This window comes from Bacillus sp. LR--39 (genome assembly GCF_053613335.1).
This window is the reverse complement of sequence record NZ_JBSIOT010000001.1, coordinates 1,886,935-1,942,365: the sequence shown is the minus strand read 5'-3', so window position 1 is coordinate 1,942,365 and position 55,431 is coordinate 1,886,935. Positions and strand designations below refer to the sequence as shown.

Here is a 55,431-nt window from a genome sequence, read left to right as displayed (position 1 = left end):
CGGCTGATACAGAAGGAAACAAATGGCAGGCACATGTACAGCATCTGGAAAAACAGCGCGCCAAACAAAAAAAGCTCTTTCTCTGTGCGGGCATTCTGTTCATTGCGATTTTCGCTATGTTAAAGGAATGGCTGCCCGCTGCCCTTTTTACCGGTGCTCTGCTGCTATATATGCTGTCCGGCATGCAAAAACCGCTGCCGTCAGAAAGAGGAGGGCCCGGACACAAGAAAAAGAAGCCGGCGATCTCCAAAGAAGCGGCTGATCTTCTGCAGGAAGAGCTTTGGCGTGACGGCCGGCACCGGCAGCAGCTGATTGCGGATCAAGCCGTGCTCGAACAGAAAGAAGCGGCATATGAAAGAGTCATCCGCCAATATGAAGAATGGGAGGCCGAAATGGCGCCGTCTGAAAAACAGGCGGAACTTTTTATGAATGAACTGGGGTTTTCAGGAAGTCCTTCCCATCTTCTTGACGCATATCATGTGATGAAAGATGTCAAAAAAGAAATCCTTAACAAGCATGAGCTGACCATTGAAGCGGGCAGGCTGCAAAAGCTGCAAAGAGCATTTGAGGACCGGGTCAAAAAGCTGAGTCCTTCAGACGGAAGGGAGCTGTCCGTAAAAGAAAGACTGCACGTTTTGCTGGCGCAGGCGGAACGGGCCCGTGAGGAAGCAAAACGAAAACAGGCGCTCGAAACGGATCTGCTGCATGCACAAGAGCAAATGCGTGAATTAAACGAAGAAGTTCATTACTACGAACAGCAGGTCAAACAGCTTTTCATGGCGGCAGGCGCAAACAACCGCGAACACTTTTGTGAACTCGCCAGGCTGAATGAAAGCCGCCGGGAAACAGAGCGGCAGCTGCGCGAAATCAAAACGCACTTGTCCGGCATAGGCGGAAAACAGCTGGAGCCGTACATGAGCCGCACAGTGTCCGAACTTGAACATACAGTCGTTCAGAAGGAAACAGAGAAAAAAACGCTTGAGGAAAAAAGCGCCCAGCTCCGTGAGCAAACCGCTTTATTAACGGTGAAGCAAGAGCAGCTGGAGTCCTCGGGGCTTGTATCCGATTTAAAACAGCAGACAGAAATGCAGAAGGAGCGCGTGAAAAAAAACGCTAAAGAGTGGGCTGCATTACAGACGGTCAGACACATCATCAGGGAAAAAATGGAGCGGCATAAAAAAGTGACGCTTCCCCGTCTGTTAGAAACCGCCGGTGCATTATACGGACCGCTTACGGACGGACGCTATCACAAATTGTATTTCTCCGAGGCTGATGATTCCATTATGGTCATGCGGAAAGACGGAACGGTGTTTTCTGCAGGCGAACTCTCACAGGCGGCATGCGAGCAGCTTTATGCGGCGATTCGTTTTGCCCTTGCGTCAGAGAGGGAATCTGCGGTATCACTGCCGTTTTTACTTGATGACAGTTTTGTCCATTTTGACAGGCAGAGGCTGCAGCGGCTGTTTGATGTGCTGAATCAGCTTTCAGAAGGCGGGCGGCAGATACTTTATTTCACCTGCCATGAGCATGTCAGCCGGTCTTTTCACAGCGGACAAGTCATGCGGCTCCTGTCATAAAAGAGTTTATTTTCAAAAAAGAGGTATGTGCTATACTGGTATTATGTAAGATATGGAGGGAGCTTTTAATAGAATGGCAAAAGGTATTATGCTGCACGAGGTCGGCGAGCAGGTCGATCAATACTTTCTGATTAAATCTTCGACTAAGGGAATCGCAAGCAACGGAAAACCATTCCTGACGTTAATGCTGCAGGACCAATCGGGAGATATCGAAGCGAAGCTGTGGGATGCCAAGCCGACTGATGAAGTAACATACGCGGCGCAGACGATCGTGAAGGTGATCGGAGATGTCCATCACTATCGCGGACGAAACCAGCTTAAGCTGAGAAACATCCGGCCGGCCGGCGAGAACGAAAATGTCAGCATTGATGATTTTCTGGAAACGGCGCCGATTCCGAAAAATGAAATGATGGAAACCGTCACTCAATACATTTTTGAAATGAAAAACCCAAACATCCAGCGGATCACAAGACATCTGGTCAAAAAATATGCGGCTGAGTTTATGGATTACCCGGCTGCGGCTAAAAACCACCATGAGTTCGTCTCCGGGCTCGCGTATCATGTAGTGTCCATGCTGAACCTGGCAAAAGCGATTGCCGATCTGTATCCGTCTCTTGACCGGGATTTACTGTATGCCGGAGTCATTCTGCATGATCTAGGCAAAGTAAAAGAGCTTTCAGGCCCCGTCTCCACAACGTACACCGTGGAAGGGAATCTGCTCGGGCACATTTCGATCATGGTGACAGAGCTTTCAAAAGCAGCCGAAGAGCTTCAGATTGACGCTGAAGAAGTGCTGATTCTGAAGCATTTGATTTTAAGCCATCACGGAAAAGCGGAATGGGGAAGCCCGAAACCGCCGATGGTGAAAGAAGCGGAAATTCTGCACTACATTGACAATCTGGATGCAAAAATGATCATGATGGACAGAGCGCTGGAACGGGTGAAGCCGGGCGAATACACAGAGCGTGTATTTGCGCTTGAAAACCGTTCTTTCTACAAACCGACTTTCCATCAATAAGATAAAAAGGCCGATTCTCTACGATCGGTCTTTTTTACGTTCAGCTCTCATAACTTGTCTTTATCAAGCATAGCTTAGAATAAAGACTCTGGGTGAAAAAGGGAGGAAACCGACGTGCTATTTTTTCCTTGGTGGGTATACCTTTGCATTATCGGAATTATTTTCAGTGCTTATAAGCTTTTCACAACAGCTAAAGAAGAGGAAAAGCTTGACCAGTCGTTTATTGAAAAAGAAGGAAGGGTGTATATTGAACGGATGGAACAGGAACGCGAGCGCCGTATGGCGGCGCCCGCAGGTGAAAACGGGGATGCAGAAGAAAACTCCAATCATTCGATCGCATAAAAAAACTGTGCGGCTCGCCGAGAGCCCGCACAGTTTTTTTATTTAGATTGAGAAGATGATGATGTTGAAGTGTTAAACGTGTCTTTTAAGTCCTTGTCTTCAACTTTTACGTCAGCTTTTTTCATGACTTTTTGAATTGCCGCCTGTACAGCTGAGTTGTCGTTTAATTTCTGCTTAAGAACTTCTTCTTTCAGTTCTTTTTTCATGTCATCATATTTGCCGCGTTCTTCTGTCTTTTTGATGATATGATAACCGAATTTTGTTTTGACCGGATCGCTGACTTGTCCGACTTTCAGGCCGAATGCAGCTTTGCTGAATGTTTCATCCATTGACTTTTTATCGAACCAGCCAAGGTCGCCGCCGTTGTCTTTTGAGCTGTCAGTTGAATATTCTTTCGCAAGCGTTTCAAACTTCTCGCCTTTTTTCAGCTTTTTCTCCACTTCGTCAGCTGTCTTTTTGTCAGCGACAAGGATGTGGCTCGCGCGGATTTTACCTTTTAAGCCGTCGTAATATTCTTTCGTATCGGAGTCAGTCACTTTGATGTTGTCTTTCGCCGCTTTTTGCGCAAGCAGTTCGTACTTCACCTGATCTTTCAGGTAATCTTCGCCGTACTGCTGTTTAAGGGCGCTGTACTGATCGCCGAGCTGCGTTTTGTACTCTTTCAGCTTGTTATCGATTTCTTTATCCGATACTTTGTATTTTTTTGCTAATACTTTTTCTTGTACGAGCTGTGTCAGCACACTTGCGCCCGCGGTTTTTTTCATGTTCGTGTAGAGCTCGCCTTTTGTTACATTTCCGGCATCCGTCTTGGCAATCACGTCGTTGTCGCCGCTGCTGCAAGCGCTGAGAGCCAGGACGCTCGTTGCCGTAATAGCTGCTATCGCGATTTTCTTCATTCCATTAAACACTCCTAATCATCCAAATTAAATTGCATATGCGTATCATAACATATTGTGGCTTTCTGTAAAAAGATTTTAAATAAAGGGCATTCGTCTAGTCAAACTTTTTCCTGATACATACAAATATATTGATCATGAAAAGGAGGTAATGAACCATGGGCGGAGGATATTCAAACGGTTTCGCACTGCTCGTAGTACTGTTCATATTGCTTATCATCGTAGGTGCAGCTTACATTTGTTAAGCGAAACGGATCGCTTTTTCCAAAAGCGGTCCGTTTTCTTACCCGGGCGCCTAATCGTTTCAGAAGTAAATTGCATATGATGTAATTGGAAAAATAAAACGTTTTGTAGGAGGTGCTTTTGGAGATGGGTGAAGTATTTGCAGGCGGTTTTGCATTATTGGTTGTTCTGTTCATCTTATTGATCATCATCGGCGCTTCTTGGCTTTATTAAGAAAAAAATATGGCTGTCGGGGGTCAGACCTCCGTCAGCCATATTTTTTGCCTGTTTACACAGTAAAGGAGATCTCGACGAATGAAGAGATCAGTAAAATTAAAATAGATACATTAATAAAACGGAATACCTTATCCTGCCGGTCTTCAGGAATCTCTCTGACAAGGCATAATGTATTTGTGAGCCTGTTTATGAAATAAAGAATAAACAGGGCAGCCACGATAAAATAGAATAAAATGATGGGAGATTCCCCCTCTCTCTGAACTGCTCCCATATTACATTACCAAATATTTATTAAAAAAGATAGAATGTAACCTGAAAAATCAGCGGGACATCAAGACTCCGGCACTTTTTTTACTAAAATATCAAAACCGTCGGATTCCTGGTCAATCAGACATGATTTGGGCGCTTTGACCAGATGGAGCGCAAACAGAAGATCAGGCAGGCAATACCCCGCATGAATACTCGAAATCATATAAAAGTAATGAGCGTGTCTCGGAAATGCCAGTCCGGCATAAAACAATAACGGCGTAATGAATAAAAACGGGCTGATCGTTGAAATCAGCATCGTTGTTTTCGGTATGCCTTTCCATGTCGGCATCCGCAAGAAGTACATTTTCATTTCCTTTTTTCTTTTTTTACAGATCATCGGCAGGACATGTATGACTTTATGTACAAATAAAGTAACAACGAGCAGAACACAAAAAGCAAACACGTGCCCGTCACTTAAACTGATATTCGGACGCAGCAGCCCGAATGCCAAGAAGTTGCATATAAAAAACAGGATCATAAAACCTACAGCAGTCAATAATAAACGAACCGCACCATAATCTTTGATCAGATTAATGGTTTTCCAGCAATTCATCAGAGTCATCCTTCCGTACAAAGATGGAATACAATCTCAAAATAATTTACTCTCTTCAGGAGAAAAAATCAATCCTTTTTTAAAGAAAAAAATAAACCTGGAAAGAGAAGAACAGAAGAGCTCGGTGAAACATGGAAATGTACGGTTTAACCTTTCTTCTCCATTCATTATCAGCTAAAATAAGATTAAAGATAGAAAGAAGTGAAACGGATGGATTCAATGGATCAGCGTATCGGGCGTTTAGAATATTACATACAATTGCTGGTGAAAACGGTGGATATGGATAAGTACCCTTTTTATGCGATGATGATTGAAAAAGGGCTGACCGAAGAAGAAGGAGAAGAGGTCGGGCGGATCTGCCGCGAATTGGAGGACGAGCTGGAGTCGCAAAAAGCGCAAGGCTTTGTGACGTTTGACAAGCTCCTTGCGCTTTTTGCGGGACAGCTGAACGAAAAATTAGATGTTCATGAAACGATTTTTGCTCTGTATGAGCAGGGGCTTTATACAGCGCTGATGGAAGAATTTATTGAGATTATGAAGCACTTTGATTAACTGTTGATCGGTTCCAGCTCTTCAGCCGTTTCATGGGCAGCCGATTCGTCTGTTTTTTTCTTCAGCCTTCCGTCTTCACTATCAAAATCATTGTTTATGTTTGTCAATGATTTCTCGAATATCTCCATAAAATCTTCGCCGTAAATGTGGCGGATGACACAGGTTAATTCTTCAACCTCAGGAAACTTCCCGAATAAGTGGTAGATCGGCTGTGAGCCTTTAAACACAGCGTTTCTCGACGGATCAAACTCCTCAAGCAGGCTTTCGAATACATTTTCCCCTTCTTCTGTTAACTGAATGTACGTGTTCCGTTTATCATTCAGCCGCTTGGAAAATTTCAGATATCCCCGTTCTTCAAGCTTTTTTGAAAAGTTAAATGCAGTTGATACGTGCATAACGCCGAATTTGGCGATTTCTGAAATAGAAGCTCCTTTAAGCTGATAGGCAATCCATAATATATGATGCTCATTAATATTAAGGTCGTACGGCTTCAGCCAATTCTGCCAGTCTTTCTCGATAGATTTCCAGAGCGCTTTGGACAGCTGCGCCATTTTTTGGGTATAGATTAAAGCTTCTTTTAGATCGTAAGGCGGTTCAACACGATTCAATACAGATCACCTGCTTCACATTTTCTTTTCCTCTATTATGCCAATAAAATAAAGATTAATAAAGATGAAAATTTAAGAATTTTATAATAAATTCTTGATCCGTTGCTGGGAAAGGCTTTAAACCGCAAAAAAAAGTGCGGAACGCAATATGTCCGCACTTTTTTTGGTTGTATAGGATATTAGTTTTGTAAGGTTTTCTCCAGCTGTCTGATTTTCTCTTCGATATCAGCGATTTCCTTTTGGAGATCCTGCTGGTGCGGCTTGATTTCCTCCTGCCACCTTTTAATGCTGGTCTGAAGCTCTCCGCCTACGTCTTTAATGACTTCTGCGCTTTCTTTCGCCGTTTGGACAAGCTGGTCCTTAAGCGCCATTCCGTCTTTTTTTAACCGTTTGATTGTGTCCTCAATTGAATTGCAATTCGCTTTGATTTTGCCCCGCAGCTCTTTTCCGGATGAAGGAGCCGAGAGTAACACCGCTGCGCCTCCGATCAATCCGCCTACGAAAAGGCCTGTTAAAAGGGAACGTCCGTCAGCCATTTGAAATCACCCCGTTTTTTTTCTCGTAACTTTTATCATTTTTGTTCAGAAGAATAAACTTCTATACATAGCTTGCTTTATTTTAGCATATTTTTTAAGGGAAAAGGAGGGAGAAGGTTGTCTGTCTTTATGATTGTTTTATCTTGTATGGCTCTTGTCTTTGCGGCGGGCGCCGTTTATTACCTGAAACTGCTCGGCCAGGCCGCTTCTTATCCGCCGAAGCGGGTCGTCCGCCAAAAGGCCATTGTCTGCTCAGCAGGAACCGCCCTCGCATTGTTCCTTATCTTTTTCACAAAACTTCTCGTATAAAACATGCTGAAACACATTAAAAAACCTCTTCCGGCCGGAAGAGGTTTCGGTATGCGGTTATTTCACCGTTTCAATCATATTGGACCGTTTTAAGATCGTCTGCACAATCGGATGCATAATGATAATGGCGATCGTATTCAGCGCAGCCGCCGGAAGGACGACCGCGAGCACCAATGCGGTGAATCCGCCCGGCAGGCCGACAATCAGAAGGGCCAGCGCCAAAAAGAGCAAACCGGAGATGAAGGTGCCGGCTATCGTAATGACGGCGGCGGCCGCTGTTTTCACGCTCTTTTTCACCAAAAGCGCCAGCGCGAGAAACAGAAACGCCGTTACCGGTTTTTCAATGATATTCGGAAGCTGTCCGCCCGGAAAAGATGTCGTGAGTGCGGAAATGATTCCCGTTACAATCCCAATCATCAGCACGTTCTGCACACGGGGGAATAACAGAATACCCATAAACATCATCACAAGCATCATATCGGGTTTCATTCCGAATAATACCGGCGGCATAATGGAATGAAGCACCGCTCCGATTGCCGCAAACAGGGCCATAATGACTAATTCTTTTGTTTTCATACTAAGCTCTCCTCTGCTAAGCTTTTTCGCCATCCAATAATATGCTCGTCATTTATTGCGATGGCCGGAAAAATTGATATGCAAACAGTATATCAAAGGAACCGTTATGTTAGAAGAAATTTATTCGTTTTCCTGCTGGAACTTTCTCATAAACTGAGCCAGTTTTTCACAATCAGCCAGGCTGACGGCGTTGTAGATAGACGCCCTGCAGCCTCCGACTGAGCGGTGGCCTCCGAGTCCGGTCATTTTAGCCGCTTTCGCTTCTTCAACGAATTTTTTCGTGAGACTGCTGTCGCGGAGGGTGAACGTGACGTTCATGTGAGAACGGCTGTCTTTTGCGGCATGCCCCGCGTAAAACCCGCCGCTTGCGTCGATTGTGCCGTACAGGACGTCGGCCTTTTCCTGATTGCGCCGTTCAGCCGCTTCGACACCGCCGTTTTCAGCCAGCCATTCAAGGACGAGGCTCAGCATATAAATCGCAAATGTAGGCGGCGTATTATACAGTGAATCGGCTTTTGTGTGAGTGGAGTATTTCAAAATTTTAGGGACGTTGGCGTTTTCGTTTTCAAGCCATGATTTTTTCATGATGACGACCGTGACGCCGGACGGCCCGAGGTTTTTTTGGGCTCCGCCATAGATGACATCAAACGTTTTGACATCAATTTTTCTGCTCAGGATGTCGCTTGACATGTCGGCTACGAGCGGGATCGGTGAATTCGGGAACTCTTTCCACTGCGTTCCGAAAATCGTGTTGTTTGACGTAACATGCAGATAGGCGCCGTCTTTGATTCCTGAGAGGTCTGCTTCCGGTATGTGGTTGTGGTTTGAATCTGCGCTTGTTGCCGTAACGGATGTGTTTCCGAACAGTTTCGCCTCGGCGAGTGCTTTTTCAGACCATGCGCCCGTTACGATGAAGTGCGCCGTTTTTTCCGGCGTTAAAAAGTTCATCGGCAGCATGGAGAATTGAAGGCTTGCGCCGCCTTGAAGAAATAAAATATCATAATCGTCGGGAATATCCATCAGTTCTTTCAGAAGGCTTTTGGCTTTTTGGTGCACCGCGTCATATTCTTTGCTCCGGTGGGACAGCTCCATGACGGACATGCCGGTATCATTGAAGTTGACAAATTCTTTTTGTGCTTTTTGCAGCACATCCAGTGGAAGGGCTGCGGGTCCTGCATTGAAATTCGTTGTACGTTCCATGTTTACGATCTCTCCCTGTTTTCCGCTTTAGTGTAAGAAATAATACAATTATCCTATCACAATTTTTTGATTTTTTTGATATGAAAAAATATAATTTATGTTTTTTGTGTTTCCGGACGCAAAAAAACCTCATCTTTAAGATGAGGCAAGCCGTTTTCTGACGGTTGAAGCGATCTCCTGAAGATCGTCAGGCGTATAGTCTTCGGCGTGGGTCTTCCAGACAGCCCCGAAACCGTCTCCTTTTCCGTAACGCGGAATGATATGCATGTGAAAATGGAACACCGATTGGCCCGCTTTTTCACCGTTGTTATTGAGAATATTCAGCCCGATCGGCTCGAATTCATCGCGGATGGCGCGTGCGATTTTCGGCACCGCTTCAAAATATTCTTTAGAAAGCTCAGGCGTAAACTCGTACACGTTTTCGATATGTGTTTTCGGAATCACGAGCGTATGGCCTTTTGTGACCTGGCTGATATCAAGAAACGCCACGACGTGTTCATTTTCGTATACTTTTGAAGACGGAATGTCACCGGCAATGATTTTGCAGAAAATACAATCGTCCGCTTTGTGCATAGATGGGTTTCCTCCCTGAAAAGAAATATATGTATATTCTCATCGTACCACAAAAACGGCCAAAACAAAAAACAGGATGAACGGCTGCGCGTTCACCCTGATGCAGAAGTACGAGCTTTATCACAGAAAATTGAATATGCCTTTTGTAAGCACCTCATTTGTTTTTAAAATGAAGACTTATGGGTCTGCTTAATCATTCCTGGGACAAACACCTCATTTGATTATTTCATCATGAATGAAGAACATCATCAAAGCAGTGTGTGAAGAAATTGTAAGCACAGGACATGTTGATTTTCATCCAACTGTTCTAAGACGTCTTTTATAAACACCTCATTTTCAGTTGATTAAAGCTGTTTCCTTCTACATATATTATGATGTCCGCCAAAACGATAACTATGCACACTTTTCACGTGAGAAAAAAAGGGAATCGTTTCAAATCAGACTTTATTTTTGGTACTATGAAGAAAAACGAATCAGAAGGGGAGAAATTATGTCTCTGCTATCGGTAAAAGACTTAACCGGCGGTTATACGAGAAACCCGGTCTTAAAAAATGTTTCATTCACCCTTGAGCCGAACCAGATTGTCGGACTCATCGGATTAAACGGCGCGGGCAAAAGCACGACGATCCGGCATATTATCGGATTAATGGACCCGCATAAAGGCGCGATCGAGCTGAACGGCAAGACGTTTTCGGAGGATAAGGAAAGCTACCGCTCGCAATTTACGTACATCCCAGAAACGCCGGTGCTGTATGAAGAACTGACGCTCAAAGAGCATCTGGAGCTGACGGCCATGGCGTACGGCCTTTCCAAAGAAACGCTTGAAAAAAGGCTTCCTCCGCTTCTGAAAGAATTCAGAATGGAAAAAAGGCTGAAATGGTTTCCCGCTCACTTTTCCAAAGGGATGAAGCAGAAAGTCATGATCATGTGCGCGTTTCTCGCGGAGCCTTCGCTTTATATCATTGACGAGCCGTTTCTCGGCCTTGACCCGCTTGCGATCAATGCATTGCTGGAGCGGATGGACGCCGCGAAAAAAGCCGGATCAAGCGTGCTGATGTCAACGCATATCCTGGCTACGGCAGAGCGCTACTGTGACGCTTTCATTATTTTACATAACGGCGAAGTGCGGGCAAGCGGCACACTGGAAGAACTGAGAGAGCAGTTCGGCATGGAAGACGCAGCTCTTGATGACTTGTATATTGAACTGACGAAGGAAGACGCCGGCCATGAATAATATGTCTACTATTTGGCAGTCCCGGCTTGAAGAGCATATAAAGGAAACCAGAATGTATATGAAATATATGCTCAATGATCATCTCGTCATTGTGCTGATCTTTTTTATTGCCGGCGCGGCAAGCTGGTACAGCAAGTGGGTCAAAGACATTCCCGTTCATTTTCCGTCATTTTGGGTGATGGCGGTGCTCTTTTCATTTGTGCTGACCGGTTCATACGTCCGGACGCTGCTAAAGGAAGCGGACCTCGTGTTTCTGCTGCCGCTTGAACCGAAAATGGGGACATACTTTAAACATTCATTTAAGTACAGCTATCTGTCACAGCTGTTTCCGCTTATTGCCCTGTCGGTTGTATGCATGCCCCTGTTTTTCGCTGTAAGTCCGGGGGCGTCGCTTGCGTCGTATGCCGCCGTATTTATTCAGATGCTGGCGGTAAAAGCGTGGAATCAGGCCATGGAGTGGCGGATGACGTTTATGAATGACAGAAGCATGAAAATGATGGATGCGGTCATACGCTTTATCTGCAATATGCTGCTTTTATACTTCGTCTTACAGTCGTTTTATGTGTACGCTGCCGCCGTCTATGTTGTGATGGCCGGCCTTTATGTGTATTTCACATCGGCCGCAAAACATAAATCATTAAAATGGGAAGCCCATATTGAATATGAATTAAGAAGGAAGCAGCGGTTTTACAGAATCGCCAATCTGTTTACCGATGTGCCTCACCTGAAGAAACAGGCAAAACGCCGGGCGTATCTCGACTTTTTGCTCAGAATGATTCCATTTGAACAGCGGAAAACGTTCTCCTATATGTATGCGCGGGCCTTTCTGCGTTCAAATGATTATCTCGGCATTCAGGTCAGGCTCACGATTATTTTTATCCTGATTATTATGCTCGTTTCCGCCAATCCGTGGATCACGGCGGCGTTAACCGTATTTACCGTCTTTATTACGGGAATACAGCTTCTGCCGCTGTTCGGGCATTTTCATCACCTTTCTCTGCAGGAGCTTTACCCGGTCAATCAGAAAGCGAAGCTGCAAAGTTTCTTTTCGCTGATGAAATCGGCATTAACCGTGCAGGCGCTGCTGTTCTGTGCAGCGTCAGCTTATGCCGCGGGAGTCAGCGGGGCGCTGTATGCGGCTGTTGCTTCAGCCGTTCTGATTTTTGTGATCATGCCTTCGTATATGGGCGGAAGATTGAAAAAGTACGGCAAGCTGTAATCTATCGGGTTTTTGAGACCTCAATGAAAGAAGGAGACACAGATGACCGACGATCAGCAGCTGATACAGGAAGCACTGCAATGGAAAGCGCGTTTTTTGCGCAAAGATTCTATGCTTGAACGTTTTTCTAAAGGAATGCAGGCGAAAATAAATGAGCGGATTCCCGATAAAATTCATGCCGTTATCACAGAAAGCATAAAAAAAATGACCGAAGCAACAATGGCGGGTTCAAATCTGGTGAAAAGCAAGCGGGATACAAACGGTATGACGCTTGCTGAAAAAGATGCCCTCGCCAGACAAACCATCGTATCGTACCAAAAGGTCGCGGCAGCCGAAGGTATCGGTACGGGGGCCGGCGGAATTTTTTTAGGGATGGCTGATTTTCCTTTGCTGCTATCCATTAAAATGAAATGTCTGTTCGATCTTGCCTCCATTTACGGCTATGATGTGAAAGACAGGGATGAGCGATTGTTTTTGCTGTTTATTTTTCAGCTGGCTTTCTCAAGCGGTGAACAGCGGAAACGCATATACTCAATGATTGAACAATGGGATTCGAAAAAGCATGATGTCGATTGGAGAGTTCTTCAGCAGGAATACCGCGATTATCTGGACGTGGTGAAGTTGTTTCAGCTTTTGCCGGTTGTCGGAGCCGCCGTGGGCGGAGCGGCCAATTATAAACTGCTGTCACAGCTCGGTGAGACGGCAAGACACGTTTTTCATTTAAGAATCACAGCAGCCGGTACGTAATGTACCGGCTGTTTTTTATGCCCTATCGGGGGTAGCTCACCGCGGCGCCGATAAGCACCTTGGCGGCCGTCAGCATCGCTTTTTCATTAAAATCAAATTTCGGATGATGATGAGGATAAATGGTTTCCGCATTTTCTAAAGCGGCGCCCGTAAAGAAAAAAGCGCCTTTTGTATGCTGCAGATAATAGGAAAAATCCTCTCCGGCCATCTGCGGCTCTCCTTCAACGACTTTCGTGACGCCCTCTGTTTCCGCTGCGGCTGCCGCAGCGTGCGCCGCTTCCTCAGGATGATTGACGACGGCGGGATAGCCGCGTTTGAAACGATATTCATAGGAAGCGGAGTGCATGGAACAGATTCCTTTTACGACGGCTTCTATTTCTGCTTCGAGCAGGCTGCGCACACTTTCGTCAAACGAGCGGACGGTGCCTGATATGACTGCCTGATCGGCAATCGCATTAAACGGATTTTCAGCGATGAACGAGCCGGCTGAGATGACGGCCGGCTGCACCGGATTTACCCGCCGGCTGACGATATGCTGAAGAGCCGTGACGATTTGTGAGCCGATTAAAACGGCGTCCTTCGTATCGTGAGGAATCGCGCCGTGACCGCCTTTGCCGATGACTTTAATCGTAAAGCCGTCAGCGGCGGCCATCACTGCGCCCGGGCGGCATAAGACCGTTCCGACGGGTTCAGTCGCCCATAGGTGTGTGCCGAAAATGGCATCGACATGCTCGAGGCAGCCATCCTCAATCATTGCTTTTGCTCCGCCGGGAGATAATTCCTCGGCGTGCTGATGGATCATCACAAATGACCCTTTCAGTTTTTCCCGGTTGCGGTACAGCACTTTTCCGACCGCGAGCAGAGCCGCCGTATGGCCGTCGTGCCCGCAGGCGTGCATGACGCCGGGAATTTGTGAAGCATAGGGCACATCTTTTTCATCCTGTATCGGCAAAGCGTCAAAATCAGCTCTGAGTGCCACGACCGGTCCCGGTTCACTCCCTTCAATATAGGCTGTGACACCGTTGCCCCCGACATTCGTCCGGATGGGAACGCCTAGCTTTTCATAAAATGAGGCGATGAACGCCGGTGTTTTTTTCTCCTTAAAGGATGGCTCGGGATTCATGTGAAAGTGACGCCTGATTTCAACCATTTCCTCATACAGCCCGTCAAGCTGAGCGTTTAAGCTTTTTTGAAGTGTCGTTAACGTCAAAAGCGATGCCCCCTCGTCTGCTTTTCCCATGATTGTATAGAAAATGTCAGAAGATTTCAATCCTTTTGCTACGGGAGAATGATGATGGCGGCGATCGTTGTGACGACTAGCCCGGCCGCAACCGGGATAAAGTTTTTTCTGGCAAGCTCAAACGGGTCAACTTTACAAATAGCCGCAGCGGGGATCAGTGCCCAAGGGACCAATGTTCCGCCCCCGACCCAGATCGCTGAAATCTGGCCCAGCGCCGTTAAAACGGACGGGTCCGTATGAAGCGCGGCGGAAAACAGCTTTGCCATCGAGCCTGCAAGAGATATACCGGAAAACCCAGACCCGTCGAGCCCGGTAATCGCACCGACTGCGGCCAGGGCGATGCCGGCGAATTCTCCGGACATCGGAAAAGAATGGGACAGGGCCAGTCCGAGGTCATTGACGATCCCCGCAGACCCTTTCGGCAGCGGGGTGTTCAAAATATTTTTAAACCCCGCGTCACCGAGATAAAAGAAGGCCGCGATCGGAATGACGGGGCCGAATACTTTAAATCCGAATTGAAAACCGCCGATAAAATACTCGGTGATCTTTTCTAAATGCCGCTCTTTATATACAATGAAATGAATGATCAGGAGAATGCCGATCGCGGTTCCTCCGACGAGTGCCGTCGCATCGTTTCCTTGGAGGCGGTATACGATCATGCAGATAATATCGGCGAGAAAAACAAGCGGAATGAAAACCGCCAGGATCACCCTGAGTTTTTTCGGCAGATACATACTTGTGTCCAAAGAACCGGAGCTGTCCAAGGAGAGGGGGGCCTTCGTTTTTTTTCGATCCCGCATGATGAGGAAGAAAGCGGTGATTGTCGTCGTTAACCCCATGATCAAAACGAGCGGAATACTTGCCTGCATGACATCGCTCACGGGAATGCCCGCGGCGTCGGCCGTTAATTTCGGGGCCGCCTGAATGACGTAATCGCCCGATAAAGCGAATCCGTGGCCGAACAGGTTCATCGCCATAGCCGCGGCGATCGGAGAAAGGCCCGCCCGGATCGCTGCGGGAAGCAGCACAGCGCCGATCAGCGCCACCCCGGGTGACGGCCAGAAAAAAAGAGAGATGGCAAACATCAGACAGCCGATAACCCAATACGCGACAGCCGGCCCTTTCATCAGCTTTGCAAACGGAGAAATCATCGCTTCATTAATACCGGTTTCGGTCAAAAGGCCGCTCATCGCCACGATAAAACAAATGATAAAAATCGTCGGCAGCAATTCTCCGGCGGCATACGTAAAGCTGTGAAACAGGCTGCTGACCGAAGCGGAGAATGAATGCGTCGTCCATAGCGCAATCACAAAAATGCCGGCGAGTGAAATAAAGGTTGTATCTTTTCTGAGAAGCATAAAAACGATAATGGCCGCGATAAAAGCAACATAAAGCAGATGTACCGAGTAGACGCCGATCCCCAATTGAACCACTCCGTTTATAAATAGGATTGCTACAGGGTATTCATAGGCGGGCGGAAGGTGCAAAGAAGGATGCGTAAAATCGGGACATCAAAAAAGCCGGAGAATCTCCGGCGGTTTTTTAGTCTATTGCGTAATAAGCGGTTACATAAGACGGACGGGAAAAAATAGACGTCGTGTCGATGCCGGCAGATGTTCCGCGTTTTTTATGAGCTTCCTGATAAGAGTTTGACTGCTGCCAATCCTGAAAGGCTTTTTCCTCTTCCCACAGGGTCAAAATGACATACGTATCGCCTTCGAGCGGTCTTAATACGCGGATGGCTTTAAAACCGGGTTCATTTTCCACTTTGCCGGCGCGGTTTTTAAACCGGTTTTCAAACAGCGGACGGCCTTCCTGGGTAACGGCGATGTTGTTGAGGACGGCGTAGCCCGGATTTTTGATTTCCCCGACGCTGTCGATGCTTTCATAGGAATGGGGCGCCTGAAAAACGGTTTCTCCATTTGTTTCATGAATTAAAACCGCATTATCCTCCCCTTGCATCAGCACCATATTCTCACTCGGGTGTTTCTTGGCAATCGTCTTTAAAAAATCGGCTGTCCCATATGTAATATAAACCTTCATATCAGCCACCTCCTGCTTGCTAGTATATCAAAAGAGTGGTATAAGTTTCTATTGGCGACTCATTCTGACATAATTCGAAACAATATTTCCCATACTACAAGTTAAGAAAGGCGAGGTGACTTATGCTGAAAAAGAAAAAAAGATTCTTTATTCCGGCTGTAATTGCGGCGGCAACCGCTTTTCTCGCGTTAATCGGATACATTATCATTATATTTCTCGGCCATTATGTCATCGATGAAAAGAAATTAATACTGCACGCATCTTCAAAAATCGTCGATCAAAACGGTGATGAAATCGCGAGCCTCTATACGGAAAATCGCGAGCCGGTATCCATTCAGCAGGTTCCGGAAGATGTGAGAGATGCCTTTATCGCCGTTGAAGATAAACGGTTTTACGAACATCACGGCATTGATGTGAAGTCTGTCGGCCGGGCGGTGTTCCGGGATGTTTTAGCAGGCGGCAAGGTGGAGGGCGGAAGCACGATCACCCAGCAGCTGGCGAAAAACATTTTTCTGACTCATGATAAAACATTTTTGCGCAAGACGAAGGAAGTCATTATCGCCATCAATCTTGAGCGTGATTACAGCAAGGACAAGCTGCTTGAAATGTACCTGAACCAGCTTTATTTCGGCCATGGCGTTTACGGCATTCAAGCCGCGTCCCACTACTACTTTAATAAAGAAGTAAAAGATTTAACCGTTGCAGAAGGAGCCGTTCTGGCAGCGATCCCGAAGGCGCCATCTCTCTATTCGCCGATTCAGCATCCGGATAAAAATAAAGAACGCCGCGATACGATTCTTGCAATGATGAACGATCAAGGCTATATCAGCGCCAAGGAAGCCGTCAGAGCCCAGGGCCGGACATTGGGGCTTAATGTCAAGAAAACATCAGAAACGCCTTGGTTTGACAGTTATATCGATCTTGTCATCAAGGAGGCGGAAGACCGTTATTCGATGTCAGGAGAACAGCTGCTTCAAGGCGGCTATACGATCCGGACGTCACTTGATTCCAAGCTGCAGAAAGCGGCATATACCCTCATGAAGGAAAGCGGCTATTTTCCGGGGACGGATCAGGCGGCAGAGGGAAGCGCCGTCTTTATTGATAATAAAACCGGAGGCGTGCGCGCGGCGGTCGGCGGGCGCGACTATGTGGCAAAAGGATACAACAGGGTTACGGCGAAGCGGCAGCCGGGCTCAACGTTTAAGCCGATTGCCGTATACGGGCCCGCCATGCAGGAAGACAAGTTCAAACCGTATTCGCTTCTCCAAGACAAACTGACGTCCTACGACGGGTATGAACCGAAAAATTATGACGGACAGTACAAGGGGGAAGTGACGATGCAGGATGCGATCACTTACAGCATAAATGCGCCCGCTGTCTGGACATTGAAGCAGATCGGCGTGGATACGGGAAAATCGTATCTTGAGAAAAACGGCATGAACATTTCTGACAACGGACTCGCGATTGCGCTGGGCGGTCTGTCTGAAGGCGTCACTCCGCTTCAGCTTGCCGGAGCTTATCATACCTTTGCGGCAAACGGAATGTATACAAAGCCATTTTTTATAGAGAACATCACGGACGAAGACGGAGAAACGTTATCCGGGCCAAAAAACGGCAAAACGCGCGTCTTCAGCGGACAGACGGCATGGAATATGACGAGAATGCTACAGCAGGTCGTAAAAGAAGGAACCGCTTCACAAGGCAGCTATCAAGGCGACCTGGCGGGGAAAACCGGCACGACCACATTTACCGGCATCCCCGGCGCCACAAAGGACGCCTGGTTTGCGGGATACACTCCCGGACTGACGGGAGCCGTCTGGATGGGCTATGACAAAACGGATAAAACCCATTACCTGAAAGGCGGCAGCCAATACCCGGTCAGACTCTTTAAAGATATCGTCACAAAAGCGGGTGAAAACGGCCGGACATTCAAAAAGCCTGAAAATGTGAAGGAACTGGGCAGCCCGATTGAGCTGGAGGCGGTAAAATCCCTGTCGGCCCGTTATACATTTAAGGCGATGGGACTGATTACGGTTCAATTAAAATGGGATATTCAAAAGGATGATCGGGTTGTTTACCGAATATATGAGAAGAAAGACGGAAAAGACAAGCTTCTGGATTCGGTGAAAGGAAAAGGCAACTTTGACATACCGTACGCCAATCTGTTTTCAGGGGCTTCATACAAAGTCGTTCCATATAATTCACAGACGAATCAAGAAGGAGAGGGAACGGAATACGTTCAGCCGAAGCTTTTTTCTTCTTAATCATGAATTCGGCGATTTTTTGAACATTAAGCCTCAATTCTATACCATTCAGAAAAAACAAGGTATAGTGTAATGGGCGAAGAACACGAACGTATGGTTGCAGGAGGAAAGGTGGAAATTCAGATGAGTAAACGAGAAGCGTTTAATGATACGTTTTTAAAAGCGGCACGGGGAGAAAAAACAAATCACGTCCCTGTCTGGTACATGAGACAGGCGGGGAGGTCTCAGCCGGAATACCGCAAGCTGAAAGAAAAGTACGGCTTAGTCGAAATTACGCATCAGCCCGAGCTGTGCGCGTATGTGACGAGGCTCCCGGTCGAGCAGTACGGAGTGGACGCTGCCATTTTATATAAAGATATTATGACGCCTCTTCCTTATATCGGAGTGGATGTTGAAATAAAAAACGGAATCGGCCCGGTGATCGATCAGCCGGTGCGCTCTGCTGCGGATATTGAAAAGCTCGGCGAACTGAATCCCGAACAGGATGTTCCTTATGTGCTGGAAACGATCCGATTACTCGTAAACGAACAGCTGAATGTTCCGCTCATCGGTTTTTCGGGAGCGCCTTTTACGCTGGCCAGTTATATGATTGAAGGCGGACCTTCTAAAAATTACAACAAAACAAAAGCGTTTATGCACAGTATGCCGCAAGCGTGGCAAATGCTGATGGACAAGCTGGCGGACATGATTATCGTTTATGTAAAAGCGCAGATTAATGCCGGCGCAAAAGCCATTCAGATTTTTGATTCATGGGTCGGCGCGCTGAACCGCGAAGATTACCGGCAGTTTATAAAACCGGTGATGGACAGAATATTCCGGGAGCTTTCAGCAGAGCAAGTCCCGCTGATCATGTTCGGCGTAGGCGCAAGCCACCTGGCCGGGGATTGGCATGACCTTCCTCTTGATGTCGTCGGTCTTGATTGGAGACTCGGCATAGATGACGCCAGAAAACAAGGCATTACAAAAACGGTTCAGGGCAATCTTGATCCGTCGCTTCTTCTTGCGCCTTGGGAAGTCATCGAGAAAAAAGCGAAAGCGATACTTGATCAAGGCATGAAAACGGACGGGTTTATTTTCAATTTAGGGCACGGCGTATTCCCTGATGTCAATCCGGCAACGCTGAAAAAGCTGACGGCGTTTGTACATGAATACTCCGCGGCCCAAAAAACGGAACAATCTTCCTGAGCAGATCGTTGGTTATAAGAAGATTTTCCTGTCAAAATCAAGGTAGACAGACCATCAAAAGAGGTGTTTAACTAAATGAGCAGCAAAAAGAAAATGGGACTTCTCGTCATGGCTTACGGAACGCCTTACAAAGAAGAAGACATAGAACGTTATTATACACATATCAGACGCGGAAGAAAGCCTGAGCCGCACATGCTTCAAGACTTAAAAGACAGATATGAAGCGATCGGAGGCATTTCGCCGCTGGCAAAAATTACGCAGGAGCAGGCGGAGAAGCTCGCACAGCGTTTAAATGAAATCCAGGACGACGTAACATTCAAAGTGTACATCGGATTAAAACATATTGAACCGTTTATTGAAGACGCGGTGGCGGACATGCATAAAGACGGCATTACAGAAGCTGTCAGCCTTGTGCTCGCCCCTCATTTTTCAACATTCAGCGTCCAGTCATACAACAAACGCGCGAAAGAAGAAGCGGAGAAGCTCGGCGGCTTGACCATCAAGTCTGTTGAAAGCTGGTATGATGAACCGAAATTCGTTGATTATTGGGTCGGCCAGGTGAAGAAAACGTATGAATCAATGCCGAAAGAAGAACGGGATGACGCGATGCTGATCGTCTCAGCGCACAGCCTTCCTGAAAAAATTAAAGAATACGGCGATCCGTATCCTGACCAGCTGGAGGAATCCGCAAAACTGATTGCCGAAGGCGCCGGAATTACCGATTACGCAGTCGGCTGGCAAAGCGAAGGGAACACCCCTGATCCGTGGCTCGGGCCGGATGTGCAGGATCTCACGCGCGAGCTGTATCAAAAGCATCCTTATAAAGCATTTGTATACGTGCCCGCAGGCTTCGTTGCCGATCATTTAGAGGTGCTTTACGATAATGATTATGAATGCAAAGCTGTGACCGAAGAAGTCGGCGCAAGCTACTATCGTCCGGCCATGCCGAACGCACAGCCTGAATTTATCGACGCGCTTGCAGCGGTCGTGCTGAAAGAGCTGGACAAGTAGAATTAAACGGTAAAGAAGGCGATAAAAATGAGTGGCGATAAAAAACATCTGGTCATCATCGGCGGCGGCATAACGGGATTAGCCGCCGCCTTCTACATGGAAAAAGAAATCAAGGAAAAACAGCTGCCGCTTGAGGTCACCCTGATCGAAGCGGGACCGAGAGCGGGCGGCAAAATTCAGACGGCGCATAAAGACGGCTACATCATTGAGCGGGGGCCGGATTCTTTTTTGGAAAGGAAAAAAAGCGCGCCGCAGCTCGTTAAGGATTTGGGGCTTGAGCATCTGCTCGTCAACAATGCGACCGGCCAGTCTTACGTGCTCGTCAATGAGACGCTTCATCCGATGCCGAAGGGCGCGGTGATGGGCATTCCGACCAAAATCGCTCCGTTCATCTCCACCGGTTTATTTTCTGTTCCCGGAAAAGCGCGGGCGGCGCTTGACTTTGTCCTGCCTGCGAGCAAACCGAAGGAAGATCAGTCTCTGGGTGAATTTTTCCGCAGACGCGTCGGTGACGAAGTCGTTGAGAATTTAATAGAACCGCTATTATCAGGGATTTATGCCGGAGATATTGATAAGCTGAGCCTCATGTCCACGTTTCCGCAATTCTATCAGACTGAGCAAAAGCACAGAAGCCTGATTCTCGGTATGAAAAAATCACGTCCGCAGCCTTCGGGACAGCAGCTGACGGCCAAAAAGCAGGGCCAGTTTTTAACACTGACGACAGGGCTTCAAACGTTGGTGGAGGAGCTGGAAAAGCAGCTTACGCTGACAAAGGTGATGAAAGGAACGAAAGTCACCCATATCGGCCGCGAGGAGAAAGGATATTCAGTGACGCTTGATAACGGCAAAGTGCTCTATGCGGAAGGATGCATAGTGACAGCCCCGCATAAAGCCGCGGCGAAAATGCTTTCTGATCTGCCGGCGGTTTCATGTCTCAAAGACATGCATTCTACGTCCGTTGCCAACGTCGCCTTAGGTTTTCCTGAGGGAGCCGTCAAGATGGAGCATGAAGGTACGGGATTCGTTATCTCAAGAAACAGTGATTTCTCCATCACGGCCTGCACATGGACGAATAAAAAATGGCCGCACGCGGCGCCGGAGGGCAAAACGCTTCTCAGGGCGTACGTCGGAAAGGCCGGAGATGAATCCATCGTAGATCTTTCAGATAACGAGATCATTAAAATCGTAATGGAAGATTTGAAAAAAGTAATGAAAATAAATGGCGAACCGGAAATGACCTGTGTGACCCGCTGGAACGAAAGCATGCCGCAATACCATGTCGGCCATAAGGAGCGCATCAAAGAGTTCAGAGATGCGCTGAAAGCTTCCTATCCGGGCGTATACGCGACGGGCGCGTCTTTCGAAGGGGTGGGCATCCCCGACTGTATCGACCAGGGAAAAGCCGCCGTATATGATTCACTGGCTTATTTATTTGAAACGTACCAGCCTCCGTTATCGTAAAACGGAGGTTTTTTTGCATGTTCCCGTTCTGTAAAGGGAACACCAATAAAGAGAAAAAACATTTGAATCTTCTCTGCGACTGTGATAAGTTATCTTATGTACAAAATGACTAAAACGTTCAAACGGTCAATTTAACGAGGTGGGAAACATGTCCGTCGATCGGAAAAAGCTCATTCTGGAAGCGGCAACGAAGTCTTTTACACAATTCGGCTACAAAGCAACGACAATGGATCTGGTGGCAAAGCTTGCAAATGTGGGGAAGGGAACCATCTACACGTTTTTCAAAAACAAAGAAGAACTGTTTGATGATATTTTCACCACTATTTTAAGAGAAATGAAGGAACACGCAGACGAAGCGATGAAACCGGAGCTTTCATTTCACGAAAATGTTCACCGGGCGCTTATCGCGATTTTGGAATTCAGAAAAACACACCAGCTGACTATTAAAATTTTTCAGGAGAACGCTGAGATTGGTACAATAGCCGTTCAGGATGTCATTGCGAAAATGGAGCGGGCCATTCTGTCATACATTAAAGAAAAGATAGAAACAGCCATTGAAAACGGAAGCATTAAACCGTGTGATCCGGAACTGACCGCTTTTGTGATGCTCAAGCTCTACATCGCGCTGATATTTGACTGGGAAAAAAACCATCCGCCTCTTGAAAAAGAGACGATCGCCGAATTGCTGGAAATGTATGTTGGTCAAGGATTATCTAAATAATAGATGATCCTTCACTTTTTAGGTGCCGTGACCGTTTTGTCAAATGAGTCAGTTTGCGGAAGGAGGCAACAGGGTTGAATACAATAAAAAGCCAGTGGAAAGACATTGTAACGAACAAGAAACTGTTAATCCCCATCATTGCCATATTATTCGTTCCGCTGATCTACAGCGGAGTGTTTTTGAAGGCGTACTGGGACCCGTACGGCACGGTGGATCAGCTGCCGGTTGTCGTTGTCAACCAGGATAAAGGGGCGGACTACGAAGGGAAACATCTTCAGATCGGTGACGATCTTGTGAAAGAGTTAAAGAAAAATGATAATTTTGATTGGCATTTTTCAAACGATCTTGATCAATCGTTAAAGGACTTATTAAATGCTAAATATTATTTATTGGTCGAGATTCCTGAAGATTTTTCTAAAAACGCCAGCACGGTAATGGATAAAAATCCGAAGAAGCTGGATCTGAAATATCATACGAATGCCGGATCAAACTATGTCGGCGCGACAATCGGCGAAAAGGCGATCGACAAGCTGAAAGCCTCCGTGTCGAAAGAAGTGACGGAGCAATACGCAAAAGTCATTTTTGACAATTTTAAAGATATTGCCAAAGGACTCGGCAAAGCCAGCAGCGGCGCCAAGAAAATAGACGACGGCACGAAAAACGCGAAAGACGGCAGCGCCAAGCTGAAGGAAAATTTAGCGAAGCTTACTGAAAGCACCGCCACCATCGGCGATAAAACGCAGCAGCTTGCAGACGGAGCGGCGAAAGTGACAAGCGGAATTCAAACGCTTGACAGCTCTATCGCAAAACTTCAGAGCGCAAGCGCCGAAATTCAAGATAAATCAGGACAGATTGCTTCAGGAGGAGGCCAAGTGGCCAGCGGGCTGAAAACGAGCCTTGACGCACAAAAGCAGCTCCAGCAAAAGCTTCCGGATTTAACGAATGGATTAAGCGCGTTAAACAGCAAGGCGCAGGAAGTGTCGCAAAAAGCGGCGGCATTTGAAGATGCGATCAATTCAGTCAACCTCTCAGATATTGAAAAAGCGGTTGGCGAGCTTGAGCAGACTGAAAAGGAATTGCAGCAGTTTAAGAAAAAGCTTTCTGATCTGAAAAACAGCCTGGATGCCCGGGATGACGCGGTCAAAAAGGTGATTAAGGACAGTGATTTCTTAACGGATGAGCAAAAAGCGAAACTTGTTCAGCTTCTGAATGAGAAGCTTCCGAAGGCCGACCTTCCGGATTTAGACAATATCGTCAGCCAGCTTCCGTCCGGCGGAGATATCCAGCTTCCGGATATGTCAGTCATAAAAAGCGCGCTGGCAGATGTAAAAGCGAAGGCTGATCAGCTGAAAGCACTGCCTCAGTCCACATCGAAACTGTATAACGGCGCGGCGGCGGTACAAGACGCGATTAACCAGCTGACGGCCGGAACTGATAAATTGTACAGCGGAGCGCAGACCGTCTTTGAAAGCCAAAACAAATTGACGGCCGGTATCGGCGAATACAACAGCAAGTTCGGACAGCTCAAATCAGGATCAGAAGCGTTAGTGTCAGGGAGCGGCCAGGTGTCTGGCGGCTTAACGAAACTGCTGGACGCGCAAAACAAAATCCATGATGGCTCGTCCAAAATTGAGCAGGGTCAAGCGTCTCTCGGCACCGGTTTAAGCAAGCTTTTAGACGGCACCGGACAATTGTCCAGCCAGCTGAAAGATGCGGCTGATCAAACCGGGGATATTAAGACAGATGACAAAACGTACAGCATGTTTGCCGATCCGGTAAAAACGGACGATAACGCGATTCATTCCGTGCCTAACTACGGTACCGGACTGACGCCTTATATTCTCTCTATGGGCTTGTATGTCGGCGGATTGATGCTGACGGTCGTATTCCCTCTGAGTGAAGCTTCAGGGCGTCCGAGAAACGGTTTTGAATGGTTCCTCAGCAAATTCAGCGTCATTCTGCTCGTCGGACTGATTCAATCCGTTATTGTCGCCACGGTTCTGTTAAAAGGAATCGGGCTTGATGTGGAGAGCACTTGGAGATTCTATCTCTTTACGATGATTACCAGCATCGCGTTCCTGTCCATGATTCAATTATTGGCGACAACGATGGGAAATCCGGGACGCTTTATCGCTGTCATCATTCTGGTGCTCCAGCTCGGGGCAAGCGGAGGAACCTTCCCGCTTGAACTCCTGCCGGGATTCTATCAAGTGATTCACGGGGCACTGCCGATGACTTACAGCATCAACGGGTTCCGCGCCGTCATTTCAAATGGCGATTACGGCTATATGTGGCAGCAGGCATCCATTCTGTTGGGCATCGCCGTTGTCATGATCGCGCTGACCATCGTGTATTTTACGGTGCAAAGCAAAAAAGAACACAAAACGGAAGAAGAAATAACAGCATAAGAAAAAGAGGCTCTGAGCAGATGCTCAGGGCCTCTTTTTTTAGATTTCGATCGTCGTACCATTAAAATCCCCATCTCACCAACAGTCCGGTATACGTCAATCCGCCGCCGAACCCGAATAATACCAGCGTCTGGCCTTCCGACAGTTTTTTTGCTTTCACAGCTTCATCCAAAGCGAGAATAATAGAAACCGATGAGGTGTTGCCGTAATATTCAACGCTTGTCAATGTCCGTTCAAGCGGGAAGGGCAGTTTTTCGCAGATGGATTCGATCATCCGCATGTTGGCGCTGTGAGGAACGAACCAATCCAGATCGTCTTTTGAAAAGCCGGCTTTTTCTAAAAGGGCATTGCATTCCTCAGGCACGGTTCTGGCCGCCCATTTATATACTTCGCGCCCGTTTTGCACCATGTTTCCTCCGCCTTTAAGCGGCTCGCCGTTTAATTCTGCGCTCAGTCCCGTGCGATACAGCACGTCCGCACTTCCTCCCGCTGTTCCTTGCACGGCTGCCAAAAAGCCCGGCGCTGATTCATCGCGTTCCACCAATAGGGCGCCTGCAGCGTCTCCGAAAAGAACGCAGGTCGTCCGGTCAGTATAATCTGTTACCTTTGATAATGTTTCACCGGCAATGACAATCACTTTTTGATGGGAACCGGCAGTAATTAATGCGTCTGCGAGCTGAAGGCCGTAAGTGAGTCCGGCGCATGTGGCGTTAATATCAAGCGCCCCTGTGTGCGGCCAGCCGAAGTAAGCCTGCACGCGTGCCGCGGTGCTTGGAAACGCATAGTCCGCCGTCGTTGTGGCGACAAGGATCATATCGACATCATCAAGAGTTCCGCTGTATCGTTCTGCAAGGTTTTTCACCGCTTCCACACACAAATCCGATGTGAATTCATGTTCGCCGGCAATGCGTCTTTCCTTCATACCGGTGCGCTGGACGATCCATTCATCAGATGTATCGACGATGCGCTCCAAATCCGCGTTTGTTAATCGGCGTGCCGGAGCATATGTACCGATTGCTGTAATTTTAGATTTTGACATGAAAAAATCACTCCTTTATATCAGATTATAACACCTGATATTATTACTTGGTACTAATTTTAATAAAAAAACCCAAGCAGCATCCGCTGTTTGGGGAGCATGAGAATCTATTTGTAAAACGGGCTTGTGTGAACGATTACCAATGACGGCAGCGGCAGCATGAATGATGATGCTTCTTTTTGTCTTTCTTCTTTTTGTCTTTCTTCTTTTTACAAGGGTCTTCTTTTTTCTTTTTACAGTGATCTTTTTCTTTTTTACAGCCCCAGAAGGCTGCACCAGACCAATCATCCTCAAACCAATCCTCAAACCAATCATTATGAAATCTTTTCCGCTTGTGCGGTTTACGGCTGATCATACATTTCCCTCCTATGCTCATGCTCCCTTCATTCTATGAAAAAAGAGAAGGAAAAGATTGGACGGGTTGTGGATCAAAAGAGTATATTTTAAGAAGAATAAAATTGATAGGAGGAATGACCTGTGGAAAATATGAAACATACGATGGAACTGATTAAAGAATTGGTGTCGATTCCGAGTCCGACGGGTAATACATACGAGGTTATCGCCTATACAGAAAGTCTTTTAAAAGAATGGGGCGTCTCCTCTTACAGAAGCCGCAAAGGCGGTCTTTTTGTCACAATTCCCGGCCGTGATGACAAGAAACACAGATTGCTGACGGCGCATGTCGATACGCTCGGCGCGATGGTAAAGGAGATAAAGGCGGACGGCCGGCTGAAGATTGACTTGATCGGCGGCTTCCGATATAACTCGATTGAAGGGGAATATTGCGAGATCCAAACTTCTTCCGGCAAAACCTATACAGGCACCATCTTAATGCATCAGACTTCAGTGCACGTCTACAAGGACGCCGGCAAGGCAGAGCGGAATCAGGAGAATATGGAAGTCCGCCTTGATGAGCCTGTCCGGACGAAGGAAGAGACGTCTGATCTCGGCATCAGGGTCGGCGATTTCATCTCATTTGACCCGCGTGTGCAGATTACGCCGAGCGGCTTTATTAAGTCTAGGCATCTTGATGACAAAGCGAGCGTGGCTCTGCTCTTGAATTTAATCCGCCGCATCACGGAAGAGAAAATCGAACTTCCGTATACGACGCATTTTCTGATTTCTAATAATGAAGAAATCGGCTACGGCGGCAATTCCAACATTCCTCCTGAGACCGTCGAATACTTGGCTGTTGATATGGGAGCGATCGGCGACGGCCAGTCTACGGATGAATATACCGTCTCCATTTGCGTGAAGGATGCGAGCGGCCCGTACCATTATCAGCTCAGAAAACATCTGGCCGGGCTTGCGGAGCGCTATGGCATTGATTACCAGCTTGATATTTATCCGTATTACGGTTCTGATGCCTCAGCAGCCATCCGTTCGGGCCATGACATCGTTCACGGGCTGATCGGCCCGGGAATTGACGCTTCACACGCTTTTGAACGCACGCATGAGTTATCGCTTCTTAATACGGCGAAGCTTTTGCACCGGTACGTTCTATCGCCGATGGCATAAAAAACCCTGCGCGGAAATCATTCCGTGCAGGGTTTTCATTTTAACCTGAGATGGTTGTGTTTTGTTCTGTTTTGGCGAGGCTCATGACCTTCGCGCCTTTAACGGGATCATACTGGCCTTCCCATTTTGACATCACAACGGATGCCAGCGCGTTTCCGGTCAGATTGACGACCGTACGGGCCATGTCCATAATCCGGTCAACACCGGCGATGAATGCAAGGCCTTCTGCAGGAATGTTGAATGCGCCTAATGTCGCAAGCAGGACGACGAAAGAAGTCCCGGGCACGGCAGCCATTCCTTTGGAAGTGACCATCAAGACAAGCACAAGGGTAATCTGCTGCCAAATGGACAAGTCAATGTGGTATACCTGAGCGAGGAATAAAGCGGCGATTGATTGGTACAGCACAGATCCGTCTAAGTTAAAGGTATATCCGATCGGCACAACAAAGGAAACAATACCTTTCGGACAGCCGATTTTCTCCATTTTTTCCATAACGCGGGGGAGTACGGTTTCGGAGCTTGACGTACTGAACGCTAATAAAATTTCATCCTTCATATAGGCGAGGAATTTGAAAATGTTTACTCCGGCAAGCTTTCCGACGATTCCGAATACAACAATGAGAAAGAAAGCCAAAGCTACATATACTAAACCGACCAGTTTACCGAGTGAAAGCAGGGAACTGAGCCCAAATTTGGAAACGGTAACACCAATCAATGCAAAAACACCAAACGGCGCAACTTTCATGACGAGGTTCACAACATGGAACATCGCATGAGAAACACCTTCAAAGAAGGCCAAGACAGGCTTTCCTTTTTCACCGATTGCCGAGATGCCGAGTGCAAACAGCACGGTAAAGCAGATGATGGCAAGCAGATCTCCTTCGGCTAATGATTGGAAGAAGTTTGTCGGTACGATATGCAGGAATGTGTCTGCGATAGATTTGTTATTTTGTTCTTTTTCTGTTTCAACATATTGACTGATATCTGTCTTTTGAGCTTCATGTATATTAACGCCTGTTCCCGGATGAAACAGATTCGCCAAAGCCAGCCCGAGAATAATGGCAAAAGTGGTAATGATCTCAAAATACAAAATCGTTTTGAAGCCTAATTTTCCGACTTGTTTTCCGCTTCCCGCACCGGCAACGCCGATGATTAAGCTGGAGACGACAATTGGAATCACTATCATTTTGATTAAGCGTAAAAACAAATCGCCGATAGGCTGTAAATATGTTGGAATGGCGGGATTGCCGTACCAGATGACACCGACTACAACCCCTAGTATGAGTCCGACGAAGATTTGCGTCGCTAGTCCAAAGCGTAATTTTTTCATAGATTACCTCCCGAAGAAAAAAGTGCAATAAGTATCTAAAAAGATAGCTATTAGAACAAATTATAATAGAAAAGAAAACAATCCGTCTATAGAAAAATATAGATTGAAAATACTGAATCTTTTAAAACGTACAGATAATTGCTAATAATGGTGAATAACGCCCTATTCAGAAAGTATGATGACGGCCGAAAAAACGGGCGCCGCACAACTTAGAATTGTGCGGCGCCCTATTGTCACATATCCTTAATTTTCAAGCAGTCATTGCACAGATTAATGTGACACTCATACTGCTCAACAATCTCATTTCCGCATTCTTCGCATTTCTTACCGGGTAAATTTCTGAAAAAATCCGACATCTTTTCCAACATACCCATCCCTCTTTCATTATTTTGTCTCTACATTGTATTATAACAGTTTTGGAAAATCAACGGCTGTTTTGGCACAATGTTTAAAACATGCAATTTGTACGAAAAATAGGTATATTGGAGGAAAGGATCTTTTTATCATAAACATTCGGAGGATTATATGAAAGTTACAGTCATTGGATGCTGCGGCGGATATCCGGCCGCAAACGAAGCAACTTCAGGCTATCTGTTTCAGTCCGGCGGCTATTCTCTGCTCGTCGATTGCGGAAGCGCCGTATTATCAAAGCTATTTGCCTATGTTCCGGCAGAAGAGCTTGATGCCGTCATTTTGTCCCATTATCACCATGATCATATCGCTGATATCGGGCCGCTTCAATTTGCCAAACAGGTCGGCTCCTTTCTCGGAAAAGGGACGCATGCACTGCCGATTTACGGGCATGATGCTGATATAGAACAGTTTGAGCGTCTTACATATAAAACGCATACAAAGGGAGTGGCCTATCAGCCGGACCGCCCGCTTTCTGCAGGGCCGTTCACCATTACCTTTCTGAAAACGGTGCATCCGGTCACTTGTTATGCGATGCGGATTACTGACGGTTCAGCTTCTGTTGTGTATACGGCTGATTCAAGCTACCAGGACGCGTTTATCCCGTTTGCGGAAAATGCCGATCTGCTGATCTGCGAGTGCAATTTTTACGCAGACCAGGACGGCACGTCAGCCGGCCATATGAACAGTTTGGAAGCCGGACGTATCGCGAAGGAGGCCGGAGCGGGGGAGCTGATTCTCACGCATCTGCCTCATTTCGGCGAGCACCGGAAGCTGAAAGAAGAAGCGGAATCCGTGTTCGGGGGCGAAGTGACAATCGCCGCTTCCGGATTGAAGTGGGAGAAATAAAGGAGGAGCACCATGTTATTTATCGACAACCAAAACATAACCGATCCGAGGATCAACCTCGCGATCGAGGAATATTGCGTGAAGCATCTCGACCCTGAACAGACTTACCTGCTGTTTTATGTCAATCAGCCGTCGATTATCATCGGGAAGAACCAAAACACAATAGAAGAAATCAATACGAAATACGTAGAAGATAACGGAATTATCGTCGTCCGCAGGCTGTCAGGAGGCGGTGCGGTTTACCATGACCTCGGGAATCTGAATTTCAGTTTTATCACCAAGGATGACGGCGACAGCTTTCACAATTTTAAAAAATTCACCGAACCCGTTATTCAGGCGCTGCGCCAGCTCGGTGTAGAAGCTGAATTAAGCGGCCGAAACGACATCGTCGCGGACGGCAGAAAAATTTCCGGCAACGCTCAATTTTCGACGAAAGGGCGTATTTTCAGCCACGGAACATTAATGCTGGATTCCGCCATTGATCATGTTGTGTCAGCCTTGAAAGTGAAAAAAGACAAAATCGAATCAAAAGGCATTAAGTCAATCAGAAGCCGTGTCGCCAACATCAGCGAGTTTCTTGATGACAAAATGACGGCGGACGAATTCAAAAAGCATCTGCTTCACCATATTTTTAATACAAATGATCTTTCCGAAGTGCCGGAATATAAACTGACCGATGAAGACTGGAAAGCGATCCGGAAGATTTCCGAAGAGCGCTATCAAAACTGGGACTGGAATTTCGGCAGGTCGCCCGCATTTAATCTTCAGCATTCGAAACGTTATCCGGTCGGATCGATTGATCTGCGTCTTGAAGTGAAAAAAGGAATCATTCAGGACTGCAAAATTTTCGGTGATTTCTTCGGTGCGAAAGATGTGAGTGAAGTCGAACAGGCGCTGACCGGAAAACAGTATGACAGAACCGCTATCAAGGAGGCGCTGGCCGGAATCGATCTGAAACAGTATTTCGGCAAAATAGAGCTGGAAGATTTCCTCGAGCTGATTTATTAGAACATTTGCCGAACGCATGATTTGAATCAGCGCCCGTTTTTGTGAAATGATAGAACCATAATGAATGGGGAGGGATCATGATGAAAGTATTTCTCATCGGAGCAAACGGACAGATCGGACAGCGGCTGACCGGGCTTTTTCAAAAAGACGGCACGCATACGCTGCGGGCGATGGTCCGGAAACAAGAGCAGAAAGAAGCGCTTCAAGCCGCGGGAACAGAAGCCGTTCTTGCAGATTTGGAAGGAAGCACAGAAGACATCGCGAAAGCCGCTGAAGGCTGTGACGCGATTGTGTTTACCGCCGGATCAGGGGGAAGCACCGGATACGATAAGACGCTTTTGATTGATCTTGACGGAGCGGCGAAAGCGATAGAAGCGGCAAAGAAAGCCGGCATCAAGCGGTTCATTATGGTAAGCGCCCTGCAGGCTCATAACCGCGGCAATTGGAATGAAGCGCTGAAGCCGTATTATGCCGCAAAGCATTATGCGGATAAAATTCTTGAAGCGAGCGGTCTGACGTATACGATTATCCGGCCGGGCGGGTTATTAAATGATCCCGGCACGGGAAATATCAAAGCCGCGGCCGATTTAGAAAGAGGCTCCATTTCAAGAGACGATGTCGCCAAGACCGTTATCGCATCCCTTGATGAACCGAATACGTATGAAAAAGCGTTCGATCTGACAGCGGGCAGCACGCCGGTCAGTGAAGCGCTGAAACAATTATAGTTTCCGGTTTTACGGCACTCGGGGCTTTTTGCCCTTGAGTGTTTTTCTATATTTTTCTATAATAAAAGTGAACGTTTATTCCGGATAAATGAATGACTATTCATTCATTACTTTTTTAAAGGGGTGGGAAAATGAATCTGGTTTCCAAATTGGAAGAAACGGCATCGCAGAAACCGGAAAAACCAGCTTGTCTGTTTCAAGATCAGTACATGACGTATGAGGAGCTGGCAGGTAAAATCAAAGCATTTGCAAACGGCTTGGAGGACAGGGGACTGAAAAAAGGGGATCATCTCGCGCTGCTGCTCGGAAATACGCCTGATTTTGTTATTGCGTTTTTCGGCGCGTTAAAAGCGGGAATTGTCGTCATACCTGTTAATCCGGCATATACACCTTCAGAAATCGCATACATGTTGAAAAACGGCGATGTCAAAGCGATCGCCGGCATCGACCTTTTAATTCCCGTATTTGAAAGCCTGCACGGCTCGCTGCCGCTGCTGGAGCATATCATTATCAGCCAGACAGCAGAGAACGCTCCATCGACAGAAGACCCTCAATTGCGCTTAAAAATGACAACGTTTGCAAAAATGCTCCGCCCGGCGGAGCGCAGCAGAACTTATCCGACATTGTCCAAAGATGATACTGCCGTCATTTTATACACCTCAGGGACGACCGGAAAACCGAAAGGCGCCATGCTCACCCATCAGAATCTTTTCTCCAATGCAAATGATGTCGCCGGATACTTAGGAATGAATGAGAAAGACAAAATTGTGGCGGCATTGCCGATGTTTCACGTTTTTTGTTTAACCGTTTGTATGAATGCGCCTCTGATGAGCGGAGCGTGTGTCTTAATCGAGTCGCAATTCAGCCCGGCTTCTGTGTTTAAACTGATTAAAAGCCGTCAGGCAACCATTTTTGCCGGCGTACCGACGATGTATAACTATCTGTATCAATACGAGCACGGCAAGGCGGAGGATTTTGCGTCCGTCAGACTGTGCATTTCAGGCGGGGCCTCCATGCCGGTCGCTCTGTTGCAGACGTTTGAACAAACCTTTGACGTCACCATTCTGGAGGGGTACGGACTTTCTGAAGCGTCGCCGGTTACTTGTTTTAATCCGTTTGACCGGGGGAGAAAGCCCGGCTCGATCGGGACGAATATTTTACATGTCGAAAATAAAGTCGTCGATACACTCGGACGCGAATTGCCCGACCATCAAGTGGGAGAATTGATCGTGAAAGGGCCGAATGTAATGAAAGGCTATTACAAGATGCCCGAGGAGACGGAGCACGCGCTGAAAGACGGCTGGCTGTACACGGGTGATTTGGCGAAGCGCGATGAAGACGGTTATTTTTATATCGTCGACAGAAAAAAAGATATGATTCTCGTCGGCGGATACAACGTCTATCCGCGCGAAGTAGAAGAAGTGCTCTACAGCCATGAGGGCATTAAAGAAGCCGTGGTCATCGGCGTTCCTGACGCCAAAACGGGGGAAGCGGTGCATGCTTATATAGTGCCTGGGGACGGTGAGCTGACAGAGCAGGCGGTTTTTGATTACTGTGAAACACATTTGGCAAAATATAAACGGCCGGCGGAAGTGGTTTTTCTTGATGAGATTCCGAAGAACGCGACCGGGAAGCTGCTGAGACGGGCGGTCCGGGACATGCTTCCGAAATGACGGACGAAAAGCGAAGCCGGGGGGCTTCGCTTTTACATGCTGATCCGGTCAGCTCTGCGATTCTTCCTTAATGATGCTTTGCACAAGCTTCGTATCATGCCGGGTCAGTTTGTAATACGTGTTTTTATACTTGTACATCATATAATTGCCGCTTTCGAGCCACATGCTGAATGAATCAAAACGGTCTTCATGGTATTTGACCGTTCCGTCGTAATCGGGAGATACGCTTTTGGTCAGTTTGACTTGTTTTCCTTGGTTCAAGATATCGAGCATATCTTTTACATTCTGCCTGTCTTTAATTTTGATTTCTTTTTTTCCGTGCTCAGACAGAATAATCAGATCTGCGTTGCTTGATGGAAACACATCGCCGGTCCGGCTGTATACATAGAAGAAAGCAATAACCAAAAGGGCGATTACTACAATAAACGCGATTATTTTTTTCATATTCATCACTCCGTCTTTTAGTCTTTCCCGCTTCCTGTTGTTCCATTCTTTTCTGTTGTGAAAAGATTAACATCCGTTTCGGAGGCTTGGTTCTATTTATTTGCATTTATGCTTACAATAGGAGTAAGTCATAAGGCTAAGGAGGGAGACTTCCATGCGCAAATGGATAGCGGCAGCGGGGCTTGCCTATGTGCTGTACGGCCTTTTTTTCTATTGGTATTTCTTTATGACAGGAGACTCCGCCGTCCCGGAGGCCGTAAAGGGAACGAAAGCCGATCCGTCCTCGTTTATGGACCCGGGCCGCCTGGCAGCCGCTGAAAACTTTTCAAATGTAAAAGATTTTTTATTTTTCATCGGAGCGCCGTTAGATTGGTTTTTATTTTTTCTGCTGCTCATTACGGGGCTTGCCAAAAAAATAAAGCATTGGCTCGAAGCAGCGGTGCGCTTTCGGGTGCTGCAAATTGTAAGCTTCGTATTTGTGATTTCACTCATCGTTACGGCGGCTTCGCTTCCGCTTGAGTGGATCGGATATCGGGTTTCGCTTGCGTATCATATTTCGACGCAGACAACAGCAAGCTGGATAAGAGACCATGTCGTTGATTTCTGGATCAGTTTTCCGCTGTTTGCCGTGTGTGTGCTTGTGTTTTACTGGCTGATCACAAAGCATACAAAAAAATGGTGGTTTTACGCTTGGTGTCTTACTGTGCCGTTTACCCTGTTTTTGTTTTTCCTGCAGCCGGTCGTGATTGATCCTTTATACAATGATTTCTATCCGCTGAAAGACAAGGAGCTGGAAAGCAAAATTTTGTCGCTTGCCGACAAGGCCGACATTCCGGCCAGCCATGTTTATGAAGTCAATATGTCGGAGAAAACGAATGCGCTGAATGCGTATGTGACGGGAATCGGTTCGAATAAGCGAATCGTTTTGTGGGATACGACGCTTAACAAACTGAAGGATCGGGAAATTTTGTTCATTATGGGGCATGAGATGGGGCACTATGTGATGAAGCACGTGTACATCGGACTGGCCGGGTATCTGCTGCTGTCATTAGCCGGGTTCTATATCATTGACAAGCTTTATAAGCGGCTGTCCAAATTCTTCGGCCGAATGCTTCATATAAAGGGGCCTGAAGATCTGGCCGCCCTCCCGCTGTTATTGCTGCTCATATCCGTTCTCAGTTTTGCTTCTGATCAAATTACGAATGCCGTCTCCAGGTATCAGGAAAACGCCGCCGACCGCTACGGCATTGAGCTGACCGGAAACCGGGAAGCGGCGATTGAGACGTTTCAGGACTTGGCCGATACGGGACTGAGCCGGGTCAACCCGCCGTTTCTCGTCAAAATTTTCAGAGGGAGCCACCCATCGATCATGGAGCGGATTGAACATGCGGAGGAAGAAAAATAATAAAAAAACCGGCGGGGCCATGGCCGACGCCGGTTTTTTTATGTTTTACTGAGCTGCCGCCTGTACGTTGATCAGCCCTTTTCCGTAGTAGAAAGCATCACCAAGTTTTGTAGTGGTGTTTTCTAAACTGCTGCGGACTTGAGTGTTTGTCCAGTTCGGGTGCTTAGAAAGAATCAAAGCAGCCGCTCCGGCAACGTGCGGAGATGCCATTGACGTACCATTGTACGCGCCGTATTTGTTTCCAGGAAGCGTACTTTGGATAGAAACGCCTGGTGCCATGACATCAAGCTCAGAACCTACGCTTGAGAAAGATGCTCTTTGGTTGCTGCTGTTAACAGCGCCTACCGCAATGACAGAAGGGTATTTACCAGGGTAGCCCACTGTGCTAGAGCCGCCGGAAGTGCCTTCGTTACCGGCTGCCGCAACCACTACGACGCCGGAAGCAACGGCTTTGTCAACTGCCGCTTTTAACGCTGCAGAACCAGAAGGTCCGCCGAGGCTCATGTTAATAACGTCCATATTGTTTGCGATCGCCCACTCAATTCCGTTAATGATCCAGCTGTACTGGCCGGAACCGTCAGCGCCGAGAACTTTTACCGCGTAAAGAGATGCGCTTGGCGCAACGCCTAATACACCGACTGAGTTATTAAGAGCTGCAACTGTACCGGCAACGTGAGTTCCGTGAGAGTTTCTGTCTTGGAAAGGATTTGTTTCAGAAGGAACCATGCTGGCTCCGCCTGCTACCTTTAAATCAGGATGAGAAGAATCGATACCGCTGTCGATAACCGCTACTTTAACATTTGATCCGGTGAAGCCTTGAGAGTGCAGAGCAGGGGCTTTAATCTGTGATACGCCGTAAGGCACGGACTGCGCGTACGCTTGTGCAACGTGATCTTCTTCAACGTAAGCGACGCTAGGGTCTTTTTTCAGCTCTTTTACAGCTTTTTCATTTAATGTAGCTGAAGCTGCGTCTACATATTTGAATTGCTTTTGCACTTTCCCGCCTTTTTCAGAAATGACATCTTTTTTCTTGGCGGCGCTCATCGTGCTCATTGTCTGCTTAAATCCGACAATATATTTCTTTTCCCCGTTTGATTTCCCTGCAGCCTGGGCAGAAGTCGTGCTGCCGAACGCCATCGTAAAGATTAACGCTAAAGCAAACAGCAAACTGATCCATACCTTTTTGCCTCTCACTCTTTATCCACTCCTTTTTTCATTTGCAGAATAACCAATAGACAGATTATTCTGTGGATTAATTGTATAGTATGGAATAATATTTTAGTAGACCCAATTTTTTTCAGTTTGTTTTATTTCTATTTAGGTATATCATCTCTCTTTCGTTTAATAGGAACCCGAAATATTTAAATTTTAATGGAAAAAACCGATGGAAGGACATGAGTATTTGTACACAGCCGCAAACGCTCTCTTGTTTACTGGGTCGAACGGTTTGATTCCATTTTTGGAAGCTGAGGCAAAAACAGGATAAATGTCACCTTTTGTTGAATGCAGAAGTCTGATGGAAACGAAAGCGGAATGAAATAAAGCGGCCGGCATGAATCAGTCTTTGGCTTTCTTGACGGAGAAAAGCTGTGAAACCATTTTATAAAAATAATGATAATGAATATCATTGATACTTATATTGTCAATGATATAATTGCGGAAAAACGAAAGAGGGGGAACAGATGAAACCAATTTTCAGTATGCTGATGATCTTATCCGTTCTCTTCATAACGGCATGCTCAGAACAGGAACATGAAACCGCCGTCAGGCACGATCTGGGGACGGCGCATGTGGCTGCGCACCCGCAGCGCATCGCCGTATTGAATGAGGGCTTTATTGACACCCTCCATGACCTCGGCATAAAGCCGGCGGCCGCGGCGGATAACCGGAAAGAGCGAAACGACGGCAGTCCGTCCGTCGGGCCCCCGTCACATCCCGATTTGAAAAAGGTCACTTCGTTAAAACCCGATCTCATCATTGCAGACTCAAGCCTGCACAGGGGGATATACCATGAGCTGACAAAGATCGCTCCGACAATCGCTTTGAAAAATGAAGCTGCGGATTATCAGGATGCGGTTGATGCTGCCCTTACCATTGAAAAGGCGGTCGGTAAAGAGGGCATCATAGAGAAACAATTGTCGGCTCAGGAAGAAAAGCTGAATGACATCAAAAGAAAGCTGGATGCAGAAGGCGGCACGATTTTATTAATTGACGCTGCAAATGGCAGCATTTCCGTAAAGGATGATCAGTTTTTTACGTCCCGGCTTTTGGCGCTCGCAGGGTTTACATATGCGGTCCAGACGGATTCCGGCGGGAAATCAGACTCTATCAAAATGACGCCCGGGCAGCTTTTGCATATCGATCCTGATTACATCGTACTGCTGGACGGTGAGAAAGAACTCGAAAAAAATCACCTTTGGAAACAGCTGACTGCCGTAAAAAACGGCCGCGTTTACCGCGCGGACAGGGCGGTATGGACGGAGCGCCGGAGCATTGACGGTGCGGACGCCATATTACATGATCTGCAGAAAAAAATGCTCGCTAAAAAGGCCCAAAACTGAATTCGGGCCTTTTTGTTATGATTCTGATAGGTGGCTGCTTACATTGTAATCTTTGACGCGCCACTTATTTTCAATTCGTTCGATATTGCTCAGGCACGCATTGACAAGCTTAGCGTTTTGTATGTCGGTATCACCGTCAGAAATGGCGGACAAGAGGGCGTGAATGGCTGCGCCGTGAGCGACGATCAGTACTTTTTGCTCAGGAAACCGCTCCTGAACTTTCACTAAACCGGCAAGCATTCTGTCTGTCAGCTCTTCTGCGGTCTCCATGTTCGGGTAGTTTTTATCCGGGTAGCGCTTCGACCGTTCCGGTAAAGACATTCCTTCCGCATCACCGTAGCTCCGTTCTCTGAAATCTTCCATGACGACAATGGGAAGATTCAAAAACCCGTTAATAATGTCAGCTGTTTTTCTGGCCCGTTTCATCGGGCTTGAGACGATGACATCCCATTCAGACCCCTTTAAGTACTCTCCTGTTTCTTTCGCCTGACGCTCTCCCGTCGCATTTAACGGAATATCCGATTTGCCTTGAAGCTTCTTTTGGGCATTCCAATCAGTCTCTCCATGTCTTACTAAACAAACGGCAGTCATAAAGTCTCCACTCCGATCATTTTTTATCGATATCATCTATTATACTGCCGTTACGTTAACACTTCAAAGAGAAGCGCCAGTCCGACTCCGCCTCCGCTGCCGATCGCTGCTGCTGCATAGCGGGCATCAGGGCGTCTTTTTGCTTCATAAAAAAGCCGGGTGACAAGCGCCGCCCCGGAAGCCCCGTACGGATGCCCGACGGCCAGAGCGCCGCCCCGGACATTTATTTTAGAATACGGCACTTGAAGCTGCTGTGAAAAAACGCATATTTTGACGGCAAACGCCTCGTTGATTTCGTATATATCAATATCATCCGGTGACAGGTCCCGTTCCTTCAAAAGCTTTTTGACGGCATAAACCGGAGCTGCTGACGGATAATGCGGATGGACGCCGCTTACCGCGCTTCCGATAAAACGCAATCCCGGCTTTAAACCGAGAGATCGCGCTTTTTGTTCTTCCATCACACAAACTGCCGCCGCCCCGTCAGAAATTCCGCAGCTGTTGGCGGCGGTTACAGAGCCTCCGGACTGAAAGACGGGTTTGGCGCGGGCGATGAGAGGCGCCATGTTCCGCTTTTTCAGCATGTTTTCGTCAGCGGCGAATCCGTGGCAGGGGAGAATTTCCCGGCGGTACAAGCCGTCTTCGTGTGCTTTGACGCTCCGTTCATAGCTGAGAAGGGCATATTCGTCCTGCATCTTTCTCGTTACGCCGTAAGCCTGTGCCGTATACTCGGCCGCTATGCCCATATCAGGATCGCCGATGTGTTCAGGAGAAAAGCGCGCCCGGGATGAGAAAGGGGAACGGCTGCTGCTCTCCGCTCCTCCCGCGATGTATGTGCTCCCCGCGCCGGCTTTAACAAAGTGGCACGCGATTCTCACGGCGTCCAATCCGGAACCGCACTGCCTGTCGATGGCCGTACCGGACACGCTCAAAGGAAGCCCGGCGGCCAAGGCTGACAGCCGGGCGAGGTTCCCGCCGCGGCCCGTCGCGTTTCCGATCAGGACTTCATCAATGTCTTCGGGCATGTTCCGGCTCAAATGTCGGATCAGCGGAGCTGCCAAATCTTCGGGGAGACAGTCTTTTAACAGGCCGTTTTCCCGGGCGAAAATCGTCCGCTTCGCATCCGTAATTACAGCTTCCATTCCATCATGTCCTTTGCCTGCTTTTGTACGGCGGCACGGGCGATCTTTCCGCCGGCTGTTTCCGGTATTTCTGAAAACAGCCATTTTTTCGGGATTTTATATGCTGCCAGCTGCTCGCGGCACTGTTTCTTCAGTTCCTTTACATTTGCATGTCCGTCGATCACCGCAACGGCGATGCTGCCCCAATAATCATCAGGAATGCCGATGACGGCCGCTTTTCTGACGCCCGGACAGCGGTTGAGCACACGTTCTATCTCTTCCGGGAATACATTCAGGCCGCCTGATACGATCATCCCGTTTTCACGTCCTTCGATATAAAGATAGCCTTCATGATCGATATATCCCATGTCATCAACCGTCATCCAGCCGGAATCATCAGGTTTTGCGCCGTTGATGTATCCGGAAAATTTCATCGGGCTGTTCACGAAAATCTTCCCCGTTTCGCCCGGCATGCAGCGTTCTCCTCCGGGGCGGCGGATTTCGATTGTAACATTTTCAAACGGACGGCCCGCCGCGTCAGGCTTCCGGGCGCTGTCTTCAGGCGATAAGAACGCCACGAAACTCAGCTCAGACGTTCCGTAAAAATCGTACAGCCGCAAATGGGGATAGCGCTCTGACAGCGCTTGTTTTGATGAAGCGGGCCAGTCTGCACCGGAAGAAATCACCTTGAGCGGTGTATCGGGAAACGCCTCTAGTGAGAGCAGGGCGTCTGTCATTGTCGGAACGGTATATAGAACGTCAGCTTGTCTGAGCCGGTCTTTCATTCCGGCCGGATTGAATTTTCTTTGAAGGATGACGGTTCCGCCGATAAACAAAGTGCTGACGGCGCCGTATAAAAAGTGTGACGATCGAAGTGTGCCCGGTACCAGCACTTTGTCATCAGGGGAAATGCCGAATTCACGTTTCGTACAAGAAAAGCTCTCCAGCCACGAACGGTGAGAGCGGGTGAAGGCTTTCGGCTTACCGGTCGATCCCGAGGTGAATCCGGTATAAAAGGGCAGGCCGGCGTTTTTGATCAAAGCGCCTTCCGTTTTTTCCGCCTCGATCAAAGGCCTGCATTCATCCCACAGGATGACAGGCGTTTTGACGCCGTCCAGTCTGCCGCTCAGCCGGCGGTCACAGATGACGAGGTCGGTTTTGCTGATGTTCAGCTGATCCGCGAGTTCCGCCGCTGCCGAGCGGGGATCTAACGGAACCGCCGTGCAGCCGGCATGCGCCGCCCCTGCGAAAAGTTGTAAAAAAGGGATGCCGTTCGGCAGTAATATTGCAATGTTTTCCGGCTTACCTGAAAGGCTGCCAAGCCAGTTTGCGGTTTGGTTTACCAGCCTGTTCCAAGTTTGATAGGTGATCTGTTCTGTTTCTGTCTGAATTGCGATCTGTTCCGGCGCTTGTCCGGCTGTATCTGAATATGATGATGTAATCATGATGACTAAAATCAGCTTCCTTTCGTCGGCAAAAGCCGGCTAGCTTGAAGAGTTTTTCTGATTCTTACGGCTGCGAATGAGGCTGCGGCCGCTTTAAGCAGATCTCCGGGCACATAGATGAGGCTGAGCTTTACGGCAGTTAAGATATCAATGTGCATTATAAAAGCCTGAACGGGAATGCCGATGACATACAAAAACAGCACGCCGAACAAGAACTGTCTGATAAACAAATGGGGGACAGCAGCTGAGCGAAGGCCTTGGATGCTGAGGCTCAGCAGTAATGCCGCCAGCGGATATGCGATGAGATATCCGGCGCTCGGCCCGAAAAAAACCCCGAACCCGCCTCTGCCGCCTGAAAGGAGAGGCGCTCCGCATGCCACAATCAGCAAAAACAGCAATTGGCTTAAAAACGCCGCTTTCGGTTTTAGGATGCTTCCCGATAAGAGCACACCGATCGTCTGGAGCGTAATCGGAACCGGCGTAAAGGATAAGAAAAGCGGCGGGAGCAGTCCCAAAAGTCCCATAATGGCGGTAAACACGGCAATATGCATCATTTCTGTCAATTTCATTATGTATTCCTCCAGCTTATCAAAATATGTTTATACAATAAAGCGAGTCTTTATATATGTCAACTCTATTATATTTTGAGTTAACATTAAAAAGACCGGCCCTTTATGAAAAAGGCCGGTCGGTTTATCTTTATTCTTCTGTAAGGATAACAAGTGAATCAACGGATGATGCAACGTGGGATACGGCGCGGCTGACTTCTTGAAGACCGCCGAGAAAGGCCTGCAAATCAACGTCGATTTTGCCTGTCTGGTCTTTGCTCGTTTTCATGCTTTGGACGATGTCATCAAACAGACGGTTGATCTGCGCCATTTTTTCTTTCGTTTCACTTACAAGTCCGTTTACATCTTTAATATGTTTGGACACGATGTCGATTTGTGTATTGGTATTGTTCACGAGCTCTGATACGGTGGAAACGGTTTTTTTCGTATCCTCTGAAAGCTTTCTTACCTCCGTCGCGACAACGGCGAACCCTTTGCCGTGCTCACCGGCTCTCGCAGATTCTATTGAGGCGTTGAGTGACAGGAGATTCGTTTGCTCGGCGATCCCCGTCACGATGCCGAAGATTTTTTCGATCTGCTGGGCGATGTCATTCAGCTTGTCCATTTCTTCTTCAATCTGCAGAAGGCTGGCGTCGATTTTATTCATCTGCTTCTGCTGGCTTTCAAGTTCTTTTTTCCCGCCGATTGATTTTTCTTCGACATGTACGGAAGTGACGGTGCCGGCTTTTGACGCCTCGGAAATGCCCTCGGATTTGTCGACCAGCTCCTGCACGGCTCTGCTCGTTTCTGAAAACAAATCAGCGAGTGATCCGGATGTTTCCTGGATTTTTTGATGAAGACGGGCTTTCTTTTCCTCTTGTTCGTCACGCTGGCAGTTATATTCGCTCTGGAATGCTTCAAGGACGAGCTGCTGTTCAAGATTCAATATTTTCGTCGTCGCTTTGATCGCTTTTAAAAGCTCATGCAAATCCGGGATTGCTGCTTCATATATGTTCATCATCGACAGAAGCAGATCCTGAAACGCTCCCATATACCATTTCGGTTCAAGGCCGATCCGCAAGTGGATGGAAGCGATGCGCTGTCTTTTTTCAATGAATTCATCATCAATCGTGCCGGCAAACATCTCATGGATATGACGCCGTAATGTTTTTTTCAGGCGCTCGACCGTGCTGTGGTCGTTAATGATCGTCATTAATGATTTTTCGTGATCTAGATTTCGGTAAAAGGAATCGACGATTGTTGAGATATGTTCTTTAATTAACGGCTGCAGCTCTTCAAGCACATGAAGTTCTTCGTTTCCGAGCCTGACCATTTTCAGCTGTTTTTGGACATCTGCATATTGATTTGAAAGCGCGATGCGTTTTTTTCCATCGGCTTCTGAAAAATAAGCTGTTTCTTTTTTGCGGTCTTTTTTAAATAACAATATAAGTTCCCCCAGATATTCTCTTTTTCTTTTTATCGGTATGGAAGGAACTTGAATGAAGGAATCTGATAAAAATATTTTAATGCAGAAAAAAATAAAACCATTCGTACAGAATGGTTTAGTCAATCTTGGCTGAGGCGCTTCAGCGGCTTGATGGCGGGACCTTCGGCAACCCCGCCGTCAGGTGTGAACCGGGACCCGTGACAAGGACAGTCCCACGTCCGTTCGCCATCATTCCATTCGACCTCACAGCCCAAATGGGTGCATGTCGTATCGACAAGATGCAGACAGCCTTTTTCATCTTTATAGGCGCCGGCCCGTTTGCCGTTTACCGTTACGATTTTTCCCTCCCCGGGCCGAAGAGTCTCAGGTGAAGCGCCCGGCCTCTCAAGTTTGCCCGAGATAAGGTGTTTGGCCACGTCGGCATTATAAGAAATCAGTTTTTTCAGTCCCGGATCTGCGTGGAAGCGTGACGGAATAAACAGGCCGGAGAACGGGTTCTTTTTGTTTTGAATATGATCAGACAAAAGCTTCGCCGCGAGCGCTGAGCTTGTCATGCCCCATTTTTTAAAACCGGTCGCCGCCAAAATATGTTCTTCATCGCCTGAGATGGGACCGATGAACGGAATTTTGTCTATGGTGACAAGGTCTTGTGCAGACCAATGATATGGGATGCTTTCAACCCCGATTGTGTTTTCCGCAAATTGTTTCAGCGCTTCGTAATGCTCGGACATTTCTTTTCCTTGGCCTGTTTTGTGGCTTTCGCCGCCGACAAGAACCAGTTTTTCACCGTTCAAATCGGTGTATCGCAGTGATCTGGACGGCTTGTCTATGCTGAGATACATCCCGTCCGGATACGCTTGTTTCGGTTTTACCGCGAGTACGTAGGATCTGCTGGCATACATTCTGGCGGCGTAAAGCCCCCCTCCGTCATAAAAAGGAAAGTGGGAAGAGCAGACAATGTAGCTGCACTTGATGCCGTGTCTGTTTTTCGTGACCACTTCCGGCTGCGGTTCTTTTTTTATGTCGATCGCAGCCGTCTGTTCAAAAATCCGCGCCCCGTTTTTAACGATCTCTTTGACGAGCGCCGCACCATATAAAAGCGGATGGAATTGCGCCTGATTCTTCATGGCGAGACCGAGCCTGCAATCAACGGGGACGGGAAGTTCTTTCACAAGCTCGTGTTCAATGCCGAGCTTGGTATAAGCTTCCTGCTCGCTGCGGATTTTTTTGGCGCCTGATTCTGTATTGGTGTAAAGATATGCGTCTTGTTCAGCCAGTCTGCATTCAATCGAAAGGTCCTGCATAATCTGCTTCATGTCTTCCATGGCGCGGAGATGGGCTTCGAAATACAGCCTTGCGCTGGTCAGGCCGATCTGCTGAATAAGATCGGCATAGATGAAATCATGCTGGGCGGTGATTTTTGCGGTCGTTCCCGCGGTCGTCCCGTTTAAAATCCGGTCTGCTTCAATGACAGCGACACGGAAACCTCTTTTCGTCAGTTCGTATGCCGTTGTCAGGCCCGTAATTCCTCCGCCGATAACCGCAACGTCACATTCCGTATCTTCAGTGAGGGCGGGAAAGGAAGGAATGTCAGCTGTTGCTTTCCAATAGGAAGCCGGTTCCTCGTTTGAAAAAGTAGTCAATTCAGATTTACCTCCTCTGTTGTATATTCTTAATTTTTCCAATAAGACTCTATTCATACATGAAATTCGTATAAGATGCTCAAATTACTCATAATATAGTAATTAATGTAAAGGAGTGATCAAAATGGCTAATCAGAAGAAGAAAACCTTGCCGCCGCAGCATCAAAACCGGCAGCCGGGCTTTGAATATGTAATGGACCCGCGCCCCGTTTTTGACAAACCGAAAGCGGCGAAAAAACTTGAAGGGAAAACGGCGATCATCACGGGCGGAGACAGCGGGATCGGCCGCGCCGTATCCGTTTTATTCGCGAAGGAAGGCGCTAATGTGGTCATCGTTTACTTTGATGAGCATCAGGATGCCGAAGAGACGAAGCAATATGTAGAAAAAGAGGGGGCGAAGTGTCTGCTGATCGCAGGGGATGTCGGCGACGAAGCTTTTTGCAACGATGTCATCCGCCAGGCGGGCCAAGCCTTTCCTTCCATTGACATCCTGGTCAACAACGCGGGTGAGCAGCACGTGCAGCCGGGGATTGAGAAAATCACGAGCCACCAGCTCATCAGAACGTTTCAGACGAATATTTTTTCAATGTTTTACTTAACGAAAGCCGCGCTCCCTCACCTGAAAAAAGGAAGTTCAATCATTAATACGGCTTCCATTACCGCCTATAAAGGCCACAAAACATTGATTGACTATTCAGCGACAAAAGGGGCGATCGTCACGTTTACAAGATCTCTTTCCCAATCTCTTGTCACTCAGGGCATCAGGGTAAACGCAGTGGCGCCGGGGCCGATCTGGACGCCGCTGATCCCGGCGAGCTTCTCGGCGAAGGAAGTGGAAGTCTTCGGCTCAGACGTGCCGATGCAGCGCCCGGGAGAGCCTGTTGAAGTGGCGCCGAGCTATTTGTACTTAGCAAGCGATGATTCTACCTATGTCACGGGTCAGACGATTCATGTGAACGGCGGCACCATCGTAAACGGATAATGTAAAAAAAGCCAATCCATATGGATTGGCTTATTCACTCTGTTTGAGTGCTGCATATTCTTTTGAAAGCGTGAGGAACGCTTCTTTATTTTTATCATCAAGCGCCTTATTAATCTGCATTGTCAGTATGGCGATCCGGCGTTTATACAAGGATTCATCAAGCACCATTTGAATGTAAATATCGGCCATTGTCACATCGAATTCGTTTGCTTTTTGCGTGTTGCGGGACTTCATGAGCTCAGTGTACGACTTTTTCTCTTTCATAAAGAATCCCCCCAATGCCTTTTTTATAGTATATGGATAACGGCCGGAAAAATCAATTAATTTTTATAATCTTTAGACAACTAATACTTGGAAATATATCGACATATCCTGCAAATTGACGAAAAAACGAAAATGATCGTTGTATAAATGAGGTGAAATGAAAAAGAAAAATAATATTTAAATAGTAATTTAAGACTAAATTACATCTTTAAAAGGTGATTTTTAGCTATATTCAAAAAAAACCTGTCGTTTTTCAATGACAGATGATAGATTATTAGTATAAATTTTCAAGAAAAGGATTGGAGGCTGCACATCATGTGCCAGAAAACACACGCACCCTTAGAAAGCTATGAAGTAAATCGTTCAACCATCGCTGTTTTGCCTGAGGAAATAGACGGTAAAATGGGGTCGAAGGTCATTGAAAAAGACTGCATTCTGTATGTCAGCATGAAGCCGATTCACATCATCGACAGAAGCTGCCGCTACTTTGGCTCCAGCTATGCCGGGAGAAAAGCGGGAACATATGAAGCGATTAAAATTTCTCACAAGCCGCCGATTATGGTGGACCCTTCAAATCACATCTTTTTATTCCCTACACTTTCTTCTGCAAGGCCTCAATGCGGCTGGATATCGCATGTGCACGTTAAAGATTTTCAACCGACGGCATTTGATGACACAGCGGTCACGTTCTCAAACGGCAAAACGATGGAACTGGAAGTATCCTATCATTCTTTTGAAAATCAGGTTTACAGAACCGCCTATCTCAGAACCACTTTTCAGGACAGGATGGGCAGTCATATCCCGAAGCGGCAGGAATTCATGCTGTATCCGAAAGAAGAGCGGACAAGAATGATCTACGACTTTATTTTGCGGGAGCTGGGGGAGAGATATTAGAGAAAGCTGTGATGTGAAGGGACGGGCCCTTTCCTTTTAGGAAGGGCTTTTTTCGATTTACATGCCCGGATAGAGTTGTATCGTGTCCGTCTGTTGGCTATGATGATGTAAAGAGTAATGATATTTCATTTTAGGAGAGATGGGCATGGATGTGTTTGCAAAATATATATCAGGAATCGATAACCCGGATCACCGTCTCAAAGCAGAGGAAATTTTGTCGTGGACGGCTGACCAATTTCCGAACTTAGAAGCACAGATCAAGTGGAACAAACCGACATTTACCGATCACGGCACCTATATCATTATGTTTGCCGCGGCAAAAAATCATTTGAGCATTTTACCTGAAAAAGAGACGATGGAGCATTTTGCCGATGACATCGCCCAAGCCGGGTACAGCGCTTCTTCACGCCTGTTCAGAATTCGGTGGACTGATCCGGTGCACTATGATCTGCTTAAGAAGATCATCGAATTTAACATCAAGGAAAAAGCTGAAAATCCGGGGTTTTGGCGCTAGCGGACGTGATGTTGAAGGAGGAAGACATGGACGTTTTCAAAGACTATTTATCAAGTATCGACAGCCCTGATCATCGTCTGCGAATGGAGGAAATCCTGTCGTGGACGGCTGAGCAATTCCCGGGTTTAACACCGCAGATCAAGTGGAACACGCCGATGTTTACCGATCACGGCACGTTTATTATCGGCTTTGCGGCAGCAAAGCATCATGTAAGTGTTTCTCCCGAAGAAGCTGGAATTGCGCATTTTGCCGACGACATTGCCCGTGCCGGCTACAGCGCTACTTCCCGTTTGTTCAGAATTCAATGGACTGAACCGGTGCATTATGAGCTGCTTGAAAGCATGATTCAATTCAATGTTCAGGATAAGGCGGACTGCTCAGCGTTTTGGCGGAAATAACGAAAGAAATGTTAAAAAAACAACCCTGAGGAGGGCTGTTTTTTATTAAACGTATTCCGAAAAATAAGGGATTTGCGTATCCGGCAGACCCTCACGAAACGCACGATGGCTGAAATCGTGCGTTCAACATTCTTTATTTGACGACAGACATGCTGACGCTGCTGCCTGACACTGTCAATTTGGCAAAATCCTGTGTATCAATCACAGGGGTGACTGCTTTATTGTCGATCGTGATGTTCGTAAAGGCTGTTGAGAAGTTTGATTTGATGTAAGGGCGCTGATCCTCTGATGTGACCGCGACGGTGGCGAGCGCTTTCCATTTTGAGACAGAGCCTACATTTGTTTGGGCGAGTTCTGAGATGATGCGGCCGGTGTATCCGTCATTATTCGTGCCCCAATATGTGGCGCGGGTGTTGCCGTTCAGATTTTTGTAAATGGTCAGCTGTACGGTGCTGCCGGGCCGGAAGCCTTTCGTATAAGTGAATTGGCTTTCTCCTTCCAGATACCGGACCTGGCCTTGTCCCTTTGAACCGACTTTCATGATCGGTTTCCATACATGATAGGTGTCACTGTACTGAAGCCCGATATCAGCCTCTGTGCCTCCGGTAAATCCTGAGTAAATATAGGCTGTCCCATTTGACACCTGAATCGAGCTTGGAAGCTGAATTTTCGTGACGAGAACTGAGCCCGTGCTGTTCAGATAGGCCCTTCCGCCGATTCCTTTACTGAGCTGGGACGCCGCTTCCGCCGTATTGGGACTGATCACCCCCGGAATATCCGCCGTACATGCGCCGAATAGAACGGCTGTAGTGAGAACACCCGCAACAAGCCCTTTTTTCATCATCATTTCTCCTCCTATCATCATAGTCAGATAGCGCTATCAATTCATATTATAAAAGGTTTTGGGAAAAATTCCATAAAAGATATACGGGCGGACATAAATTAAAACTATTTTCCTATTTATCTTGTAAATGGAGATTATTTGAACTATGATATGTTCAGCAATACAGCATGATTCAGGAAAGGGGATAGGATAGAAATGAAAAAGACGGCAGCTGTGCTTTTGTCTTTCGGCCTGGTGTTCGGTTGTTCATACGGAGCGGGGCAGACGGCAGAAGCGAAAACAAAGGTAAAAACGTATCAAAACTGCAAGGCGCTGAATAAGGTGTATAAGGGCGGCGTGGCCAAATCGTCGAAAGTGAAAAACAAGGGCGGCAGAACAAAGTACAAGCCGTATGTATCAAAAGCGCTTTATAATGCAAATAAAAGACTTGACCGGGATAAAGACTATATCGCATGTGAGAAATAAAAAAACAAGCCTCTTTAAAGAGGCTTGTTTTTTTAAATGGATTCGGCGGTGACGGCGGTTCCGTATCCGATTAATTCGGATGTGTTCTGTCCTGCGGTCAGTTCGAACCGCAGGCCGACGATGGCGTTCGCTCCGAGCTGCTCCGCCTCTCTGATCAGCCGCTCTTTCACCGCTTTTTTGGAGTCTTCCAGCATTTCGGTATAGCTTTTTAATTCGCCGCCGACGACAGATTTTAAGCCTGCAAGCAAGTCTTTTCCGATGTGACGGGACTGGACGATACTGCTTGTCACTAAGCCTTTTACTTCCGTAATCTGTTTTCCGGCGACGGTTTCGGTCGTTGTCATGATCATGCGGCTTTCCCCCTTCATGTGTCTTACCGCTATTTTATCATTAAGCCGCCTTTTCGGCTGCGCTGATTTGTTTTTTTCTGACTGCGGCGCTGACTGCAAACATGACGGCAATGTTCAGAACCAGCGCGATGATGCCTGTATTCATATCCTTAACGATCTGCGGAAGAAACGGAAAGAGGGTTCCGACGGTTGATTCGGTCAGCGTAATGAAGGCCACCGTTCCGACCCCGGCCGTTATGCCGGCAAAAGCGCCGTGGCTTGTGATGAAACGCCGCTTCGGCAGGCTGAATAAGAGGGCGGGGAAAAGCTGGGTGACAAGGCTGTAGCCCATTAAAAGCAAGGTGACGATGGTATTTCCGCCTTTCAGCGTAAAATATACGGAAATCAGCGCGATAACGGGTACGGCGTATTTTGCGAGCCGCGAGACTTTTTCGTCAGTCGTGCCGGGCAGAATGGCTTTGTACACATTTTTGGCGAACAGCGTGCTTGAGGCCATTAATATCATTGAACCGGGTACAAGCGCCGTCAGAATGCCCGCCGATCCGATCAGCCCGACAAACCAGGGATCAAAGGTTTTCACAGACAGCTTTAATAACGCGAGATCCGTGTCCGCCCCTTTTAAACCGGGCACCTGCAGAATCGCCGCAAATCCGGTAAAGATGACAAACAGCAGGACGAGCTGATAAAGAGGCATGATAATCGCATTTTTCCGAAACACCCGCGGATGCTCCGCCGAATAGGAAGCGGCAAAGGTATGAGGCCACATATAAAAGCCGAGGGCGGTCAGCAAAACCGTTGAGCTGAACCAGGAAACGCTCTGTCCGGTTTCCGGCAGCGTGAGAAAACCGGGTTTTGCGGCGTCAATTTGTTTGAACATCTCCGTAAACCCGCCGTAATAATGAATGGGCAGATAAATACCTAAATACAGGACGATGCCTAAAATCATGATATCTTTGACGACGGATATCCACGCTGAACCGTGGATTCCTGAAATCATCACATAAATTGTGATGGAGACAGCGCCGATCCAGACAGCGGCGGAGGGCGGAATCTGTCCGTATGACGTTGCTGAAACAATTAATCCGAGCCCTTTCAGCTGCAGAACGAGATAGGGGATGAGGGATGCGATGCCGACGAGCGATACGAGAATGCCGAGGAGCGGGCTGTTGTATTTTGAAATAAAAAAATCTGATTGCGACATCAGTTTGTGTTGTTTGGCGTAAGTCCACACGGCTGGCAGAAGCCAATATGACAAAATGTAGGCAAGGCAGCCGTACGCGATAATATAAAAGGCCGGGCCTCCTTTTCCGTAAGCCCATCCGCTTCCGCCGAGGAATGTGAAGGTCGTGTATATTTCTCCCGCCATTAATAAAAAGACAAACATCGTGCCGAAGCCGCGTCCGCCCACCGTCCATTGTTCAAGGTCCATATGTTTTCCTTTTCGGGCCCGGATTCCGAGATATACACAAAACAGGAGCACGGCGGCCATTACGGGAAATGCTGCATTCATTCCGTCTCACCCGCCTTGTTTTCTTTGTCCAATTTGTAAACGGCGGCCATCAGAACGGAAGTCAGCACCGCCCAGATGACGACATATGCGAGAATGAAAGGCATTCCGAAAACATAAGGCGTCACCCGGTTTGCAAATGGAATGCCGGCGAGAATTCCGAAAAAGGGCAGGGCGGCGAGAACATGAATCAGTTTCATAACATTCCTCCTTTTCATTGAAAACAGCGTGTCCCGATTATAAAGAAAATCATGTCGAATGTATAGTGTGAATAGTCTGAATTTTATTTTTTAAAAAGGAAAAGCAGTCCCGGCTGCTTTTTAAATGGTCGCAAGAGACAGGTAATATTCCAATAAGGCGGTTACCTGTTCCCGTATTCTCGGGTTGAAATAACGGTGTTTTTCTTCATAGCCGTTAATGGTGCATATATAAAGCGTAAATGCTTCGTCTCTTTCCGCTTCGTATATTTTAATTTTACGCTTTCTTAACTCTTTTCGAACATCACTCAAATCCTTTTGTGCTAATTTTAAAGAGCAGCTGATAAGCTGTTTATAGGGTTGTTTTAATTTGAACGGGCACGAATCAAGCGCTTCGAGGTCCCGGTTCAGGATGGCAGCCGCCATGGGCAGAAACAGCCCTTTTTCGATGAGATCGCGGGTGCCGCTCCGAATGTCAGGCATAAATACTCCTTCTTTCTTAAAAAAGAGAACATTTGTTCTTATTTTATACTCGCTTACACGATATTTCAAGACGGAAAATCTCGTAAACATTTTCGTTTTTTGGAGATAATGTGTAGAATAAGGATAGACAAACTCGTTAAGGAGTATAAACGTTGGAGCAATTTTTATCATATTTGACTGAGGAACAGCTGACGGAATGGTTCCAAAGCTATAGAGCTTTCGGCCCGGCGGCTGCGGCTGTACTGCCTTTTATTGAAGCGTTTCTTCCGTTTTTGCCGCTCGTTGTATTTGTGGTGGCGAATACGAATGCATTTGGTTTGTGGGAAGGTTTTTTTCTGTCATGGCTCGGGTCTGCGTCAGGATCGATGCTGATGTTTTATACCGTCCGCCGTTTCGGACAGAAAAGAGCCTTCGGTTTCATCCGCAGGCATCAGACCATAAGGCGGATGATGCTCTGGGTTGAGCGGCACGGTTTCGGTCCGCTGTTTATTTTACTTTGCTTCCCCTTTACGCCGTCCGCTGCGGTTCATATCGTTGCCGGTCTGTCACGGGTGGGAGCGCTGCAGTTTATATCAGCAGCCGCGATGGGGAAAATGGTTATGATCTTTATGATCAGTTTTATCGGGTATGATCTTCACGCACTCATTACACAGCCTTTCAGGATGGCGGGCGCCATAATGGTGATCGCGGTGCTGTGGTATGCCGGAAAGCATATCGAACGGCGTTTACAGACGAGAATCAGTCAGCATGAGAAAGACGGAGGGAGACAGGAATCTTGAAAAAACGATTTTGGTTTATAGCCGGCGTGCTTATCGTTGTTTTGGCCATACAATTAAAGAATGCCATTTTTATTGATTATAAAGTCGAAGGAATCAGCATGAATCCGACCTTTAAACAAGGAAATGAGCTGATGGTCAACAAGTTTTCCCATCGTTACAAAACGATCCGCCGTTTCGATATTGTTCTGTTTAAAGGCCCGCACCGCAAAGTGCTGATCAAACGTGTCATCGGGCTCCCCGGCGAGTCAATCGCATACAGGGAGGATCAGCTGTATGTGAATGGAAAACGGGTGGCGGAACCGTTTTTAAAACCGTTAAAGTCATCATTGTCCGCCGGGAGCCATGTGACCGGTGATTATACGCTGAAGGAAACGACCGGGCGCAAAAGCATACCGAAGGGACAATACTTTGTTATTGGCGACAACCGCATATACAGCCTCGACAGCCGTCATTTCGGTCCGATTAAGGATAAAGACATTGTCGGAGTCATCAGTGAATCAGACGCCAAGTGAACGGCGTCTTTTTTTCGGAAATGATTGTCAAAAAGCGGAGGAAAGACTATAATGAAAATTGTTACGCACGAAACAAAAAAGGAGGCGTTTATTTTTTAGTAGTTTTGTTACGTGTGTAACAAAAAAAGGAAAGAGGGCTGATGAGATGAAAACACAGGTTGCCATTATCGGGGGAGGTCCGGTCGGGCTTATGCTTGCATCAGAACTGGCGCTGGCCGGAGTGAAAACGACTGTCATTGAACGATTGAAGAAGACGGTGCCATATTCCAAAGCGCTTATCATGCATCCGCGCACACTTGAGCTTTTTGCCATGAGAGGCATATTGGAACGCTTTGTGGATCAAGGGACGAAGGTGTCTTCCGGCCATTTTTCCATGCTGGATACACGGCTGGATTTTTCTCGGCTGGATACGAAGCAGAATTATTCGTTAATGCTTCCTCAGGCAGAAACGGAGCGGATGTTGGAGGAGTATGCATCAAGTCTCGGCGCAAATATCATCCGCGGGGCGGAAGCGGTGGCTGTCACCCAGACGGATGACGGAGTGGAGACGGTGTTCCGGGACGAAAGCGGAATCGGCACTCTTCACAGCTTATATGCCGCGGGTACAGACGGAGCGGGGAGCATTGTCCGGAAACAGGCGGGCATCGCTTTTTCGGGCACTGATGCCGACTTAACAGGAACCCTTTGTGATGCCGCTTTGAAACATCCGCCCGAATCTTCCTTTTTTTCAACGTGCCGGCTGGAGGGATCGGTTGTGATTATCCCTCTTACGGACGGACTTTTCCGCGTCCTCATCGTTTCTCCGCACGTCCCGCAAAAGCGGAAGGAAGAGCGGGTCACCGAAGATGAGCTGAAAGAAGACCTGCGGCGGATATGCGGCACTGATTTCGGATTGAGTGATCCGGTATGGATGTCGCGGTTCGGCAATGCCGAGCGTCAGGCTGAGCAGTACCGCTCCGGCCGGATTTTTGTAGCCGGGGATGCGGCGCACATTCATTTTCCCGCAGGCGGCCAAGGCCTGAATACGGGGCTTCAGGATGCCGTCAATCTAGGCTGGAAGCTGGCGGCGCAAATGAAGGGAAAAGCGGCGCCTCATCTTCTGGACAGCTATCATCAGGAAAGGCACAGCACAGGAAAAGAAGTGCTGCACAATATCAAAACGCAGATAAAGCTCATGGATTTTACCGAGTCGGGGATGGCATTAAGAGAAACGATGACCGCTTTGCTGGATTTTCAGGAGTCCAACCGTTTATTGGCGGGAAAAGTATCCGCGCTTGATCTGCATTATGAACCGGATGCGGAGCTGCCGCCGCATACGCTGAACGGAAAACGCCTGCCGGATATCGAACTGACCCTTCATGACGGGCGGCCGGCCCGGCTGTATGATTTTCTCCGCAAGGGCGGCTTTGTGCTTCTGTCATTAAGAGGGAGCATTCCCGCCGGTATTGATACGGACAGTGTGGCAGCAGTCAGGGCGGAGCTTGCTGAAACACGTGCCGATTGGAATGACGTCCACACCGTTTTAATCCGGCCGGACGGCCATGCGGCATGGGCAGCCGGCGGCTCGGGACGTGAAGCGGAAGAAGCCGTTCTGGCCGGTTTGGAGAGATGGGGATTATTCATCTGATAACCTTTTTATGCGCCTGTGTGATTGTTTCTTGTGTAACAAAACGTTATAGTAAAAGAAACAATCAATACGGAAGGGTGACTCAGCAGTTGGACAGAAGACAGCCAGACCATGCAAAACACATGATTCTTGAAGGGCTGACAGATATTTTTCACGAGCAGGAGAGGTGCCAGGAGGATATCAGGGCGTCGTTGGCCGGACGGATGGATGAACTCCGTGAAGGAAACGGGAAAAAATTACAATTGACCTTGACGGAAATTCACATTTTGTCGTGTATCGGAGATCATGAACCGATCAATGTCACGTCAATAGCGGAAAAAATGAAGACGACAAAGCCGACCGTGTCGAGAAGCTGCGCGAAGTTTTTGGAAGCCGGCTTTCTGCGCAGAACCCGGCTGAGCGACAATAAAAAAGAAGTCTATTTCCGGCTGACTCCTGCCGGGAAAGAGCTGCATTCCCTTCATCATGAATATCATGAATTGATAAAACAGCGGCTCTTGGCGTTTTTAGACCGCTATACAGATGAAGAACTGTTATTTGCTGAACGGCTGTTCCGTGATCTTTCAGCAAACTGGCGGTCTGTAAATGGCGGCGGTGAGCTGTTCAAATAAAAAACACGCATATGGATGCGTGTTTTTTTATTCGGATCATGTTCCTCTTTCTGCCCGGCCTCTTTCGCCGTGTGCCCGTTTCAGCTGAGAAAGGTGGTGCAGCAGCCGATAGAAGGGCGGAAGCATGGCGATGACGAGAACGATCCGGATGACCTGAACCGCGACGACGAAAGTCGAGTCTTCGTGCAGGGTGATCGAAGTCGCC

Annotated in this window: 62 protein-coding genes and 1 pseudogene (2 of these 63 cut by a window edge); 32 read left to right on the top strand and 31 right to left on the bottom strand. The window is 47.5% G+C overall.

Annotation, left to right across the window (positions count from 1 at the left end; genetic code table 11):
- From ACWHAR_RS09330 to ACWHAR_RS09320, 3 genes are all read left to right on the top strand, one after another.
- Positions 1-1,577 carry the 3' portion of an ATP-binding protein gene (locus tag ACWHAR_RS09330; RefSeq protein WP_032874327.1) on the top strand. 1,306 nt of this gene lie to the left of the window's left edge, so the window shows 1,577 of its 2,883 coding nt (coding positions 1,307-2,883); its start codon lies beyond the left edge, outside the window; the stop codon is at positions 1,575-1,577.
- Between the two features lie 73 nt (positions 1,578-1,650).
- Positions 1,651-2,595: a 3'-5' exoribonuclease YhaM gene (gene yhaM, locus ACWHAR_RS09325; RefSeq protein ID WP_003155251.1), complete on the top strand. Its 945-nt coding sequence runs from the start codon at positions 1,651-1,653 to the stop codon at positions 2,593-2,595.
- Between the two features lie 114 nt (positions 2,596-2,709).
- The gene (locus tag ACWHAR_RS09320; RefSeq protein ID WP_032874329.1) at positions 2,710-2,937 is read left to right on the top strand and encodes a sporulation YhaL family protein; all 228 of its coding nucleotides are present in this window, start codon (positions 2,710-2,712) and stop codon (positions 2,935-2,937) included.
- A 38-nt stretch (positions 2,938-2,975) separates the two neighbouring features.
- Here the strand turns inward: ACWHAR_RS09320 and ACWHAR_RS09315 are convergent, their stop codons facing one another.
- Positions 2,976-3,833, bottom strand: coding sequence for a peptidylprolyl isomerase (locus ACWHAR_RS09315; RefSeq protein ID WP_032874331.1), 858 nt, complete (start codon positions 3,831-3,833; stop codon positions 2,976-2,978).
- A gap of 158 nt (positions 3,834-3,991) precedes the next feature.
- On the opposite strand from ACWHAR_RS09315, the gene yhzE1 reads away from it, so the two are divergent.
- Together yhzE1 and yhzE2 are read left to right on the top strand one after the other, a co-directional pair.
- Complete coding sequence (yhzE1, locus tag ACWHAR_RS09310; RefSeq protein ID WP_017417375.1) at positions 3,992-4,078, top strand: sporulation protein YhzE1; 87 nt, start codon at positions 3,992-3,994, stop codon at positions 4,076-4,078.
- 124 nt (positions 4,079-4,202) lie between these two features.
- On the top strand, positions 4,203-4,289 hold the full coding sequence (gene yhzE2 / locus ACWHAR_RS09305) for a sporulation protein YhzE2 (RefSeq protein ID WP_003155248.1): 87 nt from the start codon (positions 4,203-4,205) through the stop codon (positions 4,287-4,289).
- A 55-nt stretch (positions 4,290-4,344) separates the two neighbouring features.
- Here the strand turns inward: yhzE2 and ACWHAR_RS09300 are convergent, their stop codons facing one another.
- Complete coding sequence (locus tag ACWHAR_RS09300; protein ID WP_003155245.1) at positions 4,345-4,563, bottom strand: hypothetical protein; 219 nt, start codon at positions 4,561-4,563, stop codon at positions 4,345-4,347.
- Between the two features lie 60 nt (positions 4,564-4,623).
- Positions 4,624-5,154: a DUF3267 domain-containing protein gene (locus ACWHAR_RS09295; RefSeq protein ID WP_007409225.1), complete on the bottom strand. Its 531-nt coding sequence runs from the start codon at positions 5,152-5,154 to the stop codon at positions 4,624-4,626.
- Between the two features lie 210 nt (positions 5,155-5,364).
- Here ACWHAR_RS09295 and ACWHAR_RS09290 point away from each other — a divergent pair, with 210 nt between their 5' ends.
- Positions 5,365-5,706: a YhaI family protein gene (locus tag ACWHAR_RS09290; RefSeq protein WP_003155243.1), complete on the top strand. Its 342-nt coding sequence runs from the start codon at positions 5,365-5,367 to the stop codon at positions 5,704-5,706.
- Here ACWHAR_RS09290 and ACWHAR_RS09285 read toward each other — a convergent pair.
- Positions 5,703-6,314, bottom strand: coding sequence for an HTH-type transcriptional regulator Hpr (locus tag ACWHAR_RS09285; RefSeq protein WP_007610395.1), 612 nt, complete (start codon positions 6,312-6,314; stop codon positions 5,703-5,705). The two genes, ACWHAR_RS09290 and ACWHAR_RS09285, sit on opposite strands and share 4 nt — an antisense overlap.
- A 179-nt stretch (positions 6,315-6,493) precedes the next feature.
- Complete coding sequence (locus ACWHAR_RS09280) at positions 6,494-6,850, bottom strand: YtxH domain-containing protein (RefSeq protein WP_007409224.1); 357 nt, start codon at positions 6,848-6,850, stop codon at positions 6,494-6,496.
- A 117-nt stretch (positions 6,851-6,967) separates the two neighbouring features.
- Between ACWHAR_RS09280 and ACWHAR_RS09275 the strand changes: the two genes are divergently transcribed.
- Positions 6,968-7,159 carry a hypothetical protein gene (locus ACWHAR_RS09275; protein WP_007409223.1) on the top strand — a complete coding sequence of 64 codons (192 nt, stop codon included), beginning with the start codon at positions 6,968-6,970 and terminating at the stop codon, positions 7,157-7,159.
- 57 nt (positions 7,160-7,216) lie between these two features.
- On the opposite strand, the gene ACWHAR_RS09270 is transcribed toward ACWHAR_RS09275, so the two are convergent.
- The 3 genes from ACWHAR_RS09270 to ACWHAR_RS09260 form a co-directional block, all read right to left on the bottom strand.
- Positions 7,217-7,735: a tryptophan transporter gene (locus tag ACWHAR_RS09270; RefSeq protein WP_012117208.1), complete on the bottom strand. Its 519-nt coding sequence runs from the start codon at positions 7,733-7,735 to the stop codon at positions 7,217-7,219.
- A 120-nt stretch (positions 7,736-7,855) separates the two neighbouring features.
- Positions 7,856-8,935 carry a 3-phosphoserine/phosphohydroxythreonine transaminase gene (gene serC / locus ACWHAR_RS09265; protein ID WP_032874334.1) on the bottom strand — a complete coding sequence of 360 codons (1,080 nt, stop codon included), beginning with the start codon at positions 8,933-8,935 and terminating at the stop codon, positions 7,856-7,858.
- Positions 8,936-9,070: 135 nt separating this feature from the next.
- Complete coding sequence (locus ACWHAR_RS09260; RefSeq protein ID WP_007409220.1) at positions 9,071-9,508, bottom strand: HIT family protein; 438 nt, start codon at positions 9,506-9,508, stop codon at positions 9,071-9,073.
- A 490-nt stretch (positions 9,509-9,998) separates the two neighbouring features.
- Here ACWHAR_RS09260 and ACWHAR_RS09255 point away from each other — a divergent pair, with 490 nt between their 5' ends.
- Genes ACWHAR_RS09255 through ACWHAR_RS09245 form a run of 3 tightly spaced genes read left to right on the top strand, consistent with a single transcriptional unit; the run spans position 9,999 to position 12,708 of the window.
- On the top strand, positions 9,999-10,742 hold the full coding sequence (locus tag ACWHAR_RS09255) for an ABC transporter ATP-binding protein (RefSeq protein WP_032874336.1): 744 nt from the start codon (positions 9,999-10,001) through the stop codon (positions 10,740-10,742).
- The gene (locus ACWHAR_RS09250; protein WP_032874339.1) at positions 10,735-11,961 is read left to right on the top strand and encodes an ABC transporter permease; all 1,227 of its coding nucleotides are present in this window, start codon (positions 10,735-10,737) and stop codon (positions 11,959-11,961) included. The genes ACWHAR_RS09255 and ACWHAR_RS09250 overlap by 8 nt, the downstream gene beginning before the upstream one ends.
- A gap of 42 nt (positions 11,962-12,003) precedes the next feature.
- Positions 12,004-12,708 (top strand): EcsC family protein, encoded by a 705-nt coding sequence (locus ACWHAR_RS09245; RefSeq protein ID WP_032874340.1) that lies wholly within the window; start codon positions 12,004-12,006, stop codon positions 12,706-12,708.
- Between the two features lie 22 nt (positions 12,709-12,730).
- Here ACWHAR_RS09245 and ACWHAR_RS09240 read toward each other — a convergent pair whose 3' ends face one another.
- From ACWHAR_RS09240 to hmoB, 3 genes are all read right to left on the bottom strand, one after another.
- On the bottom strand, positions 12,731-13,918 hold the full coding sequence (locus tag ACWHAR_RS09240) for a M20 family metallopeptidase (RefSeq protein ID WP_032874343.1): 1,188 nt from the start codon (positions 13,916-13,918) through the stop codon (positions 12,731-12,733).
- A gap of 68 nt (positions 13,919-13,986) precedes the next feature.
- On the bottom strand, positions 13,987-15,372 hold the full coding sequence (locus ACWHAR_RS09235; RefSeq protein WP_032874345.1) for a membrane protein: 1,386 nt from the start codon (positions 15,370-15,372) through the stop codon (positions 13,987-13,989).
- A gap of 118 nt (positions 15,373-15,490) precedes the next feature.
- Positions 15,491-15,991 carry a heme-degrading oxygenase HmoB gene (hmoB, locus tag ACWHAR_RS09230; RefSeq protein ID WP_003155224.1) on the bottom strand — a complete coding sequence of 167 codons (501 nt, stop codon included), beginning with the start codon at positions 15,989-15,991 and terminating at the stop codon, positions 15,491-15,493.
- Between the two features lie 122 nt (positions 15,992-16,113).
- Here hmoB and ACWHAR_RS09225 point away from each other — a divergent pair, with 122 nt between their 5' ends.
- The 6 genes from ACWHAR_RS09225 to ACWHAR_RS09200 all read left to right on the top strand — a co-directional run bounded on the left by ACWHAR_RS09225 (position 16,114) and on the right by ACWHAR_RS09200 (position 25,041).
- Positions 16,114-18,255, top strand: a complete 2,142-nt coding sequence (locus ACWHAR_RS09225; RefSeq protein WP_032874348.1) for a transglycosylase domain-containing protein — start codon at positions 16,114-16,116, stop codon at positions 18,253-18,255.
- 123 nt (positions 18,256-18,378) lie between these two features.
- On the top strand, positions 18,379-19,440 hold the full coding sequence (gene hemE / locus ACWHAR_RS09220) for a uroporphyrinogen decarboxylase (RefSeq protein ID WP_032875175.1): 1,062 nt from the start codon (positions 18,379-18,381) through the stop codon (positions 19,438-19,440).
- Between the two features lie 75 nt (positions 19,441-19,515).
- Positions 19,516-20,451 carry a ferrochelatase gene (gene hemH / locus ACWHAR_RS09215; protein WP_003155221.1) on the top strand — a complete coding sequence of 312 codons (936 nt, stop codon included), beginning with the start codon at positions 19,516-19,518 and terminating at the stop codon, positions 20,449-20,451.
- Between the two features lie 27 nt (positions 20,452-20,478).
- On the top strand, positions 20,479-21,912 hold the full coding sequence (hemY, locus tag ACWHAR_RS09210; RefSeq protein WP_003155220.1) for a protoporphyrinogen oxidase: 1,434 nt from the start codon (positions 20,479-20,481) through the stop codon (positions 21,910-21,912).
- A gap of 148 nt (positions 21,913-22,060) precedes the next feature.
- Complete coding sequence (locus tag ACWHAR_RS09205; protein ID WP_032874350.1) at positions 22,061-22,633, top strand: TetR/AcrR family transcriptional regulator; 573 nt, start codon at positions 22,061-22,063, stop codon at positions 22,631-22,633.
- A 74-nt stretch (positions 22,634-22,707) separates the two neighbouring features.
- Complete coding sequence (locus ACWHAR_RS09200) at positions 22,708-25,041, top strand: YhgE/Pip domain-containing protein (RefSeq protein ID WP_014304734.1); 2,334 nt, start codon at positions 22,708-22,710, stop codon at positions 25,039-25,041.
- A 61-nt stretch (positions 25,042-25,102) separates the two neighbouring features.
- On the opposite strand, the gene fabHB is transcribed toward ACWHAR_RS09200, so the two are convergent.
- Both fabHB and ACWHAR_RS09190 read right to left on the bottom strand, forming a co-directional pair.
- Positions 25,103-26,080, bottom strand: coding sequence for a beta-ketoacyl-ACP synthase III FabHB (gene fabHB / locus ACWHAR_RS09195; RefSeq protein ID WP_003155217.1), 978 nt, complete (start codon positions 26,078-26,080; stop codon positions 25,103-25,105).
- A gap of 136 nt (positions 26,081-26,216) precedes the next feature.
- The gene (locus ACWHAR_RS09190; protein WP_032874353.1) at positions 26,217-26,435 is read right to left on the bottom strand and encodes a hypothetical protein; all 219 of its coding nucleotides are present in this window, start codon (positions 26,433-26,435) and stop codon (positions 26,217-26,219) included.
- A 131-nt stretch (positions 26,436-26,566) separates the two neighbouring features.
- Between ACWHAR_RS09190 and ACWHAR_RS09185 the strand changes: the two genes are divergently transcribed.
- Positions 26,567-27,598: a M42 family metallopeptidase gene (locus ACWHAR_RS09185; RefSeq protein ID WP_228549691.1), complete on the top strand. Its 1,032-nt coding sequence runs from the start codon at positions 26,567-26,569 to the stop codon at positions 27,596-27,598.
- Positions 27,599-27,638: 40 nt separating this feature from the next.
- On the opposite strand, the gene ACWHAR_RS09180 is transcribed toward ACWHAR_RS09185, so the two are convergent.
- Positions 27,639-28,928 carry a cation:dicarboxylate symporter family transporter gene (locus tag ACWHAR_RS09180; RefSeq protein WP_003155211.1) on the bottom strand — a complete coding sequence of 430 codons (1,290 nt, stop codon included), beginning with the start codon at positions 28,926-28,928 and terminating at the stop codon, positions 27,639-27,641.
- A 233-nt stretch (positions 28,929-29,161) separates the two neighbouring features.
- Positions 29,162-29,284, bottom strand: a complete 123-nt coding sequence (gene yhfH, locus ACWHAR_RS09175) for a protein YhfH (protein ID WP_370465857.1) — start codon at positions 29,282-29,284, stop codon at positions 29,162-29,164.
- Positions 29,285-29,453: 169 nt separating this feature from the next.
- Between yhfH and ACWHAR_RS09170 the strand changes: the two genes are divergently transcribed.
- The 4 genes from ACWHAR_RS09170 (at position 29,454) to ACWHAR_RS09155 (ending at position 33,594) form a co-directional block, all read left to right on the top strand.
- Entirely contained in the window at positions 29,454-30,188 is a 735-nt protein-coding gene (locus ACWHAR_RS09170) for an MBL fold metallo-hydrolase (RefSeq protein ID WP_032874357.1), read from the top strand.
- Between the two features lie 12 nt (positions 30,189-30,200).
- Positions 30,201-31,196, top strand: a complete 996-nt coding sequence (gene lplJ, locus ACWHAR_RS09165; protein ID WP_007409204.1) for a lipoate--protein ligase LplJ — start codon at positions 30,201-30,203, stop codon at positions 31,194-31,196.
- Positions 31,197-31,276: 80 nt separating this feature from the next.
- A complete protein-coding gene (locus tag ACWHAR_RS09160) occupies positions 31,277-31,921 on the top strand; it encodes an SDR family oxidoreductase (RefSeq protein WP_032874359.1) in 645 nt (214 codons plus the stop codon).
- Positions 31,922-32,052: 131 nt separating this feature from the next.
- Positions 32,053-33,594 carry a fatty acid--CoA ligase family protein gene (locus ACWHAR_RS09155; protein WP_032874361.1) on the top strand — a complete coding sequence of 514 codons (1,542 nt, stop codon included), beginning with the start codon at positions 32,053-32,055 and terminating at the stop codon, positions 33,592-33,594.
- A gap of 48 nt (positions 33,595-33,642) precedes the next feature.
- Here the strand turns inward: ACWHAR_RS09155 and ACWHAR_RS09150 are convergent, their stop codons facing one another.
- Positions 33,643-34,038: a hypothetical protein gene (locus ACWHAR_RS09150; protein ID WP_003155199.1), complete on the bottom strand. Its 396-nt coding sequence runs from the start codon at positions 34,036-34,038 to the stop codon at positions 33,643-33,645.
- Between the two features lie 154 nt (positions 34,039-34,192).
- Between ACWHAR_RS09150 and ACWHAR_RS09145 the strand changes: the two genes are divergently transcribed.
- Complete coding sequence (locus ACWHAR_RS09145) at positions 34,193-35,443, top strand: M48 family metallopeptidase (protein WP_032874363.1); 1,251 nt, start codon at positions 34,193-34,195, stop codon at positions 35,441-35,443.
- A gap of 45 nt (positions 35,444-35,488) precedes the next feature.
- Here ACWHAR_RS09145 and ACWHAR_RS09140 read toward each other — a convergent pair whose 3' ends face one another.
- The gene (locus tag ACWHAR_RS09140) at positions 35,489-36,637 is read right to left on the bottom strand and encodes a S8 family peptidase (protein WP_032874368.1); all 1,149 of its coding nucleotides are present in this window, start codon (positions 36,635-36,637) and stop codon (positions 35,489-35,491) included.
- Between the two features lie 488 nt (positions 36,638-37,125).
- On the opposite strand from ACWHAR_RS09140, the gene ACWHAR_RS09135 reads away from it, so the two are divergent.
- Positions 37,126-38,004, top strand: coding sequence for an ABC transporter substrate-binding protein (locus tag ACWHAR_RS09135; protein WP_032874372.1), 879 nt, complete (start codon positions 37,126-37,128; stop codon positions 38,002-38,004).
- Positions 38,005-38,019: 15 nt separating this feature from the next.
- Here ACWHAR_RS09135 and ACWHAR_RS09130 read toward each other — a convergent pair whose 3' ends face one another.
- The 7 genes and pseudogenes from ACWHAR_RS09130 to ACWHAR_RS09100 form a co-directional block, all read right to left on the bottom strand.
- Positions 38,020-38,595 (bottom strand): histidine phosphatase family protein, encoded by a 576-nt coding sequence (locus ACWHAR_RS09130; RefSeq protein ID WP_007610462.1) that lies wholly within the window; start codon positions 38,593-38,595, stop codon positions 38,020-38,022.
- Between the two features lie 50 nt (positions 38,596-38,645).
- Positions 38,646-39,737: an acetyl-CoA C-acyltransferase gene (locus ACWHAR_RS09125; RefSeq protein WP_032874374.1), complete on the bottom strand. Its 1,092-nt coding sequence runs from the start codon at positions 39,735-39,737 to the stop codon at positions 38,646-38,648.
- Complete coding sequence (locus ACWHAR_RS09120; RefSeq protein ID WP_032874376.1) at positions 39,725-41,161, bottom strand: acyl-CoA synthetase; 1,437 nt, start codon at positions 41,159-41,161, stop codon at positions 39,725-39,727. Before ACWHAR_RS09120 ends, ACWHAR_RS09125 begins: the two co-directional genes overlap by 13 nt.
- 11 nt (positions 41,162-41,172) lie before the next feature.
- A complete protein-coding gene (locus ACWHAR_RS09115) occupies positions 41,173-41,730 on the bottom strand; it encodes a biotin transporter BioY (RefSeq protein WP_014304743.1) in 558 nt (185 codons plus the stop codon).
- Between the two features lie 130 nt (positions 41,731-41,860).
- On the bottom strand, positions 41,861-42,376 hold the full coding sequence (locus ACWHAR_RS09110; protein ID WP_369878811.1) for a methyl-accepting chemotaxis protein: 516 nt from the start codon (positions 42,374-42,376) through the stop codon (positions 41,861-41,863).
- Between the two features lie 243 nt (positions 42,377-42,619).
- Positions 42,620-43,153, bottom strand: a pseudogene (locus ACWHAR_RS09105) (protoglobin domain-containing protein); the annotation flags it as partial.
- 122 nt (positions 43,154-43,275) lie between these two features.
- Complete coding sequence (locus ACWHAR_RS09100) at positions 43,276-44,799, bottom strand: FAD-dependent oxidoreductase (protein ID WP_032874378.1); 1,524 nt, start codon at positions 44,797-44,799, stop codon at positions 43,276-43,278.
- A gap of 124 nt (positions 44,800-44,923) precedes the next feature.
- Between ACWHAR_RS09100 and ACWHAR_RS09095 the strand changes: the two genes are divergently transcribed.
- A complete protein-coding gene (locus ACWHAR_RS09095; protein WP_032874380.1) occupies positions 44,924-45,781 on the top strand; it encodes an SDR family oxidoreductase in 858 nt (285 codons plus the stop codon).
- A gap of 30 nt (positions 45,782-45,811) precedes the next feature.
- On the opposite strand, the gene ACWHAR_RS09090 is transcribed toward ACWHAR_RS09095, so the two are convergent.
- The gene (locus ACWHAR_RS09090) at positions 45,812-46,045 is read right to left on the bottom strand and encodes an IDEAL domain-containing protein (protein ID WP_032874382.1); all 234 of its coding nucleotides are present in this window, start codon (positions 46,043-46,045) and stop codon (positions 45,812-45,814) included.
- A 315-nt stretch (positions 46,046-46,360) separates the two neighbouring features.
- Here ACWHAR_RS09090 and ACWHAR_RS09085 point away from each other — a divergent pair, with 315 nt between their 5' ends.
- The 3 genes from ACWHAR_RS09085 to ACWHAR_RS09075 all read left to right on the top strand — a co-directional run bounded on the left by ACWHAR_RS09085 (position 46,361) and on the right by ACWHAR_RS09075 (position 47,851).
- On the top strand, positions 46,361-46,939 hold the full coding sequence (locus ACWHAR_RS09085) for a competence protein ComK (protein WP_003155179.1): 579 nt from the start codon (positions 46,361-46,363) through the stop codon (positions 46,937-46,939).
- Positions 46,940-47,084: 145 nt separating this feature from the next.
- Positions 47,085-47,453, top strand: coding sequence for an iron chaperone (locus ACWHAR_RS09080; protein WP_032874384.1), 369 nt, complete (start codon positions 47,085-47,087; stop codon positions 47,451-47,453).
- Between the two features lie 26 nt (positions 47,454-47,479).
- Positions 47,480-47,851, top strand: coding sequence for an iron chaperone (locus ACWHAR_RS09075; protein WP_032874386.1), 372 nt, complete (start codon positions 47,480-47,482; stop codon positions 47,849-47,851).
- A 133-nt stretch (positions 47,852-47,984) separates the two neighbouring features.
- Here ACWHAR_RS09075 and ACWHAR_RS09070 read toward each other — a convergent pair whose 3' ends face one another.
- Positions 47,985-48,695 carry a YrpD family protein gene (locus ACWHAR_RS09070; protein ID WP_003155170.1) on the bottom strand — a complete coding sequence of 237 codons (711 nt, stop codon included), beginning with the start codon at positions 48,693-48,695 and terminating at the stop codon, positions 47,985-47,987.
- A gap of 195 nt (positions 48,696-48,890) precedes the next feature.
- On the opposite strand from ACWHAR_RS09070, the gene ACWHAR_RS09065 reads away from it, so the two are divergent.
- Positions 48,891-49,160 (top strand): excalibur calcium-binding domain-containing protein, encoded by a 270-nt coding sequence (locus ACWHAR_RS09065; protein WP_003155168.1) that lies wholly within the window; start codon positions 48,891-48,893, stop codon positions 49,158-49,160.
- A 32-nt stretch (positions 49,161-49,192) separates the two neighbouring features.
- Here ACWHAR_RS09065 and ACWHAR_RS09060 read toward each other — a convergent pair whose 3' ends face one another.
- From ACWHAR_RS09060 to ACWHAR_RS09045, 4 genes are all read right to left on the bottom strand, one after another.
- Positions 49,193-49,510 (bottom strand): YbjQ family protein, encoded by a 318-nt coding sequence (locus tag ACWHAR_RS09060; RefSeq protein ID WP_003155166.1) that lies wholly within the window; start codon positions 49,508-49,510, stop codon positions 49,193-49,195.
- A gap of 40 nt (positions 49,511-49,550) precedes the next feature.
- Entirely contained in the window at positions 49,551-51,020 is a 1,470-nt protein-coding gene (locus ACWHAR_RS09055) for a sodium:solute symporter family protein (RefSeq protein WP_015388467.1), read from the bottom strand.
- On the bottom strand, positions 51,017-51,217 hold the full coding sequence (locus ACWHAR_RS09050) for a DUF3311 domain-containing protein (protein ID WP_003155162.1): 201 nt from the start codon (positions 51,215-51,217) through the stop codon (positions 51,017-51,019). Before ACWHAR_RS09050 ends, ACWHAR_RS09055 begins: the two co-directional genes overlap by 4 nt.
- A 120-nt stretch (positions 51,218-51,337) precedes the next feature.
- Positions 51,338-51,697: a hypothetical protein gene (locus ACWHAR_RS09045; RefSeq protein ID WP_012117241.1), complete on the bottom strand. Its 360-nt coding sequence runs from the start codon at positions 51,695-51,697 to the stop codon at positions 51,338-51,340.
- A gap of 152 nt (positions 51,698-51,849) precedes the next feature.
- On the opposite strand from ACWHAR_RS09045, the gene ACWHAR_RS09040 reads away from it, so the two are divergent.
- The 4 genes from ACWHAR_RS09040 (at position 51,850) to ACWHAR_RS09025 (ending at position 55,226) form a co-directional block, all read left to right on the top strand.
- Positions 51,850-52,476 (top strand): TVP38/TMEM64 family protein, encoded by a 627-nt coding sequence (locus tag ACWHAR_RS09040; RefSeq protein WP_032874388.1) that lies wholly within the window; start codon positions 51,850-51,852, stop codon positions 52,474-52,476.
- The gene (lepB, locus tag ACWHAR_RS09035) at positions 52,473-52,988 is read left to right on the top strand and encodes a signal peptidase I (protein ID WP_003155158.1); all 516 of its coding nucleotides are present in this window, start codon (positions 52,473-52,475) and stop codon (positions 52,986-52,988) included. Before ACWHAR_RS09040 ends, lepB begins: the two co-directional genes overlap by 4 nt.
- A gap of 58 nt (positions 52,989-53,046) precedes the next feature.
- A complete protein-coding gene (locus ACWHAR_RS09030) occupies positions 53,047-54,615 on the top strand; it encodes a monooxygenase (protein ID WP_322975852.1) in 1,569 nt (522 codons plus the stop codon).
- Positions 54,616-54,704: 89 nt separating this feature from the next.
- A complete protein-coding gene (locus tag ACWHAR_RS09025; protein WP_003155156.1) occupies positions 54,705-55,226 on the top strand; it encodes a MarR family transcriptional regulator in 522 nt (173 codons plus the stop codon).
- Between the two features lie 36 nt (positions 55,227-55,262).
- On the opposite strand, the gene ACWHAR_RS09020 is transcribed toward ACWHAR_RS09025, so the two are convergent.
- A protein-coding gene (locus ACWHAR_RS09020) for an AbrB family transcriptional regulator (RefSeq protein WP_014304750.1) crosses the window boundary here: on the bottom strand, positions 55,263-55,431 show its end. 989 nt of this gene lie beyond the right edge of the window; the window shows 169 of its 1,158 coding nt (coding positions 990-1,158); its start codon lies beyond the right edge, outside the window; its stop codon occupies positions 55,263-55,265.

Excerpts from the sequence above, each read along its gene's own strand:
- ACWHAR_RS09150 (WP_003155199.1), bottom strand. The coding sequence starts at position 34,038 with ATGAAAAAAATAATCGCGTTTATTGTAGTAATCGCCCTTTTGGTTATT.
- ACWHAR_RS09090 (WP_032874382.1), bottom strand. The coding sequence starts at position 46,045 with ATGAAAGAGAAAAAGTCGTACACTGAGCTCATGAAGTCCCGCAACACG.
- ACWHAR_RS09110 (WP_369878811.1), bottom strand. The coding sequence starts at position 42,376 with ATGAATAAAATCGACGCCAGCCTTCTGCAGATTGAAGAAGAAATGGAC.
- ACWHAR_RS09145 (WP_032874363.1), top strand. The coding sequence starts at position 34,193 with ATGCGCAAATGGATAGCGGCAGCGGGGCTTGCCTATGTGCTGTACGGC.
- ACWHAR_RS09080 (WP_032874384.1), top strand. The coding sequence starts at position 47,085 with ATGGATGTGTTTGCAAAATATATATCAGGAATCGATAACCCGGATCAC.
- ACWHAR_RS09255 (WP_032874336.1), top strand. The coding sequence starts at position 9,999 with ATGTCTCTGCTATCGGTAAAAGACTTAACCGGCGGTTATACGAGAAAC.
- ACWHAR_RS09115 (WP_014304743.1), bottom strand. The coding sequence starts at position 41,730 with ATGAAATTGACAGAAATGATGCATATTGCCGTGTTTACCGCCATTATG.
- hemH (WP_003155221.1), top strand. The coding sequence starts at position 19,516 with ATGAGCAGCAAAAAGAAAATGGGACTTCTCGTCATGGCTTACGGAACG.
- ACWHAR_RS09290 (WP_003155243.1), top strand. The coding sequence starts at position 5,365 with ATGGATTCAATGGATCAGCGTATCGGGCGTTTAGAATATTACATACAA.
- ACWHAR_RS09315 (WP_032874331.1), bottom strand. The coding sequence starts at position 3,833 with ATGAAGAAAATCGCGATAGCAGCTATTACGGCAACGAGCGTCCTGGCT.
- ACWHAR_RS09135 (WP_032874372.1), top strand. The coding sequence starts at position 37,126 with ATGAAACCAATTTTCAGTATGCTGATGATCTTATCCGTTCTCTTCATA.
- ACWHAR_RS09120 (WP_032874376.1), bottom strand. The coding sequence starts at position 41,161 with ATGATTACATCATCATATTCAGATACAGCCGGACAAGCGCCGGAACAG.
- yhfH (WP_370465857.1), bottom strand. The coding sequence starts at position 29,284 with ATGTCGGATTTTTTCAGAAATTTACCCGGTAAGAAATGCGAAGAATGC.
- ACWHAR_RS09270 (WP_012117208.1), bottom strand. The coding sequence starts at position 7,735 with ATGAAAACAAAAGAATTAGTCATTATGGCCCTGTTTGCGGCAATCGGA.
- ACWHAR_RS09055 (WP_015388467.1), bottom strand. The coding sequence starts at position 51,020 with ATGAATGCAGCATTTCCCGTAATGGCCGCCGTGCTCCTGTTTTGTGTA.
- ACWHAR_RS09205 (WP_032874350.1), top strand. The coding sequence starts at position 22,061 with ATGTCCGTCGATCGGAAAAAGCTCATTCTGGAAGCGGCAACGAAGTCT.
- ACWHAR_RS09160 (WP_032874359.1), top strand. The coding sequence starts at position 31,277 with ATGAAAGTATTTCTCATCGGAGCAAACGGACAGATCGGACAGCGGCTG.
- hmoB (WP_003155224.1), bottom strand. The coding sequence starts at position 15,991 with ATGAAGGTTTATATTACATATGGGACAGCCGATTTTTTAAAGACGATT.
- ACWHAR_RS09155 (WP_032874361.1), top strand. The coding sequence starts at position 32,053 with ATGAATCTGGTTTCCAAATTGGAAGAAACGGCATCGCAGAAACCGGAA.
- ACWHAR_RS09050 (WP_003155162.1), bottom strand. The coding sequence starts at position 51,217 with ATGAAACTGATTCATGTTCTCGCCGCCCTGCCCTTTTTCGGAATTCTC.
- ACWHAR_RS09060 (WP_003155166.1), bottom strand. The coding sequence starts at position 49,510 with ATGATCATGACAACGACCGAAACCGTCGCCGGAAAACAGATTACGGAA.
- yhaM (WP_003155251.1), top strand. The coding sequence starts at position 1,651 with ATGGCAAAAGGTATTATGCTGCACGAGGTCGGCGAGCAGGTCGATCAA.
- ACWHAR_RS09125 (WP_032874374.1), bottom strand. The coding sequence starts at position 39,737 with ATGGAAGCTGTAATTACGGATGCGAAGCGGACGATTTTCGCCCGGGAA.
- ACWHAR_RS09260 (WP_007409220.1), bottom strand. The coding sequence starts at position 9,508 with ATGCACAAAGCGGACGATTGTATTTTCTGCAAAATCATTGCCGGTGAC.
- hemE (WP_032875175.1), top strand. The coding sequence starts at position 18,379 with ATGAGTAAACGAGAAGCGTTTAATGATACGTTTTTAAAAGCGGCACGG.
- ACWHAR_RS09065 (WP_003155168.1), top strand. The coding sequence starts at position 48,891 with ATGAAAAAGACGGCAGCTGTGCTTTTGTCTTTCGGCCTGGTGTTCGGT.
- ACWHAR_RS09085 (WP_003155179.1), top strand. The coding sequence starts at position 46,361 with ATGTGCCAGAAAACACACGCACCCTTAGAAAGCTATGAAGTAAATCGT.
- yhzE1 (WP_017417375.1), top strand. The coding sequence starts at position 3,992 with ATGGGCGGAGGATATTCAAACGGTTTCGCACTGCTCGTAGTACTGTTC.
- ACWHAR_RS09170 (WP_032874357.1), top strand. The coding sequence starts at position 29,454 with ATGAAAGTTACAGTCATTGGATGCTGCGGCGGATATCCGGCCGCAAAC.
- ACWHAR_RS09180 (WP_003155211.1), bottom strand. The coding sequence starts at position 28,928 with ATGAAAAAATTACGCTTTGGACTAGCGACGCAAATCTTCGTCGGACTC.
- lplJ (WP_007409204.1), top strand. The coding sequence starts at position 30,201 with ATGTTATTTATCGACAACCAAAACATAACCGATCCGAGGATCAACCTC.
- ACWHAR_RS09130 (WP_007610462.1), bottom strand. The coding sequence starts at position 38,595 with ATGACTGCCGTTTGTTTAGTAAGACATGGAGAGACTGATTGGAATGCC.
- fabHB (WP_003155217.1), bottom strand. The coding sequence starts at position 26,080 with ATGTCAAAATCTAAAATTACAGCAATCGGTACATATGCTCCGGCACGC.
- ACWHAR_RS09300 (WP_003155245.1), bottom strand. The coding sequence starts at position 4,563 with ATGGGAGCAGTTCAGAGAGAGGGGGAATCTCCCATCATTTTATTCTAT.
- ACWHAR_RS09280 (WP_007409224.1), bottom strand. The coding sequence starts at position 6,850 with ATGGCTGACGGACGTTCCCTTTTAACAGGCCTTTTCGTAGGCGGATTG.
- ACWHAR_RS09045 (WP_012117241.1), bottom strand. The coding sequence starts at position 51,697 with ATGCCTGACATTCGGAGCGGCACCCGCGATCTCATCGAAAAAGGGCTG.
- ACWHAR_RS09245 (WP_032874340.1), top strand. The coding sequence starts at position 12,004 with ATGACCGACGATCAGCAGCTGATACAGGAAGCACTGCAATGGAAAGCG.
- ACWHAR_RS09250 (WP_032874339.1), top strand. The coding sequence starts at position 10,735 with ATGAATAATATGTCTACTATTTGGCAGTCCCGGCTTGAAGAGCATATA.
- ACWHAR_RS09225 (WP_032874348.1), top strand. The coding sequence starts at position 16,114 with ATGCTGAAAAAGAAAAAAAGATTCTTTATTCCGGCTGTAATTGCGGCG.
- ACWHAR_RS09190 (WP_032874353.1), bottom strand. The coding sequence starts at position 26,435 with ATGATCAGCCGTAAACCGCACAAGCGGAAAAGATTTCATAATGATTGG.
- ACWHAR_RS09070 (WP_003155170.1), bottom strand. The coding sequence starts at position 48,695 with ATGATGAAAAAAGGGCTTGTTGCGGGTGTTCTCACTACAGCCGTTCTA.
- ACWHAR_RS09095 (WP_032874380.1), top strand. The coding sequence starts at position 44,924 with ATGGCTAATCAGAAGAAGAAAACCTTGCCGCCGCAGCATCAAAACCGG.
- ACWHAR_RS09075 (WP_032874386.1), top strand. The coding sequence starts at position 47,480 with ATGGACGTTTTCAAAGACTATTTATCAAGTATCGACAGCCCTGATCAT.
- ACWHAR_RS09295 (WP_007409225.1), bottom strand. The coding sequence starts at position 5,154 with ATGAATTGCTGGAAAACCATTAATCTGATCAAAGATTATGGTGCGGTT.
- ACWHAR_RS09185 (WP_228549691.1), top strand. The coding sequence starts at position 26,567 with ATGAAACATACGATGGAACTGATTAAAGAATTGGTGTCGATTCCGAGT.
- hemY (WP_003155220.1), top strand. The coding sequence starts at position 20,479 with ATGAGTGGCGATAAAAAACATCTGGTCATCATCGGCGGCGGCATAACG.
- yhzE2 (WP_003155248.1), top strand. The coding sequence starts at position 4,203 with ATGGGTGAAGTATTTGCAGGCGGTTTTGCATTATTGGTTGTTCTGTTC.
- serC (WP_032874334.1), bottom strand. The coding sequence starts at position 8,935 with ATGGAACGTACAACGAATTTCAATGCAGGACCCGCAGCCCTTCCACTG.